Genomic DNA, 56224 nt, shown 5'->3' with positions numbered 1-56224 from the left:
GACACGGGCGGCGAGCTCTGGAAGGAGTCCGCGACCAGCGCGGTGACCCCGCCGACCAGGGTGGCCCGGCCGAGGGTGACCCGGTTCGCCGCGCCGAACGAGCGCAGCCGGGAACGGTGCAGGGCCCGGGAGAGCACCGCCCAGGTGGCGATCGCGAACGCGAGGCCGGTCAGCCAGCCCGCCGGGCCCATTCCGATCGCCGTGCCGATCAGGGCCAGCAGCAGGATCTGCACTCCCGCCCCCAGGGCGGTCTCCTGCTGGAGCCTCGCGTCGTACGTGTTGTTCAGGGCCACCGAACACCCTCCGGCCGTGTGACAGAGTCGATCAACGCCGCTACCTTGTGCGCGGCCTGTGCACCCCTCGGTACGCAAGCAGCTTCCCGATCGTTCAGGAGGACTTCGATGAAGCACACCGGACGCGCGTTCTGGATCGACTCGCCTGGGCGAGGCGAGATCCGGGACGTCGCCCTGCCGGACCCGGGCGAGGGCGAGGTGCTGGTCCGCACGCTCTTCTCCGGCGTGAGCCGGGGCACGGAGACCCTCGTCTTCCGCGGCAGCGTGCCGGTCAGCCAGCATTCGGCCATGCGGGCCCCGTTCCAGGAGGGCGACTTCCCCGGCCCGGTGAAGTACGGCTACCTCAACGTCGGTGTGGTGGAGGAGGGGCCCGAGGCGCTCGTCGGCCGTACGGTGTTCTGCCTCTACCCGCACCAGACCCGGTACGTCGTCCCGGCGAGCGCCGTCACGCCCGTACCGGACACCGTGCCCGCCGAACGGGCCGTGCTCGCGGGGACCGTGGAGACCGCCGTCAACGCCCTGTGGGACGCCGCGCCCCTGGTCGGAGACCGGATCGCCGTGGTCGGCGGGGGCATGGTCGGCTGCTCGGTGGCCGCCCTGCTCGCCCGGTTCCCCGGTGCCCGCGTCCAGTTGGTCGACGCCGACCCGGGCCGGGCCGGCATCGCCAAGGCCCTGGGTGTCGGCTTCGCCTCCCCCGAGGAGGCCCTCGGCGAGTGCGACCTGGTCGTCCACGCCAGCGCCACCGAGCAGGGCCTCGCCCGGTCCCTGGAACTCCTCACCGCCGAAGGGACCGTGCTGGAACTGAGCTGGTACGGCGACCGGCAGGTGAGCGTGCCGCTCGGCGAGGCCTTCCACTCCCGGCGGCTCGTCATCCGCTCCAGCCAGGTCGGCACCGTCTCCCCGGCCCGGCCGAACCGCACCTACGCCGACCGGCTCGCGCTCGCCCTCGACCTGCTCGCCGACCCGGCCCTCGACGCCCTCGTCACCGGCGAATCCGCCTTCGAGGACCTGCCGGACGTGCTGCCGAAGCTCGTCTCCGGCGAGATCCCCGCGCTGTGCCACCGGGTCCGCTACGACGAGAGTGATTGACGCATCGACTGACGAATCGTTCCATCCGGTGCGGCTTCCGTACGACTTCAGTGCCGGGTGGATACGACGAAAGCGCCTGACCTGAGAAAAGACGTACCGGAGACTGAACAGGGGAAGGCAAGGAGCCGTAATACACGGCATCCCCGGCAGCCATGGCAGGGGAGCAGACGCGCCGCACCTGGAGGGTCGTCCGTTGTTCAGCATCACCGTCCGCGATCACATCATGATCGCCCACAGCTTCCGTGGCGAGGTCTTCGGACCGGCGCAGCGCCTGCACGGGGCCACGTTCCTCGTGGACGCCACGTTCCGGCGCGAACAGCTGGACGAGGACAACATCGTCGTCGACATCGGGCTGGCGACCCAGGAACTCGGGGCGGTGGTCAGCGAGCTGAACTACCGCAACCTCGACAACGAGCCCGACTTCGCCGGTGTCAACACCTCCACGGAGTTCCTCGCCAAGGTCATCGCCGACCGGCTCGCCGAGCGCATCCACAAGGGAGCGCTGGGCGAGGGCGCCAAGGGCATCGCGGGCCTGACCGTCACCCTGCACGAGTCACACATCGCGTGGGCGAGTTACGAGCGTGCGCTGTGACCGACACGACGATCGAACGGCCCGAGCACACCGGACCGGCACCAGCGCGGCTGAATTATGTTCCCGTGCAGCACGCCACCCTGAAGAACGCCGAGATCATCCCCATGTCCCTGCGCACCGTGCACTTCGTGCTGCCGGGCGGCGTCGACGACCCGGCCACGCCCAGCGGCGGCAACGCCTACGACCGGCGCGTGTGCCTGGACCTGCCCGGCTTCGGCTGGCAGGTGACGAAGCACGCCGTGGCCGGTGACTGGCCCCGGCCGGGGGCGGCGGCCCGTACGGAACTCGCCCGCGCCCTGAGCGGCTTGCCCGACGGTGCCGTCGTCCTGCTCGACGGGCTGGTCGCCTGCGGCGTCCCGGAGATCGTCGTGCCGGAGGCGGAACGACTGCGGATGGCCGTCATCGTCCACCTCCCGCTCGGCGACGAGACCGGGCTCGACCCGGCCGTGGCCGCCGAACTCGATGCCAGGGAACGAGCGGTGCTGCGGGCGGTCCCGGCGGTGGTCGCCACCAGCGACTGGGCGGTCCGCCGACTGGTCGCCCACCACGGCCTTCCCCCGGAGCGGGTGCACGTGGCGGCGCCCGGCGCCGACATCGCGCCGCTCGCGCCCGGCACCGACGGCGTCTCACGGCTGCTGTGCGTGGCCGCCGTGACCCCGCGCAAGGGACAGCACCGGCTGGTGGAGGCACTGGCCACGGTGACCGACCTGCCGTGGAGCTGCGTGTGCGTAGGCAGTCTCACCCAGGACCCGGAGTACGTCGCTCATCTGCGGTCCCTCATCGCCGAGCACGGCCTTCAGGACCGGCTGGAGCTGGCGGGTCCGCAGTCCGGCGCCGCACTCGACGCCAGTTACGCCACCGCCGACCTGATGGTCCTCACCTCCTACGCCGAGACGTACGGCATGGCCGTGACCGAGGCACTGGCGCGGGGCATCCCGGTCATGGCCACGGACGTCGGCGGGCTCCCCGAGGCGGTCGGCCGCGCTCCCGACGGCGGTGTGCCCGGCATCCTCGTCCCGCCGGAGAACTCCGCCGCCATCGCCGCCGAACTGCGCTGCTGGTTCGGTGAAGCGGACGTACGCCGTCGCCTCAAGGCCGCCGCCCGCAGCCGCCGCGCCGCCCTCGGCGGCTGGGCGGCGACCGCACAGAGCCTGGCGGCGGTACTGCGCCGGCTCCCGACCGACCCCCGGAGGGCCGCATGACGAACCCGGCGACGACCCAGCAGAGCGGGGCGATTCCGGCCCAGCCCGGGCCGAGGGAGGCTGCCGAGTCGATGGACGGCATGATTCCGGGCGGTAATCCCGGGGCGTGGCGGGCCGCGGCGGGGTCCGCGGATGCCGTCATCCCGGGCGCGGGCCCCTCCGGCACACCCGGCGCGCGGCCCACCGTGAAGCTGCGTGAAGCCGACCCCGAGGATCCGCCCCGTTACGCGCCCGAGTGGCTGGAGCTGCGGGAGCCGGCCGACGCCGCCGCACGGGCGCACGATCTGCTCGACCCGTTGCGCATCCGGCTCGCCAACCTGCCGGGCAAGTCCGGCGGCGTCGTCATCCACGACCTCGGGTGCGGTACCGGCTCGATGGGCCGCTGGCTCGCCCCCTGCCTGGACGGCGCACAGCACTGGATCCTGCACGACCGCGACCCCTATCTGCTGCACTTCGCCGCCGTCGCCTCCCCGCGCACCGCCGCCGACGGCAGCCGGGTCACCGTGGAGACGCGGCGCGGTGACGTCGCCCGCCTCACCGCGGACGCCCTGCGCGGCGCGTCCCTGGTGACGGCGTCCGCCCTGCTGGACGTCCTCACCCGCGAGGAGATCGACACCCTCGCCGCCGCCTGCGCCGGAGCCGGCTGCCCCGCCCTGCTGACGCTGTCCGTCGCCGGCCGCGTGGAGCTGACGCCGTCACATCCGCTGGACTCGGAGATCGCCCAGGCGTTCAACGACCACCAGCGCCGCGACGGTCTGCTCGGCCCCGACGCGGTGACGGCGGCGGCCGAGGCGTTCTCCGAGCACGGCGCGACGGTACGGCTGCATCCGAGCCCGTGGCGGCTCGGCCCCGAGCAGGCCGCGCTCACCGAGCAGTGGCTGCGCGGCTGGGTCGGCGCCGCCGTCGAGCAGCGCCCCGACCTGCGCGCCCGCGCCGACGCCTACCTGGCCGAACGCCTGGCCGCCTGCGCCGCCGGCCGGTTGCGCGTCACCGTCCACCACACCGACCTACTGGCCCTGTGCCGCCCGGAGGGCGGAGCGTCATGAGCCCGAGGGCGGGAACGGACGTCGCGCCTCGGGGTGCGGTGGCGGGTACGCGTGTGCGGCTGGAACCCGCTGACGCCGCCCGGTTGCGGGAGAGCGCCGGGACCGCCGACGGCCCGGGCCGGCTCGGTGTAACCGGAGTTCCGGCGCTGTCCTCGGCCGCCGCCGAGCCGTCGCGCCGGCTCGGCACCACGGCCCCGGACGGGCCGTCGGCGACCGGCAGCGGCCGGCGTTCGCCCGCCAGGGCCCGGGCCGCGGTCGCGCCCCCGGCCGATCCGGAGGTGCCGCGCCCGGTCGCCGACTCCGGCTCGCCGAGTCGGCGCACGCCCGTCGCCGACGCCGGGACCCCGGCGCCCATGCCCGGCCCGGAGTCCCCCCGCCCCGCCCCCGTCCGCTCAGCCCTCGCCCGGCTCGGCTCCCGCAAGGTCCGTACCCACCTCGGCACGTTCGCCGGAGTCGTCATCCTCGGGGTGCTGCTGTGGCGGCTGGGCACCGGGGTCTTCCTGGACGGGCTGCGCCGCATCGACGCGGTGACCCTGGTGCTGGCGCTCGGGATCGGGCTCGTCACCACCGTGTTCAGCGCGTGGCGATGGGCGCTCGTGGCCCGGAGCCTCAGGATCCGGCTGCCGTTCGGGCCGGCCGTCGCCGACTACTACCGTGCGCTGTTCCTGAACGCGGCGCTGCCCGGCGGTGTGCTCGGCGACGTGCACCGTGCGGTGCGGCACGGGCAGAGCGAGGGGGACGTGCGGCGGGGCGTGAAGGCCGTCGTCCTCGAACGGGCCGCCGGGCAGATCGCGTTGTTCGCCGTCGGTGCCGTGGTCCTGCTGACCATGCCGTCCCCGGTGCTGGCCGAGGCCCGGCACATCGCGCCGCTCGCGGTCCTGGCCGCACTCGGGGCGCTCGCCGTCGTCCTCGCCCTGCGCATGAACCGCGCGGCGCCCTCGCGCCGGGGCCGGGCGCTGCGCACCATGCTCGCCGAGGCACGCGAGGGGCTGCTGTCCCGCCGCAACGGCCCCGGAGTCATCGTCTCCTCCGTGGTCGTCCTGGCAGGTTACGTCGCCATGTTCGTACTCGCCGCCCGCGTCGCCGGAGCCGCCGCCTCCGTGGCCGTACTGGTACCCCTCGCCGTACTCGCGCTGCTGGCCATGGGCCTGCCGCTGAACGTCGGCGGCTGGGGACCGAGGGAAGGCGTCACCGCCTGGGCGTTCGGCGCCGCGGGCCTGGGCGCCGGCCGGGGACTCGCCGTCGCGGTCGTCTACGGCGTGCTGAGCCTCGTGGCGAGCCTGCCCGGCCTGGTCGTACTCGTCGCCCGTTGGTACGCGGGCCTGCGCGCCGGGGCCGAGGCCGCCTCACCGGCCCCCGGACCCGGCCTCGCGACCGAGCCTGACTACTCGTCGGAGGTCAGCAGCGAGAAATACGCCCCGAAGGAATCCGTCAGGCTCCCCAGGAGTTCCTTCCCCTTTTCCGCAGAACCCAGCGAGGGACGGCCGATGACACCGGAATCGGTATAACCGGACATGCCGAGGGTGAGCAGATGACGCCGGTCGTCAGCGACGAAATCGGAAGTCTCATAACCGGGTCGGAGCATTTCGGGATGAGCGTGCAGAAGGATGGAGGTCTCTATTTCCCCCGCGTGCATGTCGGTGAGCAGCGAGGCGACCACACCCGCCCGCTCGCGCGCCGCCTCCCAGTCCTCCGGGGCCGGGAACAGCGCCATCCGCTCGCCGCGGGCGGAGGATTCCTGAACGACGTTGCCCAGCACGTAGTTTCCGCCGTGCCCGTTGACCACCACCAAGGCGTCGACGCCCGACCGGCGGAGCGAAGCCGCTATGTCCCGTACCACCGCATGAAGGGTCACCGAGGAGATGCTCACGGTCCCCGGCCAGGCCGCGTGCTCGTGCGAGCACGAGATCGTCACCGGAGGAAGGAGGTGCACCGGGTACGCGCCGGCTATCTCCCGCGCGACGGCACAGGCGACGAGCGTGTCGGTCGCCAGCGGGAGATACGGACCGTGCTGCTCGAAGCTCCCCACGGGAAGCACCGCGACCTGCCGTGAGACACCGGCGCCCCGCGTCCGTACGTCTTCAGTGGTGTCCGCCGGCACCAAGTCACTCATAACGTCACGGCCTTTCGTCTCTGCTTAGGAACTCGAGAATCATGACAGAAAAAATTGGCGTACTCGGCAAGAAGTCACCGCAGCGGACCGGCGTGGAACGCGTCGTGAATGCCCCCTTGCCCACCGTGTACGGGAAATTCCAGGCGGTCGGCTACCTGGACCACGACCGCGGTGACGAACAAGTGGCCCTTGTCTACGGCGACCTCGGCACCGACGACGTGCTCATCCGGCTGCACTCGGAGTGCCTGACCGGCGACGCCTTCGGCTCCCAGCACTGCGAGTGCGGCGACCAGCTCGACGCCGCCCTGCGCGCGGTCGTCGCCGAGGGCGCCGGTGTCGTCGTCTACCTCAGAGGGCATGAAGGCCGCGGCATCGGCCTGCTCGCCAAGCTGCGCGCGATGGCCCTCCAGGCGGAAGGTCTGGACACCGTCGAGGCCAACCTCGCCCTCGGCCTGCCGGTGGACGCCCGCGACTACGGTGTGGCCGCCCGGATCCTCGACGACCTGGGGGTCAAGTCCGTCCGCCTGATGTCCAACAACCCGCGCAAGCGCGAGGCGCTGGTGAACCACGGCATCGAGGTCGCCGAGCAGGTGCCGCTGCTGATCCCGCCGTGCGAGAACAACATCACCTATCTGCGGACCAAGCGGGAGCGCCTCGACCACCACCTGCCCCACCTCGACGCGGTGGTCAGTTCCTCCTGAGACGCCGGGGCCGGCTTCCGGTTCCTCGACGTGACCTGAGCGTATCGGCGCGCGACCCGTGGGCGGGCCGCGTACGCTTCGTGGACATCCGCCCCTTGAGCGCCGGTCCTCGGCGGCCGGCGCCTCACGTCCGGAGGCCCACCTGGTATGACCGAGCTCCATCTGTGGCTGCGCCACGAGGCCCGAACGACCGAGCGGCGCACGCCGGTCGTGCCCGACGACGCCCGGCGGCTCGTCGAGAACGGAGTGGCCCTGACCGTCGAGGACTCCCCGCAGCGGGTCTTCCCGATCGAGGAGTACGAGGCGGCCGGCTGCCGCGTAGCCCCCGCGGGCTCCTGGGTGTCGGCCCCGCGGGACGCCGTCGTGCTCGGCCTGAAGGAACTGCCCGGCGAACCGGCCGAGCTGACGCACCGGCACGTCTTCTTCGGCCACGCCTACAAGGGCCAGCCCCAAGCGGCCGGTCTGCTGCGCCGGTTCGCCGCCGGGGGCGGGGCGCTGTTCGACCTGGAGTACCTGGTGGACGACAGCGGGCGTCGTCTCGCCGCCTTCGGGTTCTGGGCCGGCTACCTCGGCGCGGCCCTGGCGGTGCTCCAGCACCGCGGCCGGCTGCGCGCACCGCTGACGCCCACGACGAAGGAGGCCCTGGACGAGACGCTGAAGCCCGCAGCGGACGACGCCGGGTTCACCGGCCTGGTCATCGGCGCCCTGGGGCGCAGCGGCCGCGGTGCCCGCACGGCGTTCGCCACCGCCGGTGCGGACCCGACCTGCTGGGACCTCGCCGAGACCCGCGACCTGGACCGCCGCGCCCTGCTGGAGCACGACGTGATGGTGAACGCGGTGCTCGCCACCAGCCCGGTCCCGCCCTTCCTCCGCGAGCAGGACCTCGACACCGCGGACCGCCGCCTGCGCACCCTGTGCGACGTGACGTGTGACGTCGGCTCCCCGCTCAACGTCCTTCCGGTGTACGACGAGACCACCGACTGGGACGAGCCCGTCCGCCGGCTGCGCGAGCACCCCCCGCTCGACCTGATCGCCATCGACAACCTGCCCTCCCTGCTGCCGCTGGAGTCCAGCGCCGACTTCTCCGCCGCCCTCCTGCCCCACCTGCTCGACTTCGGCGTCACCGGGCCCTGGGGACGCTGTCTGGACCGGTTCCGTCAGGCATGCCGTGAACACGGCCTCGACAACGGGGAGATCCATGACCACTGACCCGGTATCCGCCAGCGGCACCGTCCACTGGATCGGCGCCGGCCTGTCCACGGGCAGTGGGCTGGCCGCCCTGTGCGATACCGCCGAGCGCGTACGGCTCTGGCACCGCACCGAGAGCCGCGCGGCCGACGCCCTCGACCGGCTGGGCCTGGCCGGACGGGCCGAGCCCCGCGCGTACACGCTGCCCGCCCTCGCCGCCGAACTGGCGCCCGGCGACGTCGTGGTGTCCATGCTGCCCGCGCCGGAGCACGCGCCGCTGCTCGCCGAGTGCGTCCGGCTCGGGGCGCACTTCGCCTGCTCCAGCTACGTGTCCCAGGCGGTCCTCGACCAGGTGCCCGCCGCCGGGAAGGCCGGGGTCGTCGTCCTCACCGAGGCCGGGCTCGACCCGGGCATCGACCACCTCTTCGCCCACGCCCTCGTCGCCCGGGCCCGGGAGGCCATCGGCGACCAGACGCCGGCCTCGTACACCCTCACGTCGTACTGCGGCGGCGTCCCGGCCGTCCCGAACGACTTCACGTACCGCTTCAGCTGGGCACCGGCTGGTGTCCTCAACGCCCTGCGTTCCCCGGCCCGTTACATCGAGGGCGGCGCCGAGACGGTCGCCGACCGCCCGTGGGAGGCGACTCGGCGGCACGTCGTCGACGGGGAGACCTTCGAGGTCTACCCCAACCGCGACAGCGTCCCCTTCGTCGCGCAGTACGGACTGCCGGACGCCTGGACACCGCGCACGTTCGTACGCGGCACACTGCGTCTGGAGGGCTGGCTGCGCGCCTGGGGCGGCGTCTTCGAGGAGCTGAAGCGGGGCGACGACGCCCGCATCGCAGCCCTGGCGCAGGAGCTGGCCGCCGCCCACCCCACCACGGACGACGACCGCGACCGGGTCGTCCTCGCCGTGTCGCTGGACGTGCGGGCCGGGACCGGGCGGACCTGGGCGGGCGGCTACCTCCTGGACCTGGTCGGCGACGCGCGGGAGAGCGCGATGGCCCGCTGCGTCTCGCGCACTCTCGCCCTGGGCGTCCGCCACGTCCTGGACGGCTCCCTGCCGCCGGGTCTGAACCGTGCTGCCGAGACGGCGGCCCGGTCCGAACAGTGGCTGAGTGAACTCGCCCGGGAAGGCGTCGAGTTCACCCTCCGCGTCGACCAGTAGCGGGAGTCAGCCCGACACGGCCTCGTGGACGAACTTCTTGAGGTCGCGGAAGAACGTGTGGGAGGTCCTGGGCCGCACCTGCGTCATGAACTGCACCGTCAGGTCGCGGCCCGGGTCGACCCAGAACGTCGTCGTGGCCACCCCGCTCCAGCTGTAGGCACCGAGCCCGGACGGCGCCTGGGTGCGGGACGGGTCGGTCACCACGGAGACGTTGAGCCCGAAGCCGAGCCCCTCGTTGCCGGGCTCGTCGTGGGCCGGGCGGCTGCCGAAGGCACGCAGGTCGGCGCCGCCGGGCAGGTGGTTGCGGGTCATCAGGTCCACCGTCTCCGGCGTGAGCAGCCGGACGCCGTCGAGCTCGCCACGGCGACGCAGGAACTCCATGAAGCGGTGGTAGTCGTGGGCGGAGGCCACCATGCCGCCGCTGCCGGACAGGAACCGCGGCCGGCCGCCGCGCAGCGGCAGCCCGGGGATCCGCTCGATGCCGCCGCCCTCCTTCTCCCCGTACATCTCGGACAGCCGGGGCGCCTGCTCGTCCCTGACGTGGAACCCCGCGTCCGTCATGCCGAGCGGGCCGAAGATCCGCTCGGCACAGAACACGTCCAGCGGCTGCCCCGACACGACCTCGATGACCCGGCCCAGGACATTGCTCGCCACCGAGTAGTTCCACTGCGTGCCCGGCTCGAACTGCAACGGCAGACTCGCGTACACCTCGATCGTCTCGGCCAGGTCCGCGCCCGGCCGCACCGACGACTCCAGACCGGCCTCGCGGTACAGGGCGTCCACCGGGTGGGCGTGGTAGAAGCCGAAGGTCAGGCCCGAGGTGTGGGTCATCAGGTGCCGGACGAGTATCGGGCCGGTGGCCGGGCGGGTCCGGACGTCGGACCCGGAGCCGCCGACGTAGACCCGCGGGTCGGCGAAGGCCGGCAGGTGGTCGGCGACCGGGTCGTCCAGTGACAGCCGGCCCTCCTCCACCAGCAGCAGCGCGGCGACGGCGGTGACCGGTTTCGTCATGGAGTAGACCCGCCACAGCGTGTCCGGCTCGACGGGCTGCCCGGCCGCGATGTCGCGCAGACCGTACGTCGTGAGGTGGGCGACGCGTCCGGCACGGGCGACGGACACGAGGAAGCCCGGCAGCCGGCCCTCGTCGACGAACCGGGCGAAGTGCCGGTCCAGGCGGCCCAGCGCCTCCGGATCCAGCCCGGCCTCACCCGGGTCGACGTCTTGTCGCAGCTGTGCCATCGCTCATCCTCCGTCGCTCTCGTCGAGGTGAGATCCGGCATACCCCGCCCGGACCACCTCAGACCCCATCCTCGTGAAGGAACCATTCGTGATCACGCAGAAACAGGTGAACGGTCCGATCTTGCCGGGCGCCACCGGGTGAGTACGGGCAGCGGCGCAGGTGACTTGATAGGCAAGTCGCTACTTGCCTATCGTGGGGGCATGGCGGAGGATGTCTTCAAGGCGCTGGCCGACCCCACCCGTCGGCGCATCCTGGACGAGCTGGCCGAACGGGACGGCCAGAGCCTGTTCGAGATCTGCACGCGGCTGGTCACCAAGCACGGTCTGGGGCTGTCGCGCCAAGCGGTCAGTCAGCATCTGGCCGTACTGGAATCGGCGGGTCTGGTCGTTTCGCGGCGCGAGGGCCGCTACAAGTTCCACGACCTGAACACCGAACCCCTTGAGCGCGTCATGACCCGATGGCTCAAGCACGACGCACCGGAGGACATTTCATGAGGATCCACATCACCAGCGTCTTCGTCGACGACCAGGACAAGGCCATGCGCTTCTACACCGACGTCCTGGGCTTCGTGAAGAAGCACGACGTCCCCGTGGGCACGGACCGGTGGCTGACCGTGGTCTCGCCGGAGGACCCCGACGGGACGGAGCTCCTGCTCGAGCCCTCCGGCCATCCCGCGGTACAGCCGTACAAGACGGCGCTGGTCGAGGACGGCATCCCGGCCGCCTCCTTCGCGGTGGACGACGTCCAGGCGGAGTTCGAGCGGCTGCGCGGTCTCGGTGTGCGGTTCACCCAGGAGCCGCTGGAGATGGGAAGCATCACCTCAGCGGTGCTGGACGACACCTGCGGCAACCTGATCCAGCTCGTGCACACCAAGGCCTAGTGCCCCGGCAGGCGACGTTCGCCCCGTCGCGACGCCCGGCACGCCCTCTCGCCGCACCGGCCGTAAGCCCGAGTACATCCAGTACGAGGGCTTCCGGCCGGCACTCCCCCAGGCTCTTCGAGCAGGGGGTACCCCCAGAGCACGCACCGGACGCCGCTCCTTGACGGGCAGACGTTGCCTGCCGGGGCCCTAGTCTCCAGGGCCCAGGACCGATGGCCGATGCCACGCGGCGGCCGGCTTCCTAGGCTGCGAGGCGGAGCGCCGCCGTAGACCAGGACGCCACGAGAAGAGGTCGCCATGCCCGTGAACGGTCGCAGCCACATCCGGATCGCCCGTCCCTCCCGCGACCTCGCGGCGGCCGAGCGGTTCTGGCGCGAGGGGCTCGGGCTCAGTGTCGTGTGGCGGTCCGAGGGCGGATCCGAACCGGGCCACCACGACCTGCTGATGCTCGGCTGGCCCGACGCCGACTGGCATCTGGAGCTCGTGTACGAGGCGGCCAGGCCGGTGGAGCCCCGCCCCACCGAGGAGGATCTGCTGGTCGTCTACGCCGACGACCCGGTCCCGGACGACCTGATCGCCCGCTTGGAGCGGCACGGCGGCACGTGGGTCGTATCCCCCAACCCCTACTGGAACGAATGGGGCGTCACCATCGAGGACCCCGACGGCTATCGCCTGGTGCTGTGCCGCCGGGCTTGGTCCAACAGCTGAACGGACCGACCACCCGCCGCCGGGCCCGGGAGGGCCCGGCAGGGAGCGGTCCGGGCTCAGGCCGTCACCTTCTCCGGCTCCGTGGTCGCCCGGGCCGGGGGTACGCCCAGCGCTTCCGTCGGAACCCGGTGCGTCTCGCGGGCCGACAGCGCGGCGATGACCGGCGGCACGCACAAGGCCGCCGTGAACAGGGCCACCGCCGACCAGTCGTCGCCGCCCGGCCCCGCGATCCGCGCGGCGAACGTCACCGCGAAGCCGGCCGCGGCGAAGCCGATCTGCGTGCCGATGGCCACGCCGGACAGCCGGACCCGGGTCGTGAACATCTCGCCGTAGAAGGCGGGCCACACGCCGTTCGCGGCGCTGTAGACCACGCCGAAGCAGAGGATGCCCAGCAGGAACGTCAGCGGGTACGAGCCCGTGGAGACGGCCCACAGGTACAGGAACATCGTCACCGCGCTGCCGACCGCACCGATCAGGTACACCGGGCGGCGGCCGATCCGGTCGGACAGTGTGGCCCACAGCGGGATCGCGGCGAGTGCGACGAGGTTGGCCAGGGCGCCCACCCACAGCATGGCGGTGCGCGACATGCCGACCGCGTCGCTCGTGGCGTACGCCAGCGCCCACACCGTGAAGATGGTGCTGACCGACGCGATGAGCGCGCCCGCGATCACCCGCAGCACATCCGCCCAGTGCTCACGCAGCAGCACCACCAGCGGCAGTTTGACGACGCCCTCCTCGGCGGCCTGCTGGGCGAAGGCCGGGGTCTCGTCCAGCCTGCGCCGGATGACCCAGCCGGCGACGGCGACTCCCACGCTCAGCCAGAACGGCACCCGCCAGCCCCAGGACAGCAACTGCTCCTCGGGCATCGCGGCGACCGGGATGAACACCAGCGTGGCCAGCAACTGCCCGCCCTGCGTGCCGCTGAGGGTGAAGCTGGTGAAGAAGCCGCGCCGGCCCGGCGGCGCGTGCTCCAGCGTCATGGAGTTGGCGCTGGCCTGTTCGCCCGCCGCCGAGACGCCCTGGAGCACCCGGCACAGCACGAGCAGGACCGGGGCGAGCGTGCCGACCTGATCCCGGGTCGGCAGACAGCCGATCAGGAACGTCGACAGGCCCATCAGCATCAGCGTGAAGACCATGATCTTCTTGCGGCCGAGCCGGTCGCCGAAGTGCCCGAGCACCAGCGCGCCGACCGGGCGGGCGGCGTACGCGACGCCGAACGTGGCCAGCGACAGCAGGGTCGCGGTGGCCGGGTCGGACTCGTCGAAGAACACCTCGGGGAAGATCAGTGCGGCGGCGCTGCCGTAGATGAAGAAGTCGTAGTACTCCAGCGCGCTGCCGATCCAGGCGGCGGTCGCGGCCTTCCTGGGCTGGCCGGGCGGGGCTGCGGCCCCTTCGGGCGTGGCGGGGACGGACACGGCGGCTCCTTAGGGGGCTCCACCATAGGCGGAGTGAACAGAAGGACGAGCGAAGGGGGACGTGCCGGATCGCGGCTAATTAACCCACTGGATAGTTACTAGGGGATGGCTAGGGATGCTGCGCCCGCGTGCCGCCGGTGTCAAGGGGTTGTGCTTCGACGTTCGACGCCGGACGTTTCAGTCCGCCGCGCGCTCCGCCGTGAGGTACGCGATCACCATGTCGCCCAGCATGGCGCGGTAGTGCGCGCGCTGCGCCGGGTCGACCAGGTCGCGGCCGAACAGCGCGCCGAAGGTGTGCCGGTTGGAGACCCGGAAGAAGCAGAAGGAGGAGATCATCGCGTGCAGGTCGACGGCGTCGACGTCGGCCGTGAACAGCCCTGACCTGCGTCCTTCCTCCAGGATGCGGCGGATCACGTCCAGGGCGGGGGAGCCGATCTTCCCGAGCTTCTCGGAGGCGGCGATGTGCTGCGCCTCGTGGATGTTCTCGATGCTGACCAGGCGGATGAAGTCCGGGTGCTGCTCGTGGTGGTCGAAGGTCACCTCGGCGAGGCGCCGGATGGCCGCCACCGGGTCCAGGTGCTCGACGTCGAGCCGCTGCTCGGCCTCCCGGATCACGCCGTAGGCCCGCTCCAGCACGGCCGTGAACAGTTGTTCCTTGCCGCCGAAGTAGTAGTAGATCATCCGCTTCGTGGTGCGGGTGCGGGCGGCGATCTCGTCCACCCGGGCCCCGTCGTAGCCGGCCCGGGCGAACTCCTGCGTGGCGACGTCGAGGATCTCGGCCTGGGTGCGGGCGGCGTCACGAACGCGCTCGCGCTCGCCAGGACGTGCCGGTTCTTCGACGCTGGTCATCAGGTTCCTTCGGGCGGAGGGGCCGGTGCCGGTGATTCTAGGAGCAGGGCCCGGATCCCGCCGGGGCCTTCCCGCGGTCGCGCCCGGCTGATATAGCTAACGTACTAGTTCGTACATTAGTGAGCCGCTCGGGAGGCCCGTGTGCCCAAGGACTCGTATCTCGTCGGACTGATCGGTTCCGGCATCGGCCCGTCGCTGAGCCCGGCGCTGCACGAGCGGGAGGGCGACCGGCTGGGCCTGCGCCTGCTGTACCGGCTGATCGACATCGACCCGCTCGGGGTGCCGCCCGAGGCGGTGGGCGATCTGGTGCGGGCCGCCCGCGACCTCGGGTTCGACGGGCTCAACATCACGCACCCCTGCAAGCAGCTCGTCATCGAGCACCTGGACGCGCTCGCCCCGCAGGCCGAGGCGCTGGGCGCGGTCAACACCGTCGTCTTCGAGGACGGCCGAGCGGTCGGCCACAACACGGACGTCACCGGTTTCGCCGCGTCCTTCGCGCGCGGGCTGCCCGACGCGCCGCTGGAGCGGGTCGTGCAATTGGGCGCCGGCGGTGCGGGCGCGGCCGTCGCGCACGCCATGCTCACGCTCGGCGCCGAGCGGGTCACCGTCGTCGACGCCCTGCCCGAACGGGCCGCCGCGCTGGCCGGCTCCCTGAACCGCGCCTTCGGCCGGGGCCGTGCCGCCGCCGCGCCCCCGGACCGGCAGGCGCGGCTGCTCGCGCAGGCCGACGGAATCGTCCACGCCACGCCCACCGGCATGGCGGCCCACCCCGGCCTGCCGTTGCCCGCCGGGCTGCTCCACCCCCGGCTGTGGGTCGCCGAGGTGGTCTACCGCCCGCTGGAGACCGAACTGCTGCGCACCGCCCGCGCGCTGGGCTGCGCCACCCTCGACGGCGGCGGCATGGCCGCCTTCCAGGCAGCCGACGCGTTCCGCCTGTTCACCGGGCGGGAACCCGACGCCGCGCGGATGCTGGCGGACCTGACCGAACTGGCCGGAGCCGTAGGGGCATCGAACTGAAGAGAGGTACCGACGTGCGTACGTCCATCGCCACCGTCTCCCTCAGCGGATCCCTCACCGAGAAGCTCACGGCCGCCGCCCGGGCCGGCTTCGACGGGGTGGAGATCTTCGAGAACGACCTGCTGGCCAGCCCCCTCACCCCCGAGGAGGTCCGCGCCCGCTGCGCCGACCTCGGCCTCACCGTCGACCTGTACCAGCCGATGCGGGACATCGAGGCCGTCCCCGGGGACGAGTTCGCCCGGAACCTGCGGCGGGCCCGCCACAAGTTCGAGCTGATGCGCCGGCTCGGCGCAGACACGGTCCTCGTCTGCTCCAGCGTCTCCCCGCAGGCGGTGGACGACGACGCCCTCGCCGCCGAGCAGCTGAGCCGGCTCGCCGACCTCGCCCGGGACTCCGGGATCCGGGTGGCCTACGAGGCGCTCGCGTGGGGGCGGCACGTCAGTACGTACGACCACGCCTGGCGCATCGTCGAGTCGGCCGGGCATCCCGCCCTCGGCACCTGCCTGGACAGCTTCCACATCCTCTCGCGCGGCTCGGACCCCAAGGGCATCGAGGACATCCCCGGCGAGAAGATCTTCTTCCTCCAGCTCGCCGACGCCCCGCTGCTCGCCATGGACGTCCTCCAGTGGAGCCGTCACTACCGCTGCTTCCCCGGCCAGGGAGGCTTCGACGTGGCCGGCCTGGTGCGGCACGTGCTGCGCACCGGCTACGACGGCCCGCTCTCCCTGGAAGTCTTCAACGACGTCTTCCGGCAGGCCGAGGCCGGTCCGACCGCCGTCGACGCCCGGCGTTCCCTGCTGGTCCTTCAGGAGACGGTGGGCCGGGCCGCCCTGCCTGAGCCCGTCGTCCCCACCGGCGTCGCCTTCGCCGAGCTGGTCACGCCCGACGCCGAGCCCCTCACCGCCCTGCTCGGCGCCCTCGGATTCATCCGCACCGCCCGCCATCGCGGCAAGCCCGTCACCCTGTGGGAGCAGGGGGACGCCCGGATCCTCGTCAACACCGGGCCGGCCGTCCGCCGCGACGGCACCCAGCTCGCCGCGATCGGGCTGGAGTCACCGGACCCGGCCGCGGCGGCCCGGCGTGCCGAGGCGCTGCTGGCCCCCGTCCTGCCGCGCCGCCGCGCACCCGAGGACGCCCCGCTCGACGCGGTCGCCGCCCCCGACGGCACGGAGCTCTTCTTCTGCGCCACCGGCCGTCCGGACCTGCCCGACTGGCGGGCCGACTTCGAGGACACGGACCCGGCACCCGCCCCCGCGGCCGTCCGCCGCATCGACCATCTCGCCCTCGTCCAGCCCTGGCACCACTTCGACGAGGCGGCCCTCTTCCACCGGGGCGTGCTCGGCCTGCACGCCCAGGAGAGCGTGGACGTCGCCGACCCCTATGGTCTGCTGCGCAGCCGTGCCGTGACCAACGCCGACGGCAGTGTCCGGATCGCCCTCACCGTCGGCGCCGCGCCCATGGACGACACCGTCCACGCTCAGCACATCGCCCTGGCCACCGACGACGTGGTCGCCTCGGCCCGCCGCTTCCGGGAGGCCGGCGGCAGTCTGCTGCCCGTCCCGGCGAACTACTACGACGATCTCGCCGCCCGTTTCGAGTTCGCCGACGGTGAGCTGGAGACCTACCGCGACCTCGGCATCCTCTACGACCGCGACGCCCACGGCGCCTTCCGCCACTGCTACACCCGCACCGTCGGCCGCGTCTTCTTCGAACTGGTCCAGCGCGACGACGGCTACCGGGGCTACGGTGCCCCGAACGCCCCGGTACGGCTGGCGGCACAGCACGCGGTGCGGACGCTCACTGGCGGCTGACCGACCGGGTGATGCCGGTGACGACCGTCGTGGCCAGGATCCAGCCCGTGAGCACCAGGGTGTAGGAGAGCCACTGGTACCCGCCGGTGGGGGCGAACGCGCCCTCCTGCCCGAAGGAGATCACCGGCAGCAGCAGGTCGAGCGTGTAGAAGACCGGGTTGAACTGCGGGGCCTCGTCCGCCTTCAGCGGCTGGGGGTGGTGCAGTGCGTAGGCCAGGGAGCCGATCACCAGCAGCGACACCAGCCAGCCGGCGGCGCGCAGGGGCCGGAAGCCGTAGCCGACGGCCGCGTCCTGGACGTAGCCCCACAACCGGCCGTACCACGGCAGGGTGCCGCGGCGGCGGCGCTGCTTGGCGAGCTGGACGACGCGGGCGGCGTCGTCGTCGCCGATCCGGCGGTAGGCCGCGGTCAACTGCTCGTAGGCGTGCGGGACATAGCCCTCGCGGTCCCGTTCCAGCATCGTCAGGCGCCGCTCGGCGGGTTCGTGCGGGGTGAGGGAGGTGTAGACGAGGCTGTTGAGCAGGACCTCCTCGGGGACCACGTCCGGTTCGAGGAACAGGACGTCCAGCTGGGCGCGGCGCAGGTTGAGGGCGCCTGTCATGGGCGGGCTCCTGCGCAGCCAGAGTTCCCCGACGGTGCAGCTGCTGGCGCGCAGTGCCGTGCCACCGGGGTTCGCCAGGCGCGCGTGGGAGAGGTCGAGGCGGCCCGCGATCCGGGCGCCGCGCAGGCCGATCCAGCCGAGGACGTCCACGTCGCGCAGCAGGACGTCGCCCTCCACCGTGAGCGTCTCCGCGTCGAGGGCGACCTCACCGGCACCGGCCTCCAGCCGCGCCTGGTTGAGGTCGATCGTCCCGGCGACCGAGGCACCCGTCAGGCGCACCTCGCCGCGGGTGCGCAGTTCCTGCGCCGACAGGCCGTCGCCGATGGTCACGTGGTTGAGCTGGAGCGCGGGCTGATCGGTGGGCCGTTCGTCGATACCGGCCCTGTCCATGAAAAGCGCCCCGGAGATCTGCGCCCCGCCGAGCCGGACGGGCCCCTCGAACAGGCAGTCCGACATGCGCAGCACGCCGTCCACGCGGAGGGTGGCGGCGTCCAGGCCGGGCAGGGCGGATTCGCGCAGGTTGAGCTGCCGCAGCCGCGCCCCGTACAGGACGGGGACGCCCTCGAAGAAGCAGTCGCTGAGGCGCACGGCGTGGTCGACCTCTCCGTACTTGAGGTCCAGCACGCCCGTGATCCGCGCGCCCGCCAGCCGGAGGGCGGCCGTCTCCCCGTCCTCCTGCGGGGCGCTCAGCAGCAGGGCCCGCAACACGGCCGCCCGCACGGTCCGTTCGGGTCCCCAGTCCGCGCCCCGCGCCGGGTCCTCGTCCGTCGGCTCCCGGAAGTCCACGTCCTGCCCGCGCGGAAAGGCGCGCCACACCCGCTCCTCGGCGGGTGTCATGTCCTCGATCTCCATCAGCGGGGACTCTGACGCGCCCGGCCGGAGGCTGTCAACTCACCTCCGGCCGGGGCCGGTTACGCCCGGGTGTTCCACTCCGCGATCACGGGCCGCCCGTGCTCGGTCGACAGCCGGCAGACCGTGCCCGTCTCCAGCCGGAACAGCCGCCCCTCCGAAGGCGGCAGGCCCAGCCGGCGGGCCGTCAGGACGCGGAGGAAGTGGCCGTGCGCCACCAGCAGCACGTCGCCCTCGGGCAGCGCGTCGGCCACCCGGGACAGCACCCGGTCGGCGCGCTCGCCGACCTCCTCGGGGGATTCGCCCGGCTTGCCGTCGGAGCCGGGCGGGCCCCCGTGGGTCCACAGGTCCCAGTCGGGGCGGGTGCGGTGTATCTCCTCGGTGGTGACGCCCTCGTAGGCGCCGTAGTACCACTCGTGCAGGTCCGCCTCCCGCACGGCCCCTGTCAGGCCCGCGAGTTCGGCGGTGCGCACCGCGCGGCCGAGCGGGCTGGTGAGGACCAGCGCGAAGGAACGGCCGGCCAGGAGCGGAGCCAGCGACTTGGCCTGTTCCTCGCCGTTCGGGGTGAGGGGCAGGTCGGTGAAGCTGGTGTGCTGTCCGCTCCGGCTCCACTCCGTCTCGCCGTGGCGGACCAGCAGCAGATCGCCCACGTCCTACGCCTTCTTCGCGGACTCGACGGCGTGGCCGCCGAACTGGTTGCGCAACGCCGCGATCATCTTCATCTGCGGCGAGTCGTCCTGCCGGGAGGCGAACCGGGAGAACAGGGAGGCGGTGATCGCGGGCAGCGGCACGGAGTTGTCGATCGCGGCCTCCACGGTCCAGCGTCCTTCGCCGGAGTCCTGGGCGTAGCCCCGGAGGGTCTCCAGGTGCTCGTCCTCGTCGAGCGCGTTGACCGCGAGGTCGAGCAGCCAGGAACGGATGACGGTGCCGTCCTGCCAGGAGCGGAACACCTCGCGGACGTTGTCCACCGAGTCCACGGCCTCCAGCAGCTCCCAGCCCTCGGCGTAGGCCTGCATCATCGCGTACTCGATGCCGTTGTGGACCATCTTCGCGAAGTGCCCGGCGCCCACCCGGCCCGCGTGCACGAAGCCGTAAGGGCCCTCCGGCTTGAGCGCCTCGAAGATGGGCCGGAGCCGGTCGACGTACTCCTTCTCGCCGCCGACCATCAGGGCGTAGCCGTTCTTCAGGCCCCACACGCCGCCCGAGACGCCCGCGTCGACGAAGCCGATGCCGCGCTTGCTCAGCTCCTCGGCGTGCTTCTCGTCGTCCGTCCAGCGGGAGTTGCCGCCGTCGACCACCGTGTCGTACGGCTTGAGGAGGTCCGCCAGACGGTCGATGACGTGCTGGGTGGGGTCGCCGGCCGGGACCATGACCCAGACCGTGCGCGGCGCCTCCAGCTGGTTGACGAGGTCGGCCAGGGTGGCGACGTCGGACTTTTCGGGGTTGGTGTCGTAGCCGATGACGGTGTGGCCGGCGTTGCGCAGGCGCTCGCGCATGTTGCCGCCCATCTTGCCGAGACCCACAAGACCGATCTGCATGTCAGTTCACTTCCCGAAGATTGCGGTAGGCGGCCACCAGCGCGGCCGTGGACGAATCGAGACCGGGGACGTCCGCGCCCTCGGTCAGGGCGGGCTCGACGCGCTTGGCGAGCACCTTGCCGAGCTCGACGCCCCACTGGTCGAAGGAGTCGATGTTCCAGACCGCGCCCTGCACGAACACCTTGTGCTCGTAGAGGGCGACCAACTGGCCGAGGACCGACGGGGTCAGTTCGGTGGCCAGGATCGTCGTGGTCGGGTGGTTGCCCTTGAACGTTCGGTGCGGCACCTGCTCCTCGGGCACGCCCTCGGCCCGCACCTCCTCGGCGGTCTTGCCGAAGGCGAGCGCCTGCCCCTGCGCGAACAGGTTGGCCATCAACAGGTCGTGCTGCGCCTTGAGTTCGTCGCTCAGCTCGGCGACGGGCCGCGCGAAGCCGATCAGGTCGGCGGGGATGAGCTTGGTGCCCTGGTGGATCAACTGGTAGTAGGCGTGCTGCCCGTTGGTGCCGGGCGTGCCCCAGACCACCGGCCCCGTCTGCCACTCCACGGGGTTCCCGGCACGGTCCACCGACTTGCCGTTGGACTCCATGTCGAGCTGCTGGAGGTAGGCGGTGAACTTCGACAGGTAGTGGCTGTACGGCAGGACCGCGTGCGACTGGGCGCCGTGGAAGTTGCCGTACCAGATGCCGAGCAGGCCCATGACGATCGGGGCGTTGGCCTCTGTGGGGGCGTTGCGGAAGTGCTCGTCGACGATGCGGAAGCCGTCGAGCATCTCCCGGAAGCGGTCCGGGCCGATCGCGATCATCAGGGACAGGCCGATCGCGGAGTCGTACGAGTAGCGACCGCCGACCCAGTCCCAGAACTCGAACATGTTCTCGACGTCGATGCCGAAGTCCGCGACCTTCTCGGCGTTCGTGGACAACGCCACGAAGTGCTTGGCGACCGCCTTGTCGTCGCCCCCGAGGCCGTCCAGCAGCCAGGAGCGCGCCGAAGTCGCGTTCGTGATGGTCTCGATCGTGGTGAAGGTCTTGGACGCGACGATGAACAGCGTCTCCGCCGGGTCCAGGTCGCGGACCGCCTCGTGCAGGTCGGAGCCGTCCACGTTCGACACGAAGCGGAACGTCAGCTCCCGGGCGGTGAACGGCCGCAGTGCGTCGTACGCCATCGCCGGGCCCAGATCGGAGCCGCCGATGCCGATGTTGACGACGTTCCGGATCCGCTTGCCGGTGTGCCCGGTCCACTCACCCGAGCGCACCCGGTTGGCGAAGCCGGACATCTTGTCGAGCACGGCGTGCACGCCCGGGACGACGTTCTCGCCGTCGACCTCGATCACCGCGTCCCGGGGGGCGCGCAGCGCGGTGTGCAGGACGGCCCGGTTCTCGGTGACGTTGATCTTCTCGCCGCGGAACATGGCGTCGCGCTGACCGAACACGTCGGTGGCGGTGGCCAGCTCCTGGAGCAGGGCCAGGGTCTCGTCGGTGACCAGGTGCTTGGAGTAGTCGATGCGCAGGTCGCCCACGTGCACGACGTAGCGCTCGGCGCGCCCCGGGTCCGCCGCGAACAGCTCACGCAGGTCCGGCTGCGGCAGGGCGTCCGCGCGGTGGTCCTCCAGGGCGGTCCACTCGGGCCGCCGCGTGAGGCTTGGGGAGCCGGAGGGGGAGTCAGACATGAGCAGGGGTCTCCTCGGTTGCCTCGCCGTTCAGGGCGATGGCGTACATCTCGTCCGCGTCGAGGCGCCGCAGCTCCTCGGCGATGAGTTCGGAGGTGGCACGGACCTTCAGCGCGAGGGTGCGGGAGGGCTGGCCCGGCAGGGTGAGCGTGGCCAGCGGTCCCTCGGGGCGGTCGATGACGATCTCGCCGTTCTCCGTGCCCAGGCGGACGGCCGTCACGACCGGTCCGGCGGTGACCACCCGGTCGACCGGGACGTGCAGCCGCGCCTCCAGCCAGCGGGCCAGCAGCTCGGCGGCCGGGTTCTCGGCCTCGGCCTCCACGGCCGCCGAGGTGACCCGCGCCCGGGCCTGGTCCAGCGCCGCCGCCAGCATCGAACGCCAGGGCGTCAGCCGGGTCCAGGCGAGGTCGGTGTCGCCGGGCGCGTAGGAGCGGACCCGGCTCTCCAGTACCTCCAGTGGGTTCGCGACGGCGTACAGGTCGGTGATCCGCCGCTGGGCCAGTGCCCCGAGCGGGTCCTTCGAGGGCACCTCCGGTGAGTCCATCGGCCACCACACCACCACCGGCGCGTCCGGCAGCAGCAGCGGGAGCACCACCGAGTCGGCGTGGTCGGAGACCTCGCCGTAGGTCCGCAGGATCACCGTCTCGCCGGTGCCCGCGTCGGCGCCCACCCGGACCTCGGCGTCCAGCCGGGAGGACTGGCGGTCCCGCGGGGTGCGGGCGTGCCGCTTGATGACGACCAGGGTGCGCGAGGGGTGCTCGTGCGAGGCCTCCTCGGCCGCCCTGATCGCGTCGTAGGCGTTCTCCTCGTCCGTGACGATCACCATCGTCAGGACCATGCCCACGGCGGGCGTGCCGATGGCGCGGCGGCCCTGCACCAGCGCCTTGTTGATCTTGCTTGCCGTGGTGTCGGTCAGGTCGATCTTCATGGCCTGCGCCAGCTCCGTCCGTCTCGTGCGAGCATCTCGTCGGCTTCCGCGGGTCCCCAGCTGCCCGAGGCGTACTGCGCGGGCCGGCCGTGCGTGGCCCAGTACTGCTCGATCGGGTCGAGGATCTTCCAGGACTCTTCCACTTCCTGGTGACGGGGGAACAGGTTGGCGTCGCCCAGGAGGACGTCCAGGATCAGCCGTTCGTACGCCTCGGGGCTCGATTCGGTGAACGACTCGCCGTAGGCGAAGTCCATCGTCACGTCCCGGATCTCCATCGACGTACCCGGCACCTTGGAGCCGAACCGCACCGTCATGCCCTCGTCCGGCTGGACGCGGATGACGATCGCGTTGGAGCCCAGCTCCTCGGTGGCGGTGGAGTCGAAGGGGGAGTGCGGAGCCCGCTGGAACACCACCGCGATCTCCGTCACCCGGCGGCCCAGCCGCTTGCCGGTGCGCAGGTAGAACGGCACGCCCGCCCAGCGGCGGTTGTCCACCTGGAGCTTGACCGCGGCGTAGGTGTCGGTCGTGGAGGCCTGATCGATGCCCTCCTCCTCCAGATAGCCGCGGACCTTCGTGCCGCCCTGCCAGGCCGCCGCGTACTGTCCGCGCACGGTGTGCCCGCCCAGGTCCTCCGGCAGCCGCACGGCCCGCAGCACCTTCAGCTTCTCGGTGAGCAGCGACGCCGCGTCGAAGGCGGCGGGCTCCTCCATCGCGGTGAGCGCCATCAGCTGGAGGAGGTGGTTCTGGATGACGTCACGGGCGGCGCCGATGCCGTCGTAGTACCCCGCGCGGCCGCCGATGCCGATGTCCTCGGCCATGGTGATCTGCACATGGTCGACGAACGACCGGTTCCAGATCGGTTCGAACATCTGGTTGGCGAAGCGCAGCGCCAGGAGGTTCTGGACTGTTTCCTTGCCCAGGTAGTGGTCGATGCGGAAGACCTGCTCCGGGTCGAACACGTCGTGCACGATCGCGTTCAGCTCGCAGGCGCTGTCGAGGTCGTGCCCGAACGGCTTCTCGATGACCGCGCGGCGCCAGGAACCCTCCGGGGCGTCGGCCAGCTTGTGCTTCTTCAGCTGCTGGACGACCTTGGGGAAGAACTTCGGCGGCACCGAGAGATAGAAGGCGTAGTTGCCGCTGGTGCCCCGGGAGGCGTCCAGCTCCTCGACGGCGGAGCGCAGCTGCTTGAACGCCGTGTCGTCGTCGAAGTCGCCCGGGATGAACCGCATGCCCTCGGCGAGCTGCTGCCAGACCTCCTCGCGGAACGGGGTGCGCGCGTGTTCCCGGACCGCGTCGTGCACCACCTGCGCGAAGTCCTGGTCCTCCCAGTCCCGGCGGGCGAAACCCACCAGCGAGAAGCCCGGCGGCAACAGGCCGCGGTTGGCCAGGTCGTACACGGCCGGCATCAGCTTCTTGCGGGACAGGTCGCCGGTCACGCCGAAGATGACGAGCCCGGACGGGCCCGCGATCCTGGGCAGACGGCGGTCGCGCGGGTCGCGCAGGGGGTTGGCGAAGTCGGTGCCGGCGTGCTGTGTGCGCGGGACCGCGTGTTCCTGGCCGCTGACCCCGGTCTGCTCCACCCCGGCCGCCTCCTGGGCGGCCCGGGCCTCCTTGTCCTCCTTGGTCCCCTTGGTCTCCTGCTCGGCCGTCTGGGGGATGCCCTCGCTCATTCCGCGTCAACTCCCTTGCTGTTCAAGGACTTGGTGACCGCGTCCAGCAGGTCCTGCCAGGCCACCTCGAACTTGGCGACGCCTTCGTCCTCCAGTTGTCGCACCACCTCGTCGTAGGAAATGCCGAGCCGCTCGACGGCCGCCAGGTCGGCGCGCGCCTGGGCGTAACCGCCGGTGACGGTGTCGCCCTGGACGTCACCGTGGTCGGCGACGGCGTTCAGCGTGGCCTCCGGCATGGTGTTGACCGTGCCGGGGGCGACCAGTTCGTCCACGTACAGGGTGTCCTTGTAAGCGGGGTCCTTCACACCGGTGGAGGCCCAAAGGGGGCGCTGCCGGTTGGCACGGGCATCGCCCAGGGCCTGCCAGCGCGGCCCGGCGAAGACCTGTTCGTACGCCTCGTAGGCGAGCCGGGCGTTGGCCAGGGCCGCCCTGCCCTTCAGGGCGAGGGCCTCGTCCGTGCCCAGCAGCGTCAGCCGCTTGTCGATCTCGGAGTCGACCCGGGAGACGAAGAAGGACGCGACCGAGTGGACGGCCGACAGGTCGAGACCGGCCGCCCGCGCCTTCTCCAGTCCGGCGAGGTAGGCGTCCATCACCTCGCGGTAGCGCTCCAGCGAGAAGATCAGCGTCACGTTCACGCTGATGCCCGCGCCGATCACCTCGGTGATCGCCGGCAGGCCGGCCTTCGTCGCCGGGATCTTGATCATCACGTTGGGGCGGTCCACCAGCCAGGCGAGCTGCCGTGCCTCGGCGACGGTCGCCGCCGTGTCGTGGGCCAGCCGGGGGTCGACCTCGATGGACACCCGGCCGTCCCGGCCGCCGGTGGCGTCGTACACCGGCCGCAGCACGTCGGCGGCGGCCCGGACGTCGGCCGTCGTCATCATCCGGACGGCCTCGTCGACGGTGACGCCCCGCACGGCCAGGTCGGCGAGCTGCTCCTCATACCCCTCACCGGAGCCGATGGCGGCCTGGAAGATGGACGGGTTGGTGGTGACGCCGACGACACCCCCCGTCGCCACGAGCCCGGCCAGGCTGCCGGACTCGATCCGCCGGCGGGACAGGTCGTCCAGCCAGATCGACACGCCCTCGTCGGACAGGCGCTTGAGTGCTCCCGCGCTCGCGGTCGCTTCGGTCACAGTGATCATCTTCTTTCGGGCGGTCGAATCAGCCACGGGCGGCGGCGAGGGATTCCCGAGCCGCGGCCACCACGTTCTCGGGGGTGAATCCATACTCGGCGAACAGGGTCTTGGCGTCGGCGGAGGCGCCGAAGTGCTCCAGTGAGACGATGCGTCCCGCGTCCCCCACGAACCGGTGCCAGGTCAGGCCGATACCGGCCTCGACCGCGACCCGGGCCTTCACGGACGGCGGCAGGACGCTGTCCCGGTACGCGCGGGGCTGCTGCTCGAACCACTCCACGGACGGCATGGACACGACCCGCGTGGGCACGCCCGCCGCCTGGAGGTGTTCACGAGCCTCGACGGCGACGTGCACCTCGGAGCCGGTGGCGATCAGGATCACCTGCGGCTCGCCGCCTTCCGCCTCGGCCCTCACGTAACCGCCGCGGACCACGTCCGGGTTCGGCTCGTACGTGGGCACGCCCTGGCGGGTGAGCGCGAGACCGTGCGGGGCGGGGTCGGTGGTGTGCCGCCTGAGGATCTCGGCCCAGGCGAGCGCGGTCTCGTTGGCGTCGGCCGGGCGCACGACGTTCAGGCCCGGGACGGCCCGCAGCGCGGCCAGGTGCTCGACCGGCTGGTGGGTCGGGCCGTCCTCGCCCAGGCCGATGGAGTCGTGCGTCCACACGTACGTCACGGGCAGCTCCATCAGGGCCGACATCCGGACGGCGTTTCGCATGTAGTCGGAGAACACCAGGAAGGTGCCGCCGTAGATGCGCGTGTTGCCGTGCAGGGCGATGCCGTTCATCTCGGCGGCCATGGAGAACTCGCGGATGCCGAAGTGGATCGTGCGGCCGTACGGGTCGGCCTCCGGCAGCGGGTTGCCCTTCGGCAGGAAGGACGACGTCTTGTCGATCGTGGTGTTGTTCGAACCGGCCAGGTCGGCCGAGCCGCCCCACAGCTCGGGGACGACGGCGCCGAGGGCCTGGAGCACCTTGCCGGACGCGGCACGGGTGGCGACCGCCTTGCCCGGCTCGAACACCGGCAGGGCGTCCTCCCAGCCCGCGGGCAGCTCGCCCTTGCTGACCCGGTCGAAGGTGGCGGCCCGCTCCGGGTTCTCGCCGCGCCAGGCGGCGATCCGCTTGTCCCAGGAGGCGTGCGCCTCGGCGCCCCGGTCCAGGGCCTGGCGGGTGTGCGCCAGCACCTCGTCGGCGGCCTCGAAGGTCTTCTCCGGGTCGAAGCCGAGGAGGCGCTTGGTGGCGGCGACCTCGTCCTCGCCGAGCGCCGAGCCGTGGGAGGCCTCGGTGTTCCGCGCGTTCGGGGCGGGCCAGGCGATGATGGTGCGCATCGCGATGATCGAGGGGCGCCCGGTCTCGGCCTGAGCCTCCTTCAGCGCCGCGTACAGCGCGTGCACGTCGACGTCGCCGTCCTCCCGCGGCTCGATCCGCTGCACGTGCCAGCCGTACGCCTCGTACCTCTTCAGCACGTCCTCGGAGAACGCGGTCGCGGTGTCGCCCTCGATGGAGATGTGGTTGTCGTCGTAGAGGAAGACCAGGTTGCCGAGCCTCTGGTGGCCGGCCAGCGAGGAGGCCTCGGCGGAGACGCCCTCCTGGAGGTCGCCGTCGGAGACGACGGCCCAGATGGTGTGGTCGAAGGGCGACTCGCCCTCGGGGGCATCGGGGTCGAACAGGCCGCGTTCGTAGCGGGCGGCCATCGCCATGCCGACCGCGTTCGCGACGCCCTGGCCGAGCGGGCCCGTGGTGGTCTCCACGCCCGCGGTGTGCCCGTACTCGGGGTGGCCGGGCGTCTTCGAGCCGTGCGTGCGGAACGCCTTCAGGTCGTCCAGCTCCAGCTCGTAGCCCGCGAGGTACAGCTGCGTGTAGAGGGTCAGCGACGTGTGACCGGGGGACAGGACGAAGCGGTCACGGCCGGTCCACTCCGGATCGGCCGGGTCGTGCCGCATCACCTTCTGAAAGATCGTGTAGGCGGCAGGCGCCAGGCTCATCGCGGTCCCGGGATGGCCGTTTCCCACCCGCTGGACGGCATCGGCCGCCAGCAGACGGGCGGTGTCGACGGCACGCCGGTCGAGTTCGGTCCATTCGAAACTGTCCGCTGTCTGCGTGCTCATCTTCAAGAAGTCCCCATAGGAGCGAAGTAGCTTGTCTGACGTGTTCAAAACTAAAAGTCTGACTTTTTCGGCGGAAGGTCGCGGTGTGCCAGCCTGTGGTGAAAGTGGGACAGCCAGAGGCGGCGCGGCACACCAGCGGGGCGGTACGAGGCGGACATGGCGGACAGAAGCATCCAAGGCGGCGGCGGGATCAGAACGTTCCCCTTCCCGGTCGAGCTGAGCGTCGGCGGCGTCGGCATGCAGGTCGGCCCGATGGGCGCCGGCCGCACCTGGCACGCCGACGCGCCCCTGGAGCGCGTGCACCGCATCGACTTCCACGTCGTGCTGCTGTTCGGCGAGGGCCCGGTCCGGCACATGGTCGACTTCACCGAGTACGAGGCCGCGGCCGGGGACCTGCTGTGGATCCGCCCGGGGCAGGTCCACCGCTTCTCCCGCACGAGCGAGTACCGCGGAACGGTGCTGACCATGCAGCCGGGCTTCCTGCCCCGCGCGACCGTGGAGGCCACCGGCCTGTACCGCTACGACCTGCCGCCGCTGCTGCGCCCCGACGCGGCCCAACTCGCCGGTCTGCGCAACGCGCTCGGCCAACTGCGACGCGAGTACGAGGACACGGCCACGCTGCCGCTGGGCCTGCACACCGCCGTCCTGCGCCACTCGCTGACGGCGTTCCTGCTGCGGCTCGCCCATCTCGCCGCCAGTTCGGCGGAGTCCGTACGACAGCAGTCCGACTCCACCTTCACCCTCTTCCGGGAGGCCGTGGAGAAGGACTTCGCCACCAACCACAGCGTCAGCGCCTACGCCGACGCGCTCGGTTACTCACGCCGCACCCTGGTCCGCGCGGTCCGCGCCGCGACCGGCGACACCCCCAAGGCCTTCATCGACAAGCGCGTGGTCCTGGAGGCCAAACGGCTCCTCGCCCACACCGACCTGCCGATCGGCCGGGTCGGCGCGGCGGTCGGTTTCCCCGACGCCGCGAACTTCTCCAAGTTCTTCCACCAGCACACGGATCTGACGCCGGCGGCGTTCCGGGCGGAACTGCGCTGAGGCCACGGGATCCGGGCAGCGAAAAGGGGCTCCACGCGCGCGTGGAGCCCCCTGTACCGAAGATCGTCAGCGCCCGAACGTGAACCAGTTGACGTTCACGAAGTCCGCCGGCTGCCCGCTGGTGAAGGTCAGATACACGTCGTGCGTGCCCGTCACGGAGCTGATGTTCGCCGGAACGGTCCGCCACGACTGCCAGCCGCCGGTGTTGCCCACCGCGAAACTCCCGATAGGCGCGTTGCTCCGGCTGTCCAGCCGCACCTCGACCAGTCCGCTGACGCCGCCCGCCGCACCGCTCGCGACCCGGGCGCTGAACTGCCGGGCCGCCGTGGAGCCGAAGTTGACACCCTTGAAGTGCAGCCAGTCGCCGTTGGCCAGCGAGCCGACGTTCTGGCCGCCGCCGGAGTCCGACGTCGTCTCGGTGCTCACACCGGACTGGCCGTCGTAGGACTCGGCCTGGACGGTGGAGTAGGCGTCGCGGTTGCCGGTCGGGGGAGGCGTCGTGCCACCGCCGGACGACAGCACCTGGACGTAGTCGACGACCATCGGGCGGCCGGGCTGCGTCCCCGCGTCCGGGCCGCCGCCGAACGCGTCCGGGAAGCCGCCGCCCATCGCGACGTTCAGGATGACGAAGAAGCCGTGGTCCGTGGCGTTGCGCCAGGTCGTCGCGTCGACCTGGTTGGCGCGCACCGTGTGGAAGTTGACGCCGTCGAGGTAGAAGCGGATCTCCTCGACGCTCGTCGAGCGGTCCCACTCCATCCGGTAGGTGTGGAAGCCGGCTTGGCAGGTGGTGCCCTGGCAGGTGGCCGAACTGCCGATGCCGCTCGTCTCGTTGCAGGGGCCGCCCGGCGAGGTGCCGCAGTGCATCGTCGCGAACACCGTGTTCATGCCCTGGGTGTTCTCCATGATGTCCAGCTCGCCGACGCCCGGCCAGTTCCAGTAGTTGCCGCGGTACGGCGCGCCGAGCATCCAGAACGCGGGCCAGTAGCCCTTGGCTGCGGCCCCGGTGACGTTCGGCACCTGGATGCGCGACTCCACGCGGAGCTTGCCGCCGGCCGGGGGCTGGAAGTCGGTGCGGTTGGTCTCGATGCGGCCGGAGGTCCAGTTGCCGGCACTGTCACGGCGGGGGGTGATGCGGAGGTTGCCGTTGCCGTCGAGGGAGACGTTGTCCGTGCTGCTCGTCATCGTCTCGATCTCGCCGGTGCCCCAGTTGGCGGGGCCGCCCGGGTAGCCCTTGCCGGTGGCGTACTGCCAGTTGGAGGTGTTGACGCCGCTGCCCGCCGGGCCGTTGAAGTCGTCGAGGAAGACCTGGTTCCAGCCCGACGGGGGTGGCGGCGCGGAGGCGCTCGCGGAGGGAGCCGCGGCGGTGGCGGCGACCGCGGCGAGGCCGAGTGCGCTGACGACGGCGACGAACGCCCGACGGAGGGGGCGCCGTGCTCGGGGTCTGCCGGAGGTGTCACTCATGTGGGGATGCCTCTCGGGTACGGGTGCGGGAGGGTGAGAGCGCTCTCAAATTGCCGTCAATGTGCTCCACGCCACCCGGGTCGTCAAGACGTAAAGCCGGGAAAAGTGCGGGGCGGTTGATGAGTGCACGTCCTGAACGGGCTCTGTCGGGCCGGGGTGTTGTGGGACTGGCGGAGGGTGGGCTGTGGGGTGCCCGCCCCTCGTGCGGTGGGTGGTCAGCTCACCGACTCGAGGACCCGGACGTGGTCGACCACCATCGGCCGGCCCGGCTGGGTCGCGGCGTCCGGCCCGCCGCCGAAGGCGTTCGGAAAGGCGCCGCCCATCGCGACGTTGAGGATCAGGAAGAAGCCGTGGTCGGTCGCGTTCTTCCAGGTGGTCGCGTCGACCTGGCACTCCTTGACGGTGTGGTAGGCCGTGCCGTCGACCGAGAAGCGGATCTCCTCCGTGGCGGCAGACCTGTCCCACTCCAGGGCGTACGTGTGGAAGCCCGCGTTGCACGCCGTGCCCGGGCAGGTGGTGGTGCCGCCGATGCCACTGTTCTCGTTGCAGGGCCCGCCCGGCGAGGTGCCGCAGTGCATGGTGCCGAACACCGTGTTCTGGCCCTGGGTGTTCTCCATGATGTCCAGCTCGCCGACGACCGGCCAGTTCTGGTAGTTGCCGCGGTAGGGCGCGCCGAGCATCCAGAAGGCCGGCCAATAGCCCTTGGCGGCATCGCCGTTGACCTCCGGCGTCCGGATCCGGCCCTCGACGCGGAGCTTGCCGCCGGCCGGGGCTGGAAGTCGGTGCGGTTGGTCTCGATGCGGCCGGAGGTCCAGTTGCCGGCGCCGTCGCGCTGCGGGGTGATGCGGAGGTTGCCGGCGCCGTCGAGGGAGACGTTGTCGGTGCTTTCCGTCATGGTCTCGATCTCGCCGGTGCCCCAGTTGGCGGGGCCGCCCGGGTAGCCGGTGCCGGTGGCGTACTGCCAGTTGGCCGTGTCGACCTTGGCGCCCGCGGGGCCTTCGAAGTCGTCCGCGAACACCTGCGTCCAGCCCGGCGGGGGAGGCGGCGCGGAGGCGTTCGCGGGCAGGGTGACGGCCGTTGCGGCTGCCGCCAGACCCAGCGTGCCGGGACGCCGGCGATCAGCCGCCGACCGGAGATGCGTTTGCTGTGGTTTGCGCTCATGGGGCCTCTTCATCGAGGAGTGGGGGAGCGCGAGCGATTTCTGAGAGCGCTCTCAGAGACGCCTGCGGTGCACAATGTGCTCTCTGTGACACCAGTCGTCAAGGGTTGGCGTCATCCCGGGCCGACCGCGCCTTCGGGTCGGTGCCCCACTTCTTGACGTACCAGTGCAGCACGTCGTCGATGATCAGCAGCAGGACGATGCCCACCGCCAAGGTCCACTCGGGAAGCCCGGCCCAGGCGGCGACGAGGCCCGTCAGCCCCGCGAGGACGAGCAGGAGAAGCAGCCGCAGCACGTGCTGCCACCCGGTGTGGCGCGCCAGCCAGCTTGCCCATCGCTGAGGCCTTCCCGACCGCTGAGGCCTTCCCGACCGCACCATCGCCGATTCCCCCGTCTCAGGCGTTGTGGAGCTCTGCGGGGTTCGACTTACGGCGGGCCGCGACGGTTGTCCCCGTGAGGGTTGGTCTCGCGCCGTGCTGTTGGACAGGGCGTGGTGGGGCCGTTGTCAGACCCTGCTGCGATGCTCACGGCATGGACGTCACCTTGCAGCTGACCATCGACTGCGCCGACCCGGCGAAACTCGTGACCTTCTGGACCGAGGCCCTCGGATACGTGCCCGAACCGGCCCCGGGCGGACACCCCACCTGGCGGGCCTACTGGGCGGACATGGGGGTGCCCGAGGAGGAACTGACCGAAGGAGTGGGGGAGACCCCCGAGTCGATCGTCGACCCGGACGGGCAGGGGCCCCGCATCTGGTTCCAGCGGGTGCCGGAGGGCAAGACCGTCAAGAACCGGGTGCATCTCGACCTGAAGGTCGGCGGTGGCAGAGGTGTTCCCCTGCCGGAGCGCACCCGGCGGATCAGGGCCAAGGTGGACCGGCTGACCTCGACCGGCGCGACGGTGCTGCGGATCATGGACGAGCCGGACATGGACTACTACGGTGTCGTGCTGCGGGACCCGGAGGACAACGAGTTCTGCGTGGCCTGAGAGTCACCGGCCGCTTCGCCCGGAAAGCCGATGCCGGGCAACTGCTGAACCCGCCGCCTCAGGCCCGTTCCGGCAGCCACCCCAGGGCCCGTGAGATGCCGCGCGCCGCCACCCGTACCGCCGGGACCAGCACCGGCACCTGGGCGTCGGCGTGCGGCACCACGATGGACACGGCGGCGGCCACCGAGCCGTCCGCCGTGCGCACCGGCGCGGCCACCGACAGGGCGTCCTCCGTGATCTGACGGTCGCTCACCGCCACGCCTCTCCGGCGCACTTCAGCGAGTTCCCGCCGCAGCCGCGCCGCGTCGGTGATCGTGTACGGCGTGAAGGAGGCGAGTTCGCCCGCGCAGTACTCCTCGCGGAACTCCGGGTCCCCGTGGGCCAGCAGGGCGAGCCCGACCCCGGTGGCGTGCAGCGGCCAGCGCGCGCCGACGCGGATGTGCACGCCGACCGCCGAGCGCCCCGACAGCCACTCGATGTAGACGACGTCCGCGCCGTCCCGCACCGCCAGCTGCACGTTCTCGTGCGTCGCCTCGTACAGGTCCTCCAGGTACGGCAGCGCGATCTGCCGCAGGGCGAGGCCGCGCGGCGCCAGTGCGGCGATCTCCCACAGCCGGAGCCCGACGTGGTAGACGCCGGACTCGTCCCGTTCCAGGGCACCCCACTCGGTGAGCGCGCCCACCAGCCGGTGGGCGGTGGTCAGGCTCAGCCCGGCCCGCCGGCTGATGTCCGTCAAGCACAGGGCCGGGTGCTCGTGGTCGAAGGCCGCGAGGACGGACAGCAGCCGGTCGGTCGCGGTGGGGGCGCCCGCTGTGCGAGCGGAGCCGAGGACTCGCGGCAGAGCGGTCATGGCCGGGTGTCTCCCGGGTGGGCGAGGTCATGGGGGCGGGAGTAGGCGGTCGGCCGGTACGGGACGTAGCGGGGTTCGGCCGTCGGATCCTCGGCTGCCGCACGGGAGTTGAGGGCGGCGGGCGAGGTGTCCCAGCGGCCGGTGTCCAGGCGGTGTTCCAGGGTGTGCAGGGCGGCGAGCGTCTCGCCGGGGGTGAACGTGCAGTGGCCGGGGGCGTCGACGTAGGCCTGGCGCAACAGCGGTCCGGAGCCGGCCGCGCCGGCCGCCCGCCGGTAGGCGCTCTCCGCCTGCACCGGTATCAGCGCGTCACCGGTCGTGTGGATGTTCAGCTGGGGGTCGGCGAGCCGGCCGGAGAGCACGCTGGTGTTCCGCATCCACCGCACGGCCGGCGGATCGGCGGACACCCGGGGCGCCCGGCCCAGGGCCGAGAGGTCGGTACGCAAGGACAGTCCCGCCTCCTTGTAGAGCTCGGTCACCTCTTTGTACAGCGGGGAGCGGGCGAGCATGGCCGTGTAGTCGACACCGGTGTTCCACGACGGGTTGCCGCCCGCCCGGCTCTCGGCCTCCTGCCGCCAGCTGAAGGCGGGCATCTGGAGCAGGCCCCGGACTGCGGTGTACTGGTTGACCTGCTGGGTTTCCCAGTCCGTGGGGCCCGGCTCGGTCTGCGAGGCGTCGTTGTAACCGGGGATGTCGTGCAGGGCGGCGGCGAGGGCGATCCGGGCCCGGCCGTCGGGGGTCCGCTGGGCGGCGTCGACCTTCGTGGTGAGCGCCTTCCCGGCCGCCACCGCCTCCGTCTGGCCGGTGAAGCCCGTGAGCCGGATCCCGGAGTCCGGCGCGAGGAGCGTGCGCAGCGCGAACACCGGGTCCAGGGTGCTGTTCCAGTTGGCGACGCCGCCCTGCACCAGCCCGCACATCGACAGCGAACCGTCGAACCGGCCGGCGTGCCGTTCGGCGAGCATCGTGGTGACGAAACCGCCGTACGAGGTGCCCCAGGCGAGCGTCCGCCGCGCCTGCCCGAACTTCTCGGTGAACAGGTCCAGCGTGGCGAGCTGGTCGGGCACCGCCTCGGTGACGGCCCAGCCGGTCGTCGCGTACGAGGAGCCGATCAGGGCGTAGCCCTCGGCCAGCAGCTTGTCCCGGGCGGCCGCACCCGGGGTGTTCTGGGCCGGGTTGGGGGATCCGGCCGGGGTGTAGCCGTGGCTGTACAGCAGCACCGTGCCGTTCCAGGACGCGGGCACGTCCATCACGTACGCGGCGCCGGAGGGGAGCCGGCCCTCCAGGTGCGTGTCCGTGGCGGCGGCCTGCGCCGGCAGCGCGGTCGCCAGGGACAGGCAGGCGGTCAGCAGAGCGAGGCGGATCCTCAACGCGGGGTCCCTTCCAGGGTGGGGGTGACGGCGGCCGGGGAGTCCAGGGCGTCGGTGTGCGTCTCGCGCAGTCGCCACACGGTGACGGCAGTGATCGCCGCGCCCGCGCACAGCAGCAGCGAGACGGGTGTGCTCCCGCCGCCGTACGAGGCGAGGAGGCTGCCGGCGATCAGCGGCGAGAACCCGGCGCCGACCAGAGTGGCCGCCTGGTAGCCGAGCGAGGCGCCGGTGTAGCGGACGCGAGTGCCGAACATCTCGGTGAGCAGGGCACCGAGCGGCCCGTACATCGTGGACTGGGCGACGCCGTGTCCGAGGGCGAGGGCGAGGATCAGCAGTCCGGGCGAGCCGGAGTCGACCAGCGCCAGGACGGGGAAGGCGAGCGCGGCAGAGGCGACCGCTCCGGCGAGCACGACGGGCCGGCGGCCGACCCGGTCCGACAGCGCGGAGGCGGCGGGCAGGACGGCGAGGGCCACGCAGGAGGCGATGGTCACCGCGGTCAGCACCTGCGGGCGGGTGTACCCCTGGCCGACGGCGTAGGAGATCATGAAGCTGGTCAGCAGCGACTGCGTGGTGAACGCGCCGATGCCGACGCAGGCGGCGAGCAGCACGGGCTTCGGGCGGCGCAGCACCTCCACGATCGGCGGCTTGTCCACCGGTTCCCGCTTGACCTGGGCGAACAGCGGGCTCTCGGCGACCTTCAGGCGCACGAACAGCCCGACGGCCAGCAGCACGATGCTCAGCAGGAACGGCACCCGCCAGCCCCAGGAGCGGAACTCGTCGTCGGGCAGGCCGGCGACGATGGTGACCACACCGGCCGACAGGACGGAACCGAGCGGGGCGCCGAGCTGGGTGAAGCTGGACCACAGGCCGCGCCGGGAACCCTGCGTGTGCTCGGCGTGCTCGACGACCATCAGCATCGCGCCGCCCCACTCGCCGCCGATCGCGATGCCCTGCACCACGCGCAGGGCGACCAGCAGGATCGGGGCCCAGACGCCGATCGCGTCGTACGTCGGCAGCAGGCCGATGAGGAAGCTGCCGCAGCCCATCAGGACCATGGTCAGCAGCATCATCGACTTGCGGCCGATCCGGTCGCCGAAGTGGCCGAAGACGATGCCGCCGAGCGGACGGGCGAGGTAGCCCGCGGCGAAGGTGCCGAACGCCGCGATGGTGCCGACCGCCGGGTCGGCCCGGGGGAAGAACAGCTCGCCGAAGACGAGCGCGGCGACCGTGCCGTAGACGAGGAAGTCGTAGAACTCGACGGCCGTACCGAGCAGGCCGGAGACGGCCACGCGGCGCAACTGCCGGATATCGGGGGCGGATTGAGCGGCGGAGGGGGATGGCTGCACGGGAGCTCCCTGGGGACGGGTCTCGGTTAGCCGGTGAAGTTATGCATCCAGCGTGCAGCCGTCAATCATTTGCACAACATCAGTTCAGACCGTCCTCGGCGATCCGCAGCAGCAGCGCGTGCAGCGCCTCCCGGTCGGCCGGGTCCAGCGGGCCGAGGAGTTCGTTCGTGACCCGCTGGCCGGCCTCGTCGGTGTCGCGGAGGAACGCGCGGCCGCTCTCGGTCAGCGCGACGATCCGGCTGCGGCGGTCGTCGGGGGAGGGGCGACGCTCGGCGAAGCCCTGCTTCTCCAGGTCGTCGACCAGGCCGACGATCGCGCTCGGGTCGTAGCCGAGCCGGGTGCTCAGCTCGCGCTGGAGGGCGCCCTCCGAGGTGGCGAGGAAGCGCAGCACCGCGTAGTGGCGCAGGCGCAGGCCCGACTCCTGGAGGCAGGCGTTGAAGAGCTGTCCCGAGCGCAGGCCCAGGCGGTACAGCAGGTAGCCCGTGTCGGCGTGCAGCCCGCGCATCCACGGCTCGTGCGCGTCGATGGGGGCCGGGTTCGTGGCGTGCTGGCGGCTGATGGCGGGCTCCCTGGTCGTGCGGCGGTTCCGGTGCTGGGCACAGTCTTGCGCACCCCACGGTCGGCAACAACTATTGACGTCAACAATTATTGCTCTTAGCTTCGATCTCGAAGCAGCACCCGCGCCATGTAGCCGCACCGCATCCCGTGGATGCGCACCACCAGCATCACCATGTGAAGGGACCCGCCCGTGCCCAGCATCGATCTCACCGGCAAGGCCGCCGTCGTCACCGGAAGCGGCCGGGGCCTCGGCCTCGCCTACGCCCACGCCCTCGCCGCCCACGGCGCCTCCGTGGTCGTCAACGACGTCGACGAGGCGGTGGCCGAGGCGGCCGTGAAGTCCATCACCGAGGCGGGCGGCAGGGCCGTGGCGGAGGTGGTCCCGGTCGGTACGGCCGAAGCGGCGGACCGGCTGGTCGCCCGCGCGGTCGAGGAGTTCGGCCGGCTGGACGTCCTGGTCACCAACGCGGGCATCCTCCGCGACAAGGTGCTGTGGAAGATGACCGACGACGACTTCGACGCGGTGATCACCACCCACCTCAAAGGCACCTTCACCTGCGCCCGCGCCGCCGCCGTCCGGATGCGCGAGCAGGGCGAGGGCGGCTCGCTGATCCTGGTCGGCTCCCCGGCCGGCCAGCGCGGCAACTTCGGCCAGACGAACTACGCCGCCGCCAAGGCCGGCATCGCGGCGATGACCCGCACCTGGTCCATGGAGCTGGGCCGCGCGAACATCACCGTCAACGCGATCGTGCCGGTCGCCGCGACCGCGATGACCGAGACGATCCCGGCGTTCGCCCCGTACATCGAGGCCATGAGGAACGGCGAGCCGCTGCCTGACTTCCTGCGCAAGGGCGAGGGCTTCGGCACCCCCGAGGACTGCGCCGCCCTGGTCCCGTTCCTGGCCTCCGAGGCCGCGCGCGGCGTGACCGGTCAGTGCATCGGCATCGGCGGCGACAAGGTGGCACTCTGGTCGCATCCGCAGGAGATCAGGGCGGCCTACGCCGACGGCGGCTGGACCCCCGGCGCCCTGGCGGACGCCTGGCCCACCTCGGTCGGTGCCGAGCTCCAGTCGGTCGGCATCCCGGCGCCGAAGTTCCCGGAGGCGTGATGGACCTGAACGACCTCGTCGCGATCGACGTCCACACCCATGCGGAGGTCTCCTCCAAGGGCCACTCCTCCCTGGACGACGACCTGCACGACGCCTCCTCCGCCTACTTCAAGGTCGAGGGCAAGCGGAAGCCGACCCTGGAGGAGACGGCCGCCTACTACCGCGAGCGGAAGATGGCCGCCGTGATCTTCACGGTCGACGCCGAGTCCGCCACCGGCACCGCGCCCGTCCCCAACGAGGAGGTCGCCGAGGCCGCCGCCGCCAACGCCGACGTCCTCATCCCCTTCGCCTCCATCGACCCCTTCCGCGGGAAGGCGGGGGTGAAGCAGGCCCGCCGCCTGGTCGAGGAGTACGGGGTGAAGGGCTTCAAGTTCCACCCCAGCATCCAGGGCTTCTTCCCCAACGACCGGTCGGTGGCGTACGACCTGTACGAGGTGATCGAGGAGACCGGCACGATCGCCCTGTTCCACACCGGCCAGACCGGCATCGGCGCCGGCGTGCCCGGCGGGGGCGGCATTCGCCTCAAGTACTCCAACCCGCTGCACGTGGACGACGTCGCCGCCGACTTCCCGCACCTGAAGATCATCCTGGCGCACCCGTCGTTCCCCTGGCAGGACGAGGCCCTGGCCGTCGCCACCCACAAGCCGGGTGTGCACATCGACCTGTCCGGCTGGTCGCCGAAGTACTTCCCGCCGCAGCTCGTGCAGTACGCGAACACGCTGCTCAAGGACAAGGTCCTCTTCGGCTCCGACTTCCCCGTCCTCACCCCCGACCGCTGGCTCGCCGACTTCGACAAGCTGACGATCAAGGAAGAGGTCCGGCCGAAGATCCTCAAGGAGAACGCCGCCCGCCTGCTCGGGCTGACGACACCGTAAGGGGCGTGAGATGCGCAACGAGGGACTGGGGTCGTGGCCCGCACGCCGGGCCCGCAAGACCCCGCACCGCACCGCCCTGATCCACGGCGACACCACCCGCACCTACGCCAGCCTGTACGACCGCACCACCCGACTCGCCCACGCCCTGCGCGAGAGGGGCGTCCGCCGCGGCGACCGCGTCGCCTACCTCGGCCCGAACCACCCCTCCTATCTGGAGACCCTGTTCGCGGCCGGCACGCTCGGCGCGGTCTTCGTCCCCCTCAACACCCGGCTGGCCGGCCCCGAGATCGCCTACCAGCTTGCCGACTCCGGCGCCAAGGCCCTCGTCTACGGCCCCTCGCACGCCGGTCTGGTCGCGGGGCTGCCGGGCAGCACGGACGTCCGTACGTATGTCGAAGTGGGCGCCGAGTACGAGGAGGCACTGGCCGCGGCCTCCGAGGAGCCCATCGACACGCCGGTCACCCCGGACGACACCTGCATCGTCATGTACACCTCGGGGACGACCGGCCGCCCCAAGGGCGCGATGCTCACCCACGGCAACCTCACCTGGAACGCGATCAACGTCCTCGTCGACCACGACCTGATCGCCGACGAACGCGCCCTGGTCTCCGCCCCGCTGTTCCACACCGCGGGGCTGAACATGCTGACGCTGCCGGTCCTGCTGAAGGGCGGCACCTGCGTCCTGGTCGAGGCCTTCGACCCGGACGCCACCTTCGACCTGATCGAACGGCACCGGATCACCTTCATGTTCGGCGTGCCCACCATGTTCGACCAGGTGGCCCGGCACCCGCGCTGGCCGGACGCCGACCTGTCGTCGCTGCGCATCCTGACCTGCGGCGGCTCCCCGGTCCCGACCCCGCTGATCGCGGCGTACCAGAGGCGCGGCCTGACCTTCCTCCAGGGCTACGGCATGACCGAGGCGGCCCCCGGCACGCTGTTCCTGGACGCCGAGCACGCCGTCAGCAAGGCGGGGTCGGCGGGCGTGCCGCACTTCTTCAGCGACGTACGCGTCGTACGGCCCGACCTCGCGCCGGTCGACGTCGGCGAGGTGGGCGAGGTCGTGGTGCGCGGGCCGCACGTCATGCCCGGCTACTGGGGGCTGCCCGAGGAGACGGCCGCGTCCTTCGCGGACGGCTGGTTCCGCAGCGGCGACGCCGCCCAGGTCGACGAGGACGGCTACGTGCACATCGTCGACCGCCTCAAGGACATGATCATCTCCGGCGGCGAGAACATCTACCCCGCCGAGATCGAGGACCAGCTCCTCGCCCACCCGGACATCGTCGAGTGCGCGGTGATCGGGGTGCCGGACGACAAGTGGGGCGAGGTGCCCCGCGCGGTCGTCGTACCCCGCGAGGGCGTGGCCCTCGACCCCGACGAGGTGCTCGCGTCGCTCGCCGGCCGCCTCGCCAAGTACAAGATCCCGAAGTCGGTCGTGGTGGCGGACGAACTGCCCCGCACCGCCTCCGGGAAGCTCCTCAAATCCCGTGTGCGCAAGCGCTACGGCACCGACTCCCAGTGAAGGACGGCTCCATGAGCATCACCGTCAATGGCCTCGACGAACTGAAGAAGCTCGCGGGCAGCGACCTCGGCACCAGCGACTGGATCGAGGTCACCCAGGAGCGGATCGACACCTTCGCCGACGCGACCGGGGACCACCAGTGGATCCACGTGGACCCCGAGAAGGCGAAGGAGGGCCCCTTCGGCGCCCCCATCGCGCACGGCTACCTCACGCTCTCCCTCTTCATCCCGCTGTTCACCGAGCTCCTGGACGTCCAGGGCGTGACGACGAAGGTCAACTACGGGCTCAACAAGGTGCGTTTCCCCTCCCCGGTGAAGGTCGGCTCCCGCATCCGGCTGGTGGCAAAGCTCGCCGAGGTCGAGGAGGTGCCGGGCGGCGTGCAGATCACGGTCGACGGCGCCATCGAGATAGAGGGCGGCGCCAAGCCGGCCGCGGTGCTCCAGAGCCTGTCGCGGTTCTACGCCTGAGGCCGCCGTTCCGGGCCTGAGGCCGCGTTCTACGCCTGAGGCCGCGCGGGCACCAGGTCGAGCAGGCGTTCCGAGGCGTCACGCGCGAGCGGCGAGAGCCTCTCGTGCACGGCCCGGAACGTCTTCTCGGCCTGCTCCGCCGGCCAGTCGTCCGGCAGGTGCTTGACGGGCAGGCGCGGATCGCGCCGGACGATCCGCAGCCACTCGGTCTGGAGCCGCAGCCGCAGCACGAGCGCAGCGAGACGTGGGTCCCCCCCGCCGGAGCCCGGGGGAGCCTCGTCGGCGTCCGGCAGCTCGTCCTCCCACGGCTGCCAGCGCCGTACGAACGCCTCGTAGCGCCCGGCCAGGTCGGACAGCTCCCACGTCTCCTCGATCATCTGGCCGATGTCCATCCCGGCGTCGGCGTGCGCGCGGAAGACCTTCACATGGGCGGACAGGCCGAGCTCGGCCACCAGCGCCGACACGTCGACCTCGCCCGGCGCGATCCACAGGCCGTTGAACAGCGGGCCGAAGCCGCTCCAGGTCAGCTGGGAGCGCAGGTCGTGGCGCTGGCGCTGCCAGGACTCGGGCAGGGAGAAGCCGAGCAGGGTCCAGGTGCCGTCCCAGTGCCGGTTGACGGCGCCGGTCTGCCAGATGCGCCGCTCGCCGTCGCGCAGCACGGCCTCCGAACGCTCGGTCAGCCCGAAGTACATCCGGCGGCCCTCGCGCTGGCGGCGCAGCAGGTCCCGGTTCACCATCCGGGTCAGTGTCGAGCGGGTCGCCTGCTCGCCGATCCCGGCGCGGGCGAACACGTCGATGACGCTGCCCGAGTACACGCACACGTCGCGCCCGAGCACCTGGTCGCCCAGGAACGTCAGCATGAGGGACTGGGGCCGCAGCGACTCTTCACCGGTCACGCGGCCCACCGTACCTCCGCTCGATCAGTCGGCGACCTGCTTGTACGCGTGGACGGCCGTCGTCACCGCGCACACGCCCGGCGGGATCATCTGCGCCCGCAGGGTGCCGCTGTTCGTGTCGTAGTCGACGCCCTCCGTCTCGAAGGTGCCCGTGCACCCGCTGCGCTGCGGCAGCGCGAAGAGGCTCTTCACCGTGCCGGTGACCGGCTGCCCGTCCAGCTTGCGGGGCAGGTCGACCTGGAGCAGCGGCCGGATCTCCGGGAACAGGGTGCCCGAGGCGTCGTTCGAGGCGCACAGCAGACGGGTCCCGGTGACGAAGTCGCAGCCCTGGACGTCGCGCACGGGCTTGTCCAGGGTGATCTGCCCGGCTTCCCTCAGCTCGCCGCCGGTGGGCGGCGTGGAGGGGTTCAGCAGTGGCGCCGGGAAGACCTGGAGCCGGTTCCGCGTGCCCCACTCGCCCGACACCAGCCACCGGTCGTCGGGCGAGACGGTGGCGAAGGAGTTGTTCAGCTTCTCGCCCGGGTTCAGTGGGTGGACGTACTCGTAGCGCTTCCCGGCGGGGGTGGTGACCGCGAACATCTTGGACGTGGCCGTGTCCGGGCCCTGGTAGGCGTCGAAGACATGGCCGCGCGCGATGTCCGGGTCGCCTATGTGGTTCCATCCCTTGACCCGCAAATCCAGCGGGATGGAGGCCATCCCTCGGTACAGCAGGGATCCGTCCGCGCGGCTGGCCAGGCCCTGCCCGCCGCCGAGGGTGTCGGTGTACGCCGTGCCGGTCTCCGCCCACCGCGGGGCACCGACGGCCGACGCCGTCCCGGCGCCCAGTGTGAAGGCACCCAATAACGCGGAGGCGGCGAGCAGTTGACGTCTCATCAGGTCAGGCACCTTCCACGTCGACGAATACCGGGTTCGAATAGAACCACGTATCCGCCCACGGGTCACCGTCTCCGGGCGCGTGCGGAACCGGCCCGTGCGGGTCGACCGAGGCGCCGAGGTAGCCGGTGCCGTGCCGGTTGCCGTCGCTGCCACGCAGCCGGACGTAGAAGGACTCCTCGCCCGCGGCCAGTGGGATGCGCAGGGTGTAGGTGCCCGTGCGGCCGGAGACGTCCTGCGAGCGGACGACGCGGGTGTCGGGGGCCTTCCAGGTGTCGCGGTCGGCGACCGGGCCGCGTACCGCGCCGCGGATGACGTCCACGTGCGCCAACTCGGGCAGGACGCCCTGCGGGTTGGGCCGCGAGGCGGTCGTCACGGTGACGTCCAGGGTGAGCTTCTCGCCCTTGCGGACCCGCAGCCGGCCACCGAGCGTCACGCCCCGGCCCCGGTCGCGCTCCCGCTTCAGCCGGACGTCGAGCCCGTCGAGCAGATGCCCGTGGTCGAGCCAGACCCGGCCCGCGCGCAGCCCCGCCATGACCGCGCGGTAACCGTAGCGGGTGACGCCCACATGGGTACGGCTGAACTGTCCGGGCCAGAAGTCGCTGCCCGGCTGCGGGGTGTCCGTGTGCACCGGGTCGGGCAGCTTCCCGGTGCTGTCGAAGGTCTGGCCGGGCGGCCAGTCGCCGTTCTTCCAGGTGTCGAAGACGATCCGGTGGGCGTCGGAGTTGGTGGTGACCGAGAACAGCCGCCCCTCGGCGAGCATCGAGTCCCACAGGCCGCCGACGGTGGCGGTCGCCCAGTCGAAGCCGCCGTAGGTCAGATAGGCGTCCGCCGGGTAGCCGGGCCAGGACTGCGCGGACGGCTTGTTCTCGTACTCGCCGCGGATCGACGTGGCGCCGCGCCAGCCGGGGATGGCGGCGCCCTGGGCGCCCGGCGCGCCCTCCATGCCGATCATGATCCCGGGCGCCGCGTCCCGCCAGTTGCGCATCTCGTGCGGGGAGTCGATGCCCAGGCGCATGGGGTGGTTGGCGAGGACCAGCACGTCGTCGACGTAACCCGAACGGCGCTGCTGCGCCAGCCACTTGAGCGCCTTGACGGCGTGCGCCTCATTGCGGGCGGTGTCCGCGTCGGCGGGGCCGCCCTTGTCGTAGCCGAGCAGTTTGCCGTCGTACGCCAGCTCGAACCGCGAGAGCAGGTCCACCTCGTGCGGGCCGGGCGGTGAGAAGACCGTGCAGTGCTCGGCGGCCGGGATGTACCACTCCAGGCCTTGGAAGACCAGCTGACGCGGGTTCTCGGCGCGGGCCCTGAGGATCTCCTCGTGCTCCAGAAAAGCGCCGTACTTGGCGTGCCCGAGGTTGGAGTGCTCGGTGAACACCATCCAGTCCAGGCCGTACTTCGCTCCGGCGGCGGCCAGCTGGGAGAACGTGTACTTGGCGTCGTGGCTGTAGACGGTGTGGATGTGGTGGTCGCCGACGAGGTAGGCGAGGCGGGGGTCGTCGCCGCCGGAACCCCGTTCGGACGCTGCTGCCGGGGTGGTGGCCCCGAGGGTGAACGCGGCACCGAACAGGCCTGCGCGGCGGAGGAGTCGGCGACGGGAGACGCTCTGAGGGTCCAGGCCGGCGGGGGAGACGGACGGGTCGGCCCAGACGGGCAGCTGCTGTTCGGTCATGGTGATCCTCGTCAGGGGGTCAGTGGTTCATGAACGACGTGACGGGCAGCGCCCGCTCGACGATCCGGACGTCGCCGAGCCGTCCGTGCAGGATCTGGTCGATCTTCCCGGCGTACTCGTAGCCGCCCAGCAGCCACGGCAACCCCACCGAGGTGAGCCCGACGGCGGCGGCCTTCGGGTTGCGGACCACCGGGCAGCCCTCGACATACAGCGTGGTGTGCTCGCCGTCGTTGACGACCGCGAGGTGCCACCAGGTCTCCAGCGGGGTCTCCTGGCCCCAGTTGGTGGCGATGCCCCCCTGGTTGAGCGGGCGCACGGCCCACTGCGGCTCGCGGTCGTTGGACAGCGACAGCGTGGCCAGCGGCTCGTCCGGGTCGTCGGCGGTCTTGCCCGCGGCACCGCCCGTGCCGGTGCGGCTGACCAGGCCCGACCAGGCGTGGTGAGCGGGGTCCCAGTCGGCGGGGAGGCGGTAGAAGGCCTCGATGGTGTAACCGTCTCTGAAGGTCAGGGAGTTGAGCGGAGCGCTGTCGACCGTGCGCAGGTAGGCGCCCTTCAGTGGGGACTTGAAGCCCTGGAACTCCAGGCTGCCGTGGCCCGGCTGGTCGGGGTGGTGGTCCGCCGACCAGTCCAGCGCGCCGCCGCCCACCGTGACGAGCGCGAGGTCGTTGCCGCGCCCGGACAGGTCCCGGACCGTGCCGGCGACGGGCTTCTCGAAGCGCCAGTACGCCACCGTGCCCGGGACCAGCATCTTCGAGGCGGGCCGCGCCGGACGGGCGGGCACGGGCGCGAAGCCGGAGAAGCGCTCCCGGAAGTCGATCCCGACGGAGAACCGGTCGGCGTCGCCGCTCAGCTCCATCTCCTGCCGCTCCAGCTCGTTGAGCCCCTTCCTGGCCCGGCCCAGGATCCACGGGGATACCGTCTCCACGTCGATGACGTTTCGGTCCAGGTCGAACCGGTAGAGGCGGATCATCGCCGCGCCGCCGAAGTAGCGGTTCTGGTAGTTCGTCAGATGCAGGTGGACGTCGTGCCAGGCCGCGTTCTTCCGCGTCGCGCGGGCGGCGGGCCAGTAGTGCCCGTTGAGGGTGAGGAAGATCTGGTCGTGGTCCTCGATCAGCTGGTCCCACAGCTGCTGCCCGTACGCCGACAGGGAGTCGTCCTCGGCGACCAGCTCATGGGTGGTGAGGATGACGGGCGTCTTGGGATGCCGCGCCATGACCTCCTCCGCCCACGCGTAGCCCAGCGGCGACAGCCGCCAGTCCAGCGCGAGCACCATCCACTCCCGGCCGCCCGCGGTGAACAGGTGGAAGGTGTTGTAGCCGTCCGGGGAGGCACCGCCGAACGTCCGCTGCCCCTTGAACCGCTGCGGCCCGAAGGCGTCCAGATACGGCGTCGCACCGCGCTGGTCGGTCGTCGACGACTTCACGTCGTGGTTGCCGGCCAGGACGCTGTAACCGACGCCCCGCCGGTCCAGCAGTGAGAACGCCTCGCCGATCGCCGCGAACTCCTCCTTCGCACCGTTCTGCGTGAGGTCCCCGAGGTGGGACAGGAAGACGATGTTCTCCTCCCTGCCGTGCTCCAGCAGATAGCGCAGCGACGCCTCGACCGGTGCCTTGTCGATGCTCGGCCCGTCGAAGAGGTACTGCGTGTCCGGCATCACGGCGAGCGTGAAGCGGCGGCTGCGAGGGTCGGGACGCCAACTCGCCGGTGCCGCCCGGGCAGTGACGGCCGGCAGCGCTGCCACCGCCGTGGCGGTCGCGCCGAGCAGCGCGGTGGCGCGCAGGAAACCGCGTCTTCCGGCATCGGACCGGGGGGCCTCGCCCAGGGTGTGGTCATGCGAAACGCACACGGGTGCTCCATGAAGGGTGACGGGGAGGAAGTGTCCGGGAAGGTGACAGGGGGGTTCAGAGAACGCGCAGCGTCCAGCTCCAGCGATGGACACCGGCCGCGACGAGGTAGGTGGCGAAGGTGTCGGGCCCGCACGACGCCGTGCCCAGCCCGCGATGCGCCGCGTCGATGTGCACCACGCACCCGGGCCGCGGCACCAGTTCGTCGTGATGCGAGGCCGAGGCGAGGTCGGTCGCGCGATGGCGGGTCACGGAGACCTGGTGTGGCCGGTCCAGCCGCACCGCGAGCCCGGTCGCGTCCGGCGCGGACAGTGTGAACCGCCGCACGGCGTGCCGCCCGCCGCTCTCCTGGGGCCGTAGATACGGGGTGAACAGCTCGTCCACCGGCAGCGAGTGGTGGCCGACGGGCGCGCCCGCTCCCCGGTCCGGATACGACTCCCAGGGGCCCTGCCCGAACCACTCCAGCAGGCTCAGCCCGGCCGTCGTCTCGAAGACCGACCCGACCCGGGCCACGTCGTCCAGCGCCTCGGGCAGCTCGGCGCACTCCTCCACCAGCAGCCCGCCCTCGACCGCCGTGAACACCTGCTCGTGCCGGACGGTCCCGCCCCGGCAGAGGTAGTCGCAGACCACCGCCACCCGCCCCGGGTCACGCCGTACGGCGACGACCTCGCGGGCGAGCGCGTCGAGCCCCCAGTCCCGCCAGCGGGCCGCCATGCCGCCCAGTTCGTCGTTGTCGGTGGGCGCCCGCCACAGCGACAGCGTGGGCCCGGCCGTCAGCAGCGGATGGACCAGCAGCCCGTTCTCGTCGACCTCCACGGGGCGGTGCGTGACGGGGGCGTGCCGCACCGGGGACGCGTGCCGCAGGCGTGCCTGCGGCAGGCACACCACTGTGCCGCGCGGCGCCCACGGCTCGTCCCGGGCCGTCGTGACCCGCAGCGTCAGCCACGCTTCGCCGCCGTCCTCCGGCAGCTCGAACGGCAGCGGTACGGCGGCCGTCTCGCCCGGCCGCAGACCGGGCAGCTCGGCGGGGGCGGTCAGGGTACCGCCGTCGGCGAGGGACAGCTCCCATTCGCCGGACAGCCAGTCCAGGCCCCGGAAGTGCTGGTGGTTGCCCAGGACGACACCCTCGTGCCGGAAGCACTCGATCCGCAGCGGCGCGGCGATCTCCCGGTGCTCGAACATCACGGGCTTGGGGGTGCGGTCGGGGAAGACGACACCGTCGGCGATGAAGGCGCCGTCGTGGTCGGTCTCCCCGAAGTCGCCGCCGTACGCCCAGCGATGTCCGGGCGCGGCGACGCCGTTGCCGTAGAGCCCGGCGCCCCCACGCCCGGCCGGTCTGCCGTCGTTCACACGCTGGAGGATGCCGTGGTCCCAGAACTCCCAGATGAACCCGCCCTGAAGACCCGGGGTGGCCTCGATGGCCTCCCAATGGTCCGCGAGCGTGCCGTTGCTGTTGCCCATGGCGTGCGAGTACTCGCACTGGATGAGCGGCTTGGTCTGGGTGCCGGACATGGCGTGCGCGAGGCACTCCTGAAGCGGCGCGTACATCGGGCAGGCGATGTCGGAGGCCAGGTCCGGGTCGGCCCAGCCGCGCTTGGCCGCGCCCTCGTACTGCACCGGCCGGGTCGGGTCGTGCCGGCGTACCCAGCCCGCCGCCGCGTCGTGGTTGGCGCCGTAGTCGGACTCGTTGCCCAGCGACCAGATGATGACGGACGGATGGTTCTTGTCCCGCAGCACCGTCCGCGCGACCCGGTCGACGAAGGCGCCCAGATAACGCGGGTCGTCGGCGATCTCGTGCGCGTGGTCGTGCGACTCGATGTCGGCCTCGTCCACGACGTAGAAGCCGAGCTCGTCGGCCAGGTCGTACAGGGCGGGGTCGTTCGGGTAGTGCGCGGTGCGGATCGCGTTGAAGCCGAACCGCTTCAGCAGGACGAGGTCCGCGCGCATGTCGTCGTACGACACCGTCCGCCCCGTCAGCGGATGGAAGTCGTGCCGGTTGACGCCCCGGATGAACACGCGCTCTCCGTTGACCAGCAGGTCCCGGCCGGTGATCTCGACGTCACGGAAGCCGATCCGGTGGCTGGAGGTGTCGGCGACCGTGCCGTCGGCACGGTGGAGGCGGACGGTCAGGCGGTACAGCTCGGGCGTCTCGGCGGTCCAGGTGCGCACGTCCGGCACGGCGGCACGCAGCCGGGCCTCGCCGAGGAAGCCGGAGACGCGCTCGTCCTCGGCGTTGGCCCGGTCGAACTCCGTGTCCTGCGTGAGCAGTTGCCCGTCCAGCTCCCCGCTGACGTACCAGCCCTCGGGCAGGGCCCCGTCCGAGTCCCGCACGAGGCAGTCCACCCGCAGGGCACCGTCCCGCCGGGCCCGCACGGTCACGTCCGCGAGATGCAGGGGGTCCCTCGCGTACAGCAGCACCGAGCGGGTGATCCCGCCGTGCCACCACTGGTCCTGGTCCTCGATGTGCGAGGCGTCCGACCACTTCACGACGGTCAGGCGCAGGGCGGCCCGCTCCCCGGGACGCACCACGGACGTCAGATCGAACTCGGCGGCCAGGTGGGAGTCCTTGGAGATCCCGACCGGCCGCCCGTCCACGTGCACCAGCAGCACGCTCTCGGCGGCCCCGACCTGGAGCACGATCCGCCGCCCGGCCCACTCGGCCGGCACGTCCACCGCACGCTCGTACACGCCCGTCGGGTTGGCGGCGGGCACGTCCGGCGGGAACTCCGGGAACGGCATGCGGACGTTCAGGTACCGCGGAAGATCGTCCGTGCCCTGCATGGTCCAGACACCGGGGACGTACGCCGACGACCAGCCCTCGCCCACCGGGGCGTCCGGCGCGGGCAGCAGCTGGAAACGCCAGTCTCCGTCCAGCGAAACGGCCCCGGCCCTCCGGTCCACGGCGTTCATGGGCAGGCGGCCCCAGGAGGTCACCTCGGGTGCCTCCCAGGGGCGCAGGGCGATCAGGGGATCGGGAAGTGCGTCGGTCATGACCATTCCGAAGTCGGTGCGGTGGGCCGGGGCAGGGCACGGCCCCGCAGGCCCCAGGCGGGGTCGACGGGGATGCCGAGACGGTCCAGGACGGTGGGGGCGATGTCGATGAGGCGGGGCGTGTCCAGCCGGGTGCCGCCGGGCACGCCGGGCTCGGCGAGGACGACGAAGACCTCTCGCTCGGCACGCGTGTCGCCTCCGTGGCCGCCGGTGTCGAGATGTCCGTGGTCCGTGGTGACCAGCACCGTCCACTGCTCGTCCGCACGGGCGGGGTCGGAGCGCCGGGAGCCGATCGCGTCCAGCAGCCGCCCGAGGTGGGTGTCCTGGGTGAGAAGGGTACGGTCGTAGGCGGGGCTGAGGGGGCCCGTGGCGTGGCCGGCCTCGTCGGTGGCGCCGAAGTACACGAACACGACGTCCGGGTCGTCCTCGGTGAGCCACTGAGCGGCGGTGCGGGCGACGAGGCGGTCCGCGCTCTCGTAGCCGTCGGACTCGCCGTCGTAGGGCACGCGTCGGCCGATGGCCGGGCCGAGGGTGCCGCGGTGGACCAGTTCCGGCCAGGACACCGCGGCCGCGGTGCGCAGCCCGGGCCGCGCGCTGACGGCGCGGCTGAGGAAGTCGGGGTAGCGGGTGTAGTCGGCGCCGGTGAAATCGTTGCCGGTCACCCCGTGGCGGTCCGGCCACACCCCGGTCAGCACGCTCGACCAGCCGGGGCCGGAGTCGGTGTAGGCCATGCTGGTCGACGGTCCGTGCTCGGCCTGACCGTCCGCCTCGCCGTAGGGCAGCAGGCTGCGGCCGTGGGCGCCCGCGGCCATCAGGCCGTGCAGCACGGGTGCCGTGGACGGCGAGCGAAGCGAGACGGGGGTCCCCCCGGCCGGAGGCTGGGGGAGGGGCAGCCGGTCGAAGCGCACCCCGTCCATCCCCACCACGAGCACCCTGCCGCGCCCCGGCCCCTCTTCACCGGTGACATCCACCACCGCGTCCCTCCCTCCCGGCAGCGGTTCAGCTGCCCTGGACCGCGCCTTCGGTGGCGCCCGCGATGAAGCCGCGAGCGAAGATGGCGAAGACCACGACCAGCGGCAGGGCCGCCATGAGCACCCCGGCCATGACCATGCTGTAGTCGGTGGTGTGGCCGACATGGAGCTGGGCGAGTTCCACCTGGAGCGTGACGTGGCTGGGGTCGGTGAGCACGATGAGCGGCCAGACGTAGTCGTTCCAGGCACCGACGAAGACGTAGATGGCGAGGAAGGACAACGCGGGCCTGATCATCGGCAGCGCGACGTTCCAGTACTGACGGAAGAACCCGGCGCCGTCGATGCGCGCCGCGTCGAGCAGTTCGTCGGGCACACCGTTCTCGATGTACTGGCGCAGCCAGAAGATGCCGAAGGCGTTGGCGAGGGCGGGTGGGACCAGCGCCTTGAGCATGCCGACCCAGCCGATCTCGGACATGAGGATGAACTGCGGCAGGACGGCCAGCTGGAGCGGCAGCATCATGAACACCAGCAGCGTGCCGAAGAGCACCTTGCGCCCGGGGAAGTCGAACTTGGCGAAGGCGAAGGCCGCCAGCGAGTCGACGAACAGCACCAGGACGGTGGTGGCGCACGCGACGACGATCGTGTTGAGCATCGACCCGAAGAAGTCGATGGTGTCGAGCACATGCCGGATGTTCTCCAGCAGGTGGGAGCCGAAGGTCAGCTTCGGTGGGCTCTTGTAGATGTCCTGGGTGGTGTTGGTCGCCATGACGATCGTCCACACGAACGGGAAGACCGAGACCAGGACGGCCAGGAGGAGGAGGATGTGCGCGGTCAGGCCCTTGGGGCGGCGCAGCCGCCTCGCGCGTGTGGCCGGCCGCGTCGTGACCGCTGCCGTCATGACTTCCTCCCTCGCTGCACGATGCGCCAGTTGATGACGACGAGCACGATGATCAGTACGAAGAAGGCCCACACGATGGCCGCGCCGTAGCCGTAGTCGTTGTTGAGGAAGGCCGACTGGTAGAAGTACAGCAGCGTGGTCAGGCCTGCCTGGCCCGGGCCGCCGAGGTTCTGGTTGGCGGCGTTGCTGGCGAAGAGGACCTGGGGTTCGCTGAAGCTCTGCAGGCCGTTGATGGTCGAGACGATGACGGTGAACAGGATGATCGGCCGCATGATCGGGACGGTGATCTGGAAGAAGGTGCGGACGGGACCGGCGCCGTCCATCTTGGCCGCCTCGTAGATCGAGTTCGGGATGGCCTGGAGGCCGGCCAGATAGATGATCATGTTGTAGCCGGTCCACATCCAGGTCATCAGCAGCGCGATGACCACCTTGATCAGCCACGGGTTGCTCAGCCACGGGACGGGCGAGATGCCGACCGTGCCCAGGATCGCGTTGACCAGACCGAAGTTGTTGCTGAACACCGCGCCGAAGAAGATCGCCACGGCGACGATCGAGGTGACGTTCGGCACGTAGAGGGCGATGCGGTAGAAGCCCTTGAAGCGGCGCACCGAATGCAGCAGCGTCGCCAGGACCAGGGCGCCGAAGAGCGTGGGAACGGTGGACAGGACCCAGATCACCAGGGTGTTGCGGATCGACAGCCAGAAGATCGGATCGTTCCAGAGGAACTCGAACTGCTGCAGGCCCACGAACTGCTTGATGCCGAGGCCGTCGTAGCGCTGGAAGGCCAGGTACAGCGAATAGAAGACGGGGAAGAAGGAGAAGGCGATGAAGATCAGGTAGAACGGCGAGATCGCCAGGTACTGCCGCCAGTACGACAGCACCCCGCGACGGCTGGGCCGAGCGGCGCCCGCGGGCGGGGTGCGCCGCGGGCGGAACCGGGCCGGGCCCGGCCCGCCGCGGTGCTCGTGCACCGCGGCGGGGCCGGTGACCGGAGGTGACGACACCTCAGTTCACCCCCTGCCGCCGGGCGATCTGCTTGGCCTGGCTGACCGCGTCCTTCCAGGCGGCGTCGGGCTTCTTGCCCTTGGCCTCGATGTTGGTCAGTTCGGTGAAGTAGGGGGCCATGACCGCGGCGTCGGCGGGTGCCTCATAGCTGACCGGGATGGACTCGGCGGCCGGGCCGAAGACCTCGATGATCTTCTGCCCGCCGAAGAAGGCGTCGGGGCCCGTCATGGCCGGCATGGCGTACGCCTCCGGGGAGGCGGGGAAGATGGCGGCGTCGGTGAAGCCCCGGGCGTTGTTGGCCGGGCTGAGGATCCAACTGATGATCTTGAATGCCTCTTCGGGGTTCCGGCACTGCTTGGGCAGGGCCAGGTAGGAGCCGCCCTGGTTGGCCGGTCCGCCGGGCGTCGCACAGACCCGCCACTTGCCCTTGGTGCCCGGGGCGGCCTGCTCGATGTCCAACGCGTGCCAGGCCGCGCCGAGTTCGGTGGTGAGGTTCTTGCCGATGGCGGCGTTCCAGGTGTTGTCGTTGATCCTGGCGTCGATGCCGAGCGTGTGGGGGCGGACCGCCGTCGTCCACGCCGCCCGGATGTGGTCCTGGTCGCCGATGAAGTGGTTGCTCTCGTCGATGAACCGCTTGGTGCCCTGGCCGACCGCGATGTTGAACACCGAGCCGATGTTGTTGATCAGGTAGGAGCCGGGCACCGCCTTCTTCAGCTCGGAGCCGAGCGCGAAGTAGTCGTCCCAGGTCTTGGCCTCGGCGGCGACCTTGGCCGGGTCGGTGGGCAGCCCTGCCTTGCGGAACAGGTCCGCGCGGTAGAAGAGCGCGGTGGGGCCGATGTCGATCGGGAACCCGATCTGCTTGCCGTCCTTGGTCTGGGCGAGCTTGGTCTTCCACTCCAGGTACTGGGACGAGATCTTCTTGAAGCCCAGGTCGTTCAGGTCGAGGAAGCGGTCGGCGTTGGGCAGGAAGGACGCGATGTCCTCGCCCTTGATGCCGGTGATGTCGGGCACGGAGCTGCCCGCCGCGAGGGTGGTGGTGAGCTTCTGCTTGAAGTCGCCGCCGATGGAGGCGGCGGTCAGCTTGACCTGGCTGCCGAAGTGCGTCTTGGCCTCCGCGACCACCTTGTCGCTCAGCGCGCCACCCCAGTACCACATGGTGAGGCTCTTGCCGTTCTTGGTACCGCCCGATCCCGAGCCGCCGCCGCATGCGACGGTCAGGCCGGAGGCGGCTGCGGTGAGCGCGGCGGCCTGGAGGAAGCCTCTACGAGAAAGGTCCACGGGTCACTCCTGTTTTTCCTGTTCGTGGTGGCGAGGGGTGTGTGAAAGTCAGTGCTGCCGTGCGGGAGGGGTGACAGGGGCGTACGCGACCGGCGGCCCGGGGTTCTCCGGGAGCCGGTCCGCCAGGAAGCCGTAGGCCCGCTTCAGATCGGGGTCGGTCAGGGAGTGCCACCAGCGGTCGACGCCGTACCAGCCGGGGGCGGCCAGCGCCCCGCCGTGGTGCCGGACGGACAGCCCGGCGGCGAGCACCGCGAACCGCAGCCGTTCCGCGAGCGGCCAGCCCCCGAGCGAGGCGGTGACGAACGCGGCGCCGAAGACGTCCCCGGCACCCGTCGCGTCCAGGACCTCGACGTCGAGGGCGGGCACGTCGGCGTACTCGCCGGTCGTCTGGTCGACGGCCACCGCCCCGTCCCCGCCCCGGGTGACCACCGCGACCGGCACCAGCTCGGACAACGTGCCGAGCGCGGCCACCGCGCTGTCCGTGCGGGTGTAGGCCATGGCCTCCGTCTCGTTCGGGAGGAAGGCGTGGCACAGCGCGAGCTGGTCCAGAAGGGCCGTGGACCACACCTGGGTGGGGTCCCAGCCGACGTCGGCGTAGATCTGCGTGCCGTTGGCGGCGGCCTTGGCGAGCCACCGGCGGGGCTCCGCCTCGAGGTGCACCAGGGCGGTACGCGCCGCGGGCGGGTCGCCCACCAGCACGTCCTGCGAGTACGGCGGCTCCTGGCCGTGGGTGACCAGGGCACGGTCCGTGCCGTGAGCCAGGGCGACGGTGACCGGGGTGGGCCAGCCGTCGGCCGTACGGGAGAGCGAGAGGTCGACGTCCTCCTGGTCGCACAGGATGTCCCGGCAGCACTCGCCGTAGAGGTCGTCGCCGAACACCGTGGCCAGCGAGGTGCGCAGGCCGAAGCGGCTGGCCGCCACCGCAAGGTTGGCGATGCCGCCCGGGCCGCAGCCCATGCCCGTCGTCCAGATCTCCTCGCCCGGGGCCGGGGGCTTTCCGAGCCCCGTGAGGACGAGGTCGTAGAAGAGCAGCCCGGTCAGCAGCACATCGGGCCGGTCGTCGTCCACGGATGGGTCCTCTCGTTCGGAAGCGTTCGAGGAGCCCACCCCGCGAGCTCGTCAAAACTCTCCATCGGTGACCGGAATCGTGCGCCGCTCGGCGGGATTGGTCAATACCCGAGCAGAAGTGAGCATGGAAATGATTGAAGATGACGAGTAGTGTTCAGGCCGTGCTGGCAGAACGACGACACCAACTCATCCTGCGGGCCCTGCGCTCCGGCGGGCCCGCCTCCGTGACCGACCTCTCGGAGCAGCTGGGCGTGAGCCCCGCCACCATCAGGCGCGACCTGGTCAAACTGGAAGAGGACGGGCTGCTCACGCGTGTCCACGGAGGTGCCGTGCTCGAGGAGGGCGACCAGCCCTTCGCCGAGGTCGCCGAGGTGCGCGTGGCCGAGAAGGACGCCATAGCCCAGCGCGCGGCGGCCATGGTGAGGGACGGCCAGTCGGTGCTGCTGGACATCGGGACCACGGCCTACCGCCTGGCCCGGCAGCTGCACGGCCGCCGGCTCACCGTGATCACCAGCAACCTGGTGGTCTACGAGGAGCTCGCCGACGACGAGGGCATCGAGCTGGTCCTGCTCGGCGGCATGGTCCGCCGCGAGTACCGCTCCCTGGTCGGCTTCCTCACCGAGGACAATCTGCGCCAGCTGCACGCCGACTGGCTCTTCCTCGGCACCAGCGGCGTACGGCCCGGCGGGCAGGTCATGGACACGACGGTCGTGGAGGTGCCCGTCAAGCGCGCGATGATCAAGGCCGGCGAGAAGGTCGTGCTGCTGGCCGACGCGGCGAAGTTCCCGGGGCACGGCATGGCGAAGGTCTGCGGTCCCGAGGAGCTGGACGTGGTGGTGACGAACGAGCCCGTCGACACGGCGACGCGGGCCTCTTTGCAGGAGGCCCGCGTCGAAGTCGTTGTGGCGGGAAAGGTGCAGGCTTGAACCCTCCCCCAGCTGAAGCGGGGGGATTCCTGGCTCAGGACGCCTCACCGTTCAGTGAACAGCGAGGTCTTACACCCTCGACACCAGCCGGGTTGGAACCAGCCCGGGGTCTTGAAGCAAGTTCAAGGAGGTGGCGCGTGCTTGGTTCTCGCAACGTACTGCGCGTAGCCGACCGAATCGGAGGAACTCGGTGAAGCTGACGATTCTGGGCGGCGGAGGATTCCGCGTGCCGCTGGTGTACGGGGCACTCCTCCAGGACCACGCCGAGGGCCGGGTGACGCACGTCGTCCTGCACGATCTGGATCCCGCGAGACTGTCCGCGGTGACACGCGTCCTCGCCGAGCAGGCGGCCGGTGTCCCCGACGCGCCCGAGGTGACCGCCACCACCGATCTGGACGAGGCCCTGCGCGGCGCCGACTTCGTGTTCTCCGCGATCCGCGTCGGCGGTCTGGAGGGCCGCGCGAACGACGAGCGCGTGGCTCTGGCCGAGGGTGTCCTCGGCCAGGAGACGGTCGGCGCGGGCGGCATCGCCTACGGCCTGCGCACGGTCCCGGTCGCCGTCGACATCGCCCGGCGGGTCGCCCGCCTGGCGCCGGACGCCTGGGTCATCAACTTCACCAACCCGGCCGGCCTGGTCACCGAGGCCATGTCCCGCCACCTCGGCGACCGCGTCATCGGCATCTGCGACTCCCCGGTCGGCCTGGGGCGCCGCATCGCCCGGGTGCTCGGCGCGAACCCGAAGGAAGCCTGGATCGACTACGTCGGCCTCAACCACCTCGGCTGGGTGCGCGGCCTGCGCGTCGCCGGCCGCGACGAGCTCCCGCGCCTGCTCGCCGACCCGGACCTGCTCGGCTCCTTCGAGGAGGGCAAGCTCTTCGGCGCCGACTGGCTCCGGTCCCTGGGCGCGATCCCCAACGAATACCTGCACTACTACTACTTCAACCGGGAAGCCGTACGCGCCTACCAGCAGGCCGAGAAGACCCGCGGCGCCTTCCTGCACGACCAGCAGGCCCGCTTCTACGCCGAGATGCGCAACCCGGACGCCCCCGCGTGGAAGGTCTGGGACCGGACCCGCGCCGAGCGCGAGGCCACCTACATGGCCGAGAACCGCGAGAGTGCCGGCGCTGGAGAACGCGATGAGGACGACCTGTCCGGCGGCTACGAGAAGGTGGCCCTCGCGCTGATGCGGGCGATCGCGCGGGACGAGCGCACGACCCTGATCCTCAACGTGCGCAACCAGCGCACCCTGTCGGTCCTGGACACGGA

At 71.5% G+C, this 56224-nt stretch carries 49 protein-coding genes and 2 pseudogenes (1 of these 51 cut by a window edge); 21 read left to right on the top strand and 30 right to left on the bottom strand.

Going from position 1 to position 56224, the window contains the following annotated elements; all coding sequences use genetic code 11:
* Positions 1 to 293, bottom strand: partial view of a CDP-alcohol phosphatidyltransferase family protein gene (locus tag AOQ53_RS28605; RefSeq protein ID WP_059421623.1) — the 5' end (the start) only. Its footprint begins 466 nt before the window's first position; only the first 293 of its 759 coding nucleotides appear in the window; the start codon lies at positions 291 to 293; its stop codon lies off the left edge, out of view.
* Positions 294 to 401: 108 nt separating this feature from the next.
* Between AOQ53_RS28605 and AOQ53_RS28600 the strand changes: the two genes are divergently transcribed.
* The 5 genes and pseudogenes from AOQ53_RS28600 to AOQ53_RS46675 all read left to right on the top strand — a co-directional run.
* Positions 402 to 1382, top strand: coding sequence for a zinc-dependent alcohol dehydrogenase (locus AOQ53_RS28600; RefSeq protein ID WP_059421622.1), 981 nt, complete (start codon positions 402 to 404; stop codon positions 1380 to 1382).
* Between the two features lie 193 nt (positions 1383 to 1575).
* Positions 1576 to 1974, top strand: a complete 399-nt coding sequence (locus AOQ53_RS28595) for a 6-pyruvoyl trahydropterin synthase family protein (RefSeq protein WP_010043117.1) — start codon at positions 1576 to 1578, stop codon at positions 1972 to 1974.
* Complete coding sequence (locus AOQ53_RS28590) at positions 1971 to 3176, top strand: glycosyltransferase family 4 protein (protein WP_059421621.1); 1206 nt, start codon at positions 1971 to 1973, stop codon at positions 3174 to 3176. The genes AOQ53_RS28595 and AOQ53_RS28590 overlap by 4 nt, the downstream gene beginning before the upstream one ends.
* Before the next feature lie 80 nt (positions 3177 to 3256).
* On the top strand, positions 3257 to 4222 hold the full coding sequence (locus AOQ53_RS28585; RefSeq protein WP_408055199.1) for a class I SAM-dependent methyltransferase: 966 nt from the start codon (positions 3257 to 3259) through the stop codon (positions 4220 to 4222).
* Positions 4219 to 5451: pseudogene (locus AOQ53_RS46675) on the top strand (lysylphosphatidylglycerol synthase domain-containing protein); the annotation flags it as partial. The gene AOQ53_RS28585 and the pseudogene AOQ53_RS46675, both read left to right, overlap by 4 nt.
* Positions 5452 to 5606: 155 nt before the next feature.
* Here AOQ53_RS46675 and AOQ53_RS41765 read toward each other — a convergent pair.
* Positions 5607 to 6335, bottom strand: coding sequence for a creatininase family protein (locus AOQ53_RS41765; RefSeq protein WP_078945553.1), 729 nt, complete (start codon positions 6333 to 6335; stop codon positions 5607 to 5609).
* A gap of 41 nt (positions 6336 to 6376) precedes the next feature.
* Here AOQ53_RS41765 and ribA point away from each other — a divergent pair, with 41 nt between their 5' ends.
* The 3 genes from ribA (at position 6377) to AOQ53_RS28565 (ending at position 9392) form a co-directional block, all read left to right on the top strand.
* Positions 6377 to 7036, top strand: a complete 660-nt coding sequence (gene ribA / locus AOQ53_RS28575; RefSeq protein ID WP_059421618.1) for a GTP cyclohydrolase II — start codon at positions 6377 to 6379, stop codon at positions 7034 to 7036.
* A gap of 147 nt (positions 7037 to 7183) precedes the next feature.
* The gene (locus AOQ53_RS28570; RefSeq protein ID WP_059421617.1) at positions 7184 to 8245 is read left to right on the top strand and encodes a saccharopine dehydrogenase; all 1062 of its coding nucleotides are present in this window, start codon (positions 7184 to 7186) and stop codon (positions 8243 to 8245) included.
* Positions 8235 to 9392, top strand: coding sequence for a saccharopine dehydrogenase family protein (locus tag AOQ53_RS28565; RefSeq protein ID WP_059421616.1), 1158 nt, complete (start codon positions 8235 to 8237; stop codon positions 9390 to 9392). Before AOQ53_RS28570 ends, AOQ53_RS28565 begins: the two co-directional genes overlap by 11 nt.
* Positions 9393 to 9398: 6 nt before the next feature.
* On the opposite strand, the gene AOQ53_RS28560 is transcribed toward AOQ53_RS28565, so the two are convergent.
* Positions 9399 to 10631: a serine hydrolase domain-containing protein gene (locus AOQ53_RS28560; protein ID WP_059421614.1), complete on the bottom strand. Its 1233-nt coding sequence runs from the start codon at positions 10629 to 10631 to the stop codon at positions 9399 to 9401.
* A gap of 201 nt (positions 10632 to 10832) precedes the next feature.
* On the opposite strand from AOQ53_RS28560, the gene AOQ53_RS28555 reads away from it, so the two are divergent.
* The 3 genes from AOQ53_RS28555 to AOQ53_RS28545 all read left to right on the top strand — a co-directional run bounded on the left by AOQ53_RS28555 (position 10833) and on the right by AOQ53_RS28545 (position 12220).
* Positions 10833 to 11126 carry an ArsR/SmtB family transcription factor gene (locus AOQ53_RS28555; protein WP_059421613.1) on the top strand — a complete coding sequence of 98 codons (294 nt, stop codon included), beginning with the start codon at positions 10833 to 10835 and terminating at the stop codon, positions 11124 to 11126.
* Complete coding sequence (locus AOQ53_RS28550) at positions 11123 to 11512, top strand: VOC family protein (RefSeq protein WP_059421612.1); 390 nt, start codon at positions 11123 to 11125, stop codon at positions 11510 to 11512. Before AOQ53_RS28555 ends, AOQ53_RS28550 begins: the two co-directional genes overlap by 4 nt.
* A gap of 297 nt (positions 11513 to 11809) precedes the next feature.
* Positions 11810 to 12220 (top strand): VOC family protein, encoded by a 411-nt coding sequence (locus AOQ53_RS28545; protein ID WP_059421611.1) that lies wholly within the window; start codon positions 11810 to 11812, stop codon positions 12218 to 12220.
* Positions 12221 to 12276: 56 nt separating this feature from the next.
* Here the strand turns inward: AOQ53_RS28545 and AOQ53_RS28540 are convergent, their stop codons facing one another.
* A complete protein-coding gene (locus AOQ53_RS28540) occupies positions 12277 to 13635 on the bottom strand; it encodes an MFS transporter (RefSeq protein ID WP_059421610.1) in 1359 nt (452 codons plus the stop codon).
* A 177-nt stretch (positions 13636 to 13812) separates the two neighbouring features.
* Positions 13813 to 14484 carry a TetR/AcrR family transcriptional regulator gene (locus AOQ53_RS28535; RefSeq protein ID WP_059421608.1) on the bottom strand — a complete coding sequence of 224 codons (672 nt, stop codon included), beginning with the start codon at positions 14482 to 14484 and terminating at the stop codon, positions 13813 to 13815.
* A gap of 141 nt (positions 14485 to 14625) precedes the next feature.
* Here AOQ53_RS28535 and AOQ53_RS28530 point away from each other — a divergent pair, with 141 nt between their 5' ends.
* Entirely contained in the window at positions 14626 to 15501 is an 876-nt protein-coding gene (locus tag AOQ53_RS28530) for a shikimate dehydrogenase (RefSeq protein WP_059421606.1), read from the top strand.
* A 14-nt stretch (positions 15502 to 15515) separates the two neighbouring features.
* Positions 15516 to 17312, top strand: a complete 1797-nt coding sequence (locus AOQ53_RS28525; RefSeq protein WP_059421603.1) for a bifunctional sugar phosphate isomerase/epimerase/4-hydroxyphenylpyruvate dioxygenase family protein — start codon at positions 15516 to 15518, stop codon at positions 17310 to 17312.
* Here AOQ53_RS28525 and AOQ53_RS28520 read toward each other — a convergent pair.
* The 8 genes from AOQ53_RS28520 to tkt are packed head-to-tail and all read right to left on the bottom strand — an operon-like array spanning position 17299 to position 27801.
* Positions 17299 to 18765 carry a hypothetical protein gene (locus AOQ53_RS28520; protein ID WP_059421601.1) on the bottom strand — a complete coding sequence of 489 codons (1467 nt, stop codon included), beginning with the start codon at positions 18763 to 18765 and terminating at the stop codon, positions 17299 to 17301. The two genes, AOQ53_RS28525 and AOQ53_RS28520, sit on opposite strands and share 14 nt — an antisense overlap.
* A gap of 59 nt (positions 18766 to 18824) precedes the next feature.
* A complete protein-coding gene (locus AOQ53_RS28515; RefSeq protein ID WP_059421599.1) occupies positions 18825 to 19412 on the bottom strand; it encodes a histidine phosphatase family protein in 588 nt (195 codons plus the stop codon).
* Between the two features lie 3 nt (positions 19413 to 19415).
* Entirely contained in the window at positions 19416 to 20300 is an 885-nt protein-coding gene (gene gnd / locus AOQ53_RS28510) for a phosphogluconate dehydrogenase (NAD(+)-dependent, decarboxylating) (protein ID WP_059421597.1), read from the bottom strand.
* Between the two features lies 1 nt (position 20301).
* Positions 20302 to 21966 (bottom strand): glucose-6-phosphate isomerase, encoded by a 1665-nt coding sequence (pgi, locus tag AOQ53_RS28505; protein WP_059421594.1) that lies wholly within the window; start codon positions 21964 to 21966, stop codon positions 20302 to 20304.
* Positions 21959 to 22894, bottom strand: coding sequence for a glucose-6-phosphate dehydrogenase assembly protein OpcA (gene opcA / locus AOQ53_RS28500; protein ID WP_059421592.1), 936 nt, complete (start codon positions 22892 to 22894; stop codon positions 21959 to 21961). The genes pgi and opcA overlap by 8 nt, the downstream gene beginning before the upstream one ends.
* The gene (zwf, locus tag AOQ53_RS28495) at positions 22891 to 24564 is read right to left on the bottom strand and encodes a glucose-6-phosphate dehydrogenase (RefSeq protein WP_059421590.1); all 1674 of its coding nucleotides are present in this window, start codon (positions 24562 to 24564) and stop codon (positions 22891 to 22893) included. The genes opcA and zwf overlap by 4 nt, the downstream gene beginning before the upstream one ends.
* Positions 24561 to 25706: a transaldolase gene (gene tal / locus AOQ53_RS28490; RefSeq protein WP_059421589.1), complete on the bottom strand. Its 1146-nt coding sequence runs from the start codon at positions 25704 to 25706 to the stop codon at positions 24561 to 24563. The genes zwf and tal overlap by 4 nt, the downstream gene beginning before the upstream one ends.
* A gap of 19 nt (positions 25707 to 25725) precedes the next feature.
* On the bottom strand, positions 25726 to 27801 hold the full coding sequence (gene tkt / locus AOQ53_RS28485) for a transketolase (protein ID WP_059421587.1): 2076 nt from the start codon (positions 27799 to 27801) through the stop codon (positions 25726 to 25728).
* Positions 27802 to 27957: 156 nt separating this feature from the next.
* On the opposite strand from tkt, the gene AOQ53_RS28480 reads away from it, so the two are divergent.
* Positions 27958 to 28845 carry a helix-turn-helix domain-containing protein gene (locus tag AOQ53_RS28480; protein WP_059421585.1) on the top strand — a complete coding sequence of 296 codons (888 nt, stop codon included), beginning with the start codon at positions 27958 to 27960 and terminating at the stop codon, positions 28843 to 28845.
* Between the two features lie 66 nt (positions 28846 to 28911).
* Here AOQ53_RS28480 and AOQ53_RS28475 read toward each other — a convergent pair whose 3' ends face one another.
* From AOQ53_RS28475 to AOQ53_RS28465, 3 genes and pseudogenes are all read right to left on the bottom strand, one after another.
* Positions 28912 to 30306 (bottom strand): glycoside hydrolase family 16 protein, encoded by a 1395-nt coding sequence (locus AOQ53_RS28475; RefSeq protein WP_059421584.1) that lies wholly within the window; start codon positions 30304 to 30306, stop codon positions 28912 to 28914.
* Between the two features lie 224 nt (positions 30307 to 30530).
* A pseudogene (locus AOQ53_RS28470) lies at positions 30531 to 31480 on the bottom strand (glycoside hydrolase family 16 protein); the annotation flags it as partial.
* A gap of 85 nt (positions 31481 to 31565) precedes the next feature.
* Positions 31566 to 31760: a hypothetical protein gene (locus AOQ53_RS28465; protein ID WP_059421583.1), complete on the bottom strand. Its 195-nt coding sequence runs from the start codon at positions 31758 to 31760 to the stop codon at positions 31566 to 31568.
* Between the two features lie 236 nt (positions 31761 to 31996).
* On the opposite strand from AOQ53_RS28465, the gene AOQ53_RS28460 reads away from it, so the two are divergent.
* Positions 31997 to 32452: a VOC family protein gene (locus tag AOQ53_RS28460; RefSeq protein ID WP_059421582.1), complete on the top strand. Its 456-nt coding sequence runs from the start codon at positions 31997 to 31999 to the stop codon at positions 32450 to 32452.
* Positions 32453 to 32510: 58 nt separating this feature from the next.
* Here the strand turns inward: AOQ53_RS28460 and AOQ53_RS28455 are convergent, their stop codons facing one another.
* The 4 genes from AOQ53_RS28455 to AOQ53_RS28440 all read right to left on the bottom strand — a co-directional run bounded on the left by AOQ53_RS28455 (position 32511) and on the right by AOQ53_RS28440 (position 36517).
* On the bottom strand, positions 32511 to 33302 hold the full coding sequence (locus tag AOQ53_RS28455; RefSeq protein ID WP_059421580.1) for an IclR family transcriptional regulator: 792 nt from the start codon (positions 33300 to 33302) through the stop codon (positions 32511 to 32513).
* On the bottom strand, positions 33299 to 34666 hold the full coding sequence (locus tag AOQ53_RS28450; RefSeq protein WP_059421579.1) for an alpha/beta hydrolase family protein: 1368 nt from the start codon (positions 34664 to 34666) through the stop codon (positions 33299 to 33301). Before AOQ53_RS28450 ends, AOQ53_RS28455 begins: the two co-directional genes overlap by 4 nt.
* On the bottom strand, positions 34663 to 36012 hold the full coding sequence (locus tag AOQ53_RS28445; RefSeq protein WP_059421575.1) for an MFS transporter: 1350 nt from the start codon (positions 36010 to 36012) through the stop codon (positions 34663 to 34665). The genes AOQ53_RS28450 and AOQ53_RS28445 overlap by 4 nt, the downstream gene beginning before the upstream one ends.
* 79 nt (positions 36013 to 36091) lie before the next feature.
* Positions 36092 to 36517, bottom strand: a complete 426-nt coding sequence (locus AOQ53_RS28440; RefSeq protein ID WP_059421572.1) for a MarR family winged helix-turn-helix transcriptional regulator — start codon at positions 36515 to 36517, stop codon at positions 36092 to 36094.
* A gap of 243 nt (positions 36518 to 36760) precedes the next feature.
* Between AOQ53_RS28440 and AOQ53_RS28435 the strand changes: the two genes are divergently transcribed.
* From AOQ53_RS28435 to AOQ53_RS28420, 4 genes are read left to right on the top strand one after another with little or no spacing between them, the layout of a single operon-like run.
* Positions 36761 to 37678, top strand: a complete 918-nt coding sequence (locus AOQ53_RS28435; protein ID WP_059421571.1) for an SDR family NAD(P)-dependent oxidoreductase — start codon at positions 36761 to 36763, stop codon at positions 37676 to 37678.
* On the top strand, positions 37678 to 38553 hold the full coding sequence (locus AOQ53_RS28430) for an amidohydrolase family protein (protein ID WP_059421570.1): 876 nt from the start codon (positions 37678 to 37680) through the stop codon (positions 38551 to 38553). Before AOQ53_RS28435 ends, AOQ53_RS28430 begins: the two co-directional genes overlap by 1 nt.
* A 10-nt stretch (positions 38554 to 38563) precedes the next feature.
* Positions 38564 to 40072 carry an acyl-CoA synthetase gene (locus AOQ53_RS28425; RefSeq protein ID WP_059421569.1) on the top strand — a complete coding sequence of 503 codons (1509 nt, stop codon included), beginning with the start codon at positions 38564 to 38566 and terminating at the stop codon, positions 40070 to 40072.
* Positions 40073 to 40083: 11 nt separating this feature from the next.
* A complete protein-coding gene (locus AOQ53_RS28420) occupies positions 40084 to 40539 on the top strand; it encodes a MaoC family dehydratase (RefSeq protein WP_059421568.1) in 456 nt (151 codons plus the stop codon).
* A gap of 29 nt (positions 40540 to 40568) precedes the next feature.
* Here the strand turns inward: AOQ53_RS28420 and AOQ53_RS28415 are convergent, their stop codons facing one another.
* The 10 genes from AOQ53_RS28415 to AOQ53_RS28370 all read right to left on the bottom strand — a co-directional run bounded on the left by AOQ53_RS28415 (position 40569) and on the right by AOQ53_RS28370 (position 54032).
* Positions 40569 to 41435 (bottom strand): PaaX family transcriptional regulator, encoded by an 867-nt coding sequence (locus AOQ53_RS28415; protein WP_078945555.1) that lies wholly within the window; start codon positions 41433 to 41435, stop codon positions 40569 to 40571.
* A gap of 24 nt (positions 41436 to 41459) precedes the next feature.
* A complete protein-coding gene (locus AOQ53_RS28410) occupies positions 41460 to 42308 on the bottom strand; it encodes a hypothetical protein (protein ID WP_059421567.1) in 849 nt (282 codons plus the stop codon).
* 4 nt (positions 42309 to 42312) lie between these two features.
* Complete coding sequence (locus AOQ53_RS28405; RefSeq protein ID WP_059421565.1) at positions 42313 to 43977, bottom strand: PHP domain-containing protein; 1665 nt, start codon at positions 43975 to 43977, stop codon at positions 42313 to 42315.
* 19 nt (positions 43978 to 43996) lie between these two features.
* Positions 43997 to 45823 carry a LamG-like jellyroll fold domain-containing protein gene (locus AOQ53_RS28400; protein ID WP_059421564.1) on the bottom strand — a complete coding sequence of 609 codons (1827 nt, stop codon included), beginning with the start codon at positions 45821 to 45823 and terminating at the stop codon, positions 43997 to 43999.
* A gap of 55 nt (positions 45824 to 45878) precedes the next feature.
* Entirely contained in the window at positions 45879 to 48812 is a 2934-nt protein-coding gene (locus tag AOQ53_RS28395) for a glycoside hydrolase family 2 TIM barrel-domain containing protein (protein WP_059421563.1), read from the bottom strand.
* Positions 48809 to 49786, bottom strand: coding sequence for an alkaline phosphatase family protein (locus tag AOQ53_RS28390; RefSeq protein WP_408055198.1), 978 nt, complete (start codon positions 49784 to 49786; stop codon positions 48809 to 48811). The genes AOQ53_RS28395 and AOQ53_RS28390 overlap by 4 nt, the downstream gene beginning before the upstream one ends.
* Positions 49787 to 49811: 25 nt before the next feature.
* Entirely contained in the window at positions 49812 to 50681 is an 870-nt protein-coding gene (locus AOQ53_RS28385) for a carbohydrate ABC transporter permease (RefSeq protein WP_059421561.1), read from the bottom strand.
* Entirely contained in the window at positions 50678 to 51562 is an 885-nt protein-coding gene (locus tag AOQ53_RS28380) for a carbohydrate ABC transporter permease (RefSeq protein WP_059421641.1), read from the bottom strand. Before AOQ53_RS28380 ends, AOQ53_RS28385 begins: the two co-directional genes overlap by 4 nt.
* Positions 51563 to 51686: 124 nt before the next feature.
* Entirely contained in the window at positions 51687 to 52964 is a 1278-nt protein-coding gene (locus tag AOQ53_RS28375) for an ABC transporter substrate-binding protein (protein WP_059421560.1), read from the bottom strand.
* 48 nt (positions 52965 to 53012) lie between these two features.
* Positions 53013 to 54032 (bottom strand): carbohydrate kinase family protein, encoded by a 1020-nt coding sequence (locus AOQ53_RS28370; RefSeq protein WP_059421559.1) that lies wholly within the window; start codon positions 54030 to 54032, stop codon positions 53013 to 53015.
* Between the two features lie 161 nt (positions 54033 to 54193).
* On the opposite strand from AOQ53_RS28370, the gene AOQ53_RS28365 reads away from it, so the two are divergent.
* Together AOQ53_RS28365 and AOQ53_RS28360 are read left to right on the top strand one after the other, a co-directional pair.
* Positions 54194 to 54958: a DeoR/GlpR family DNA-binding transcription regulator gene (locus AOQ53_RS28365; protein ID WP_059421557.1), complete on the top strand. Its 765-nt coding sequence runs from the start codon at positions 54194 to 54196 to the stop codon at positions 54956 to 54958.
* Positions 54959 to 55148: 190 nt separating this feature from the next.
* A partial coding sequence (locus tag AOQ53_RS28360; RefSeq protein WP_059421556.1) for a family 4 glycosyl hydrolase occupies positions 55149 to 56224 on the top strand: 1076 nt, incomplete at its 3' end.

Origin of the sequence: Streptomyces azureus, assembly GCF_001270025.1 — a bacterium.
In the GTDB taxonomy this organism is placed as follows: domain Bacteria; phylum Actinomycetota; class Actinomycetes; order Streptomycetales; family Streptomycetaceae; genus Streptomyces; species Streptomyces azureus.
Note: the sequence above shows the minus strand (reverse complement) of the source record. Positions and strands in the feature narration are given on the sequence as shown.

What these genes read in the sequence shown, in the direction of transcription:
- AOQ53_RS28560 (WP_059421614.1), bottom strand. Translation starts at nt 10,631, where the DNA reads ATGGCACAGCTGCGACAAGACGTCGACCCGGGTGAGGCCGGGCTGGAT.
- AOQ53_RS28545 (WP_059421611.1), top strand. Translation starts at nt 11,810, where the DNA reads ATGCCCGTGAACGGTCGCAGCCACATCCGGATCGCCCGTCCCTCCCGC.
- AOQ53_RS28600 (WP_059421622.1), top strand. Translation starts at nt 402, where the DNA reads ATGAAGCACACCGGACGCGCGTTCTGGATCGACTCGCCTGGGCGAGGC.
- AOQ53_RS28565 (WP_059421616.1), top strand. Translation starts at nt 8,235, where the DNA reads ATGACCACTGACCCGGTATCCGCCAGCGGCACCGTCCACTGGATCGGC.
- AOQ53_RS28430 (WP_059421570.1), top strand. Translation starts at nt 37,678, where the DNA reads ATGGACCTGAACGACCTCGTCGCGATCGACGTCCACACCCATGCGGAG.
- AOQ53_RS28585 (WP_408055199.1), top strand. Translation starts at nt 3,257, where the DNA reads ATGATTCCGGGCGGTAATCCCGGGGCGTGGCGGGCCGCGGCGGGGTCC.
- AOQ53_RS28385 (WP_059421561.1), bottom strand. Translation starts at nt 50,681, where the DNA reads ATGACGGCAGCGGTCACGACGCGGCCGGCCACACGCGCGAGGCGGCTG.
- zwf (WP_059421590.1), bottom strand. Translation starts at nt 24,564, where the DNA reads ATGAGCGAGGGCATCCCCCAGACGGCCGAGCAGGAGACCAAGGGGACC.
- AOQ53_RS28535 (WP_059421608.1), bottom strand. Translation starts at nt 14,484, where the DNA reads ATGACCAGCGTCGAAGAACCGGCACGTCCTGGCGAGCGCGAGCGCGTT.
- AOQ53_RS28555 (WP_059421613.1), top strand. Translation starts at nt 10,833, where the DNA reads ATGGCGGAGGATGTCTTCAAGGCGCTGGCCGACCCCACCCGTCGGCGC.
- AOQ53_RS28520 (WP_059421601.1), bottom strand. Translation starts at nt 18,765, where the DNA reads ATGGAGATCGAGGACATGACACCCGCCGAGGAGCGGGTGTGGCGCGCC.
- AOQ53_RS28440 (WP_059421572.1), bottom strand. Translation starts at nt 36,517, where the DNA reads ATGCGCGGGCTGCACGCCGACACGGGCTACCTGCTGTACCGCCTGGGC.
- AOQ53_RS28480 (WP_059421585.1), top strand. Translation starts at nt 27,958, where the DNA reads ATGGCGGACAGAAGCATCCAAGGCGGCGGCGGGATCAGAACGTTCCCC.
- AOQ53_RS28420 (WP_059421568.1), top strand. Translation starts at nt 40,084, where the DNA reads ATGAGCATCACCGTCAATGGCCTCGACGAACTGAAGAAGCTCGCGGGC.
- AOQ53_RS28460 (WP_059421582.1), top strand. Translation starts at nt 31,997, where the DNA reads ATGGACGTCACCTTGCAGCTGACCATCGACTGCGCCGACCCGGCGAAA.
- AOQ53_RS28410 (WP_059421567.1), bottom strand. Translation starts at nt 42,308, where the DNA reads ATGAGACGTCAACTGCTCGCCGCCTCCGCGTTATTGGGTGCCTTCACA.
- ribA (WP_059421618.1), top strand. Translation starts at nt 6,377, where the DNA reads ATGACAGAAAAAATTGGCGTACTCGGCAAGAAGTCACCGCAGCGGACC.
- AOQ53_RS28455 (WP_059421580.1), bottom strand. Translation starts at nt 33,302, where the DNA reads ATGACCGCTCTGCCGCGAGTCCTCGGCTCCGCTCGCACAGCGGGCGCC.
- gnd (WP_059421597.1), bottom strand. Translation starts at nt 20,300, where the DNA reads ATGCAGATCGGTCTTGTGGGTCTCGGCAAGATGGGCGGCAACATGCGC.
- tal (WP_059421589.1), bottom strand. Translation starts at nt 25,706, where the DNA reads ATGATCACTGTGACCGAAGCGACCGCGAGCGCGGGAGCACTCAAGCGC.
- opcA (WP_059421592.1), bottom strand. Translation starts at nt 22,894, where the DNA reads ATGAAGATCGACCTGACCGACACCACGGCAAGCAAGATCAACAAGGCG.
- AOQ53_RS41765 (WP_078945553.1), bottom strand. Translation starts at nt 6,335, where the DNA reads ATGAGTGACTTGGTGCCGGCGGACACCACTGAAGACGTACGGACGCGG.
- AOQ53_RS28425 (WP_059421569.1), top strand. Translation starts at nt 38,564, where the DNA reads ATGCGCAACGAGGGACTGGGGTCGTGGCCCGCACGCCGGGCCCGCAAG.
- AOQ53_RS28550 (WP_059421612.1), top strand. Translation starts at nt 11,123, where the DNA reads ATGAGGATCCACATCACCAGCGTCTTCGTCGACGACCAGGACAAGGCC.
- AOQ53_RS28395 (WP_059421563.1), bottom strand. Translation starts at nt 48,812, where the DNA reads ATGACCGACGCACTTCCCGATCCCCTGATCGCCCTGCGCCCCTGGGAG.
- AOQ53_RS28475 (WP_059421584.1), bottom strand. Translation starts at nt 30,306, where the DNA reads ATGAGTGACACCTCCGGCAGACCCCGAGCACGGCGCCCCCTCCGTCGG.
- pgi (WP_059421594.1), bottom strand. Translation starts at nt 21,966, where the DNA reads ATGTCTGACTCCCCCTCCGGCTCCCCAAGCCTCACGCGGCGGCCCGAG.
- AOQ53_RS28405 (WP_059421565.1), bottom strand. Translation starts at nt 43,977, where the DNA reads ATGACCGAACAGCAGCTGCCCGTCTGGGCCGACCCGTCCGTCTCCCCC.
- tkt (WP_059421587.1), bottom strand. Translation starts at nt 27,801, where the DNA reads ATGAGCACGCAGACAGCGGACAGTTTCGAATGGACCGAACTCGACCGG.
- AOQ53_RS28570 (WP_059421617.1), top strand. Translation starts at nt 7,184, where the DNA reads ATGACCGAGCTCCATCTGTGGCTGCGCCACGAGGCCCGAACGACCGAG.